Source organism: Thermus thermamylovorans (genome assembly GCF_004307015.1).
Classification (GTDB): domain Bacteria; phylum Deinococcota; class Deinococci; order Deinococcales; family Thermaceae; genus Thermus; species Thermus thermamylovorans.
Genome location: NZ_SIJL01000001.1, coordinates 1 through 53,711, shown reverse-complemented (window position 1 = coordinate 53,711; position 53,711 = coordinate 1). Strand labels below are relative to the sequence as shown.

Here is a 53,711-nt window from a genome sequence, read left to right as displayed (position 1 = left end):
CACGAGGGGTAGGGGCCTGCCTTTGTGAGAAGCCCCACCCCCAAGGTGGGGAGGCTCCTTATAGTGAGGGGCGGGAGGTGAAGTATGCCGTACCCGTTCAAGCTGCCCGAGCTGGGCTACCCCTACGAGGCCCTCGAGCCCCACATCGACGCCAAGACCATGGAGATCCACCACCAGAAGCACCACGGGGCCTACGTGACCAACCTCAACGCCGCCCTGGAGAAGCACCCCTACCTGCACGGGGCCGGGGTGGAGGTGCTCCTGAGGCACCTCGCCGCCCTCCCCGCGGACATCCAGGCGGCGGTGCGCAACAACGGGGGCGGCCACCTGAACCACAGCCTCTTCTGGGAACTCCTCACCCCGGGAGGGGCCACGGAGCCCGTGGGGGAGCTGAAAAGGGCCATTGACGAGCAGTTTGGCGGCTTCCAGACCCTCAAGGAAAAGCTCACCCAGGCGGCCATGGCCCGCTTCGGCTCGGGCTGGGCCTGGCTGGCCAAGGACCCCTTCGGCCGGCTCCACGTCTTCTCCACCGCCAACCAGGACAACCCCATCATGGAGGGCTTCACCCCCATCGTGGGCATCGACGTCTGGGAGCACGCCTACTACCTGAAGTACCAAAACCGCCGGGCGGACTACCTGCAGGCCATCTGGAACGCGATCAACTGGGACAAGGCGGAGGAGATCTACAGGCGGGGCTAAGGCCAACCCCTTCGGCCCGGGGCCCTTGGCCCCGGGCTACTCTTTTAGGATGCCCTTCACCGCCTCCTCCAAGGCCTCCACCGCCTCCCGCACCCGCCAGGCCCCCTTATCCCGCACCCCGGCGGGGTTGGAGATGGCCCTGAGCTCCGCCCCCCGCACCCCCAGGGCCAGGCAGGCCCGGGCGAAGGCCGCCCCCTCCATGCTCTCCACCTGGGCCCCCCACCGCCGGGCGAGGGCCTCCGCCTCCTCCGGGCTTTCCGAGACCAGGTCCCGGGTGAGGCCTACCGCCACCTTAAGGCCCAGGGCCTGGGCCAGCTCCCCCGTGAGGCCAGGGTCCAGGGGAAAGCGGTTGTAAAAGGGCTTTCCCTGGAGGACCAGGGCGGGGAACCCCAGGGGCTCAAGCCCCCCGCGAAGCCCCAGGTCCGCCTCCACCTCCTCCCCCACCAGGACGGCCTCCCCCACCCCCAGGCCCGAGCCCGGGTAGGCCCCGGCGAGGCCGAAGAGGAGGGCCCTTTCCACCGGGTGCCTCGAGGCCCAGGCCGCCAGGGTGAGGGCGGCGTTCACCTTGCCGATCCCGGTTTCCAGGTAAAGGAACCCCTCGCCCCTGAGTCCCCTGCGCCCCAGGAAGGCGAAGGGCTCCCCCTGGAGGAAGGGGGCCTCGAGGGGCGTGGGGGAAAGGAGGAGCCACCGCACGGCCCAAGAGCCCTCGCCGAGGCCCTCAGGCTGCCTGGGGCCGGGCCTCCCCGCCCCGCAGGGCCTCGGCCACGTCCAGGACCGCCACCCGGTGCCCCAGGTAGGCCAGGGCTGCCCCCGTGGTGAGGCCCACGTAACCGGCACCCACAACGGCCACATTTTTCATAACGCCTCCCGCCATTACCCTGGCAGTATAGCAAACCGCCCGGGACTTCCCGAGCACAAGTGACCAGTATATTCCTTCCATGAGGCGTTCGGTTTGGGTAGCTTGCTTCCTGAGCCTGGGCCTCGCCCTGGCAGGCCCCTGTGGGCAGAGGCCCTACACCCTGGAAACGGAGGAGGGCCTCTTGGGCGGGGAGGAGATGAGCTACGACGGGGAGGTCCTGGTGTTTGAGGGCCGGGCCTGCCTGGAACGGGAGGGGCTCTACCTGGAAGCCCCCGCCATCCGCTACCTGGAGGCAGAAGGGAGCTTCCAGGCGGAGGGCCTGAGGGGGGTGGCCGAGGGGTGGCAGGTGGAGGCCGAGGCCCTCTCGGGCAAAGCCCTGGAGGGAGTGCGCCTGAGCCGGGGCCAGCTTAGGGCCCAGGTGGCGAGGCTCCGCCTGGAAACCCCCCTCCAGGGGGAGGGCGTCCTCCTGGAAAGCCCCGCCTACCGGGTGCGGGCCGAGAGGGCCACCTTCACCCGGGAGGAGGCCCGGCTCAGGGGCTTCCTGGCCACCCCCTGCCCCTGTGGGGAGGACGTGCGCCTGCGCATGGAGGAGGCCACCTTCCTGGTGGCCACGGGGGAGCTTAGGGGAGAGGCCGCCTTGGGGCTTTGGGGCCTGGAAATCCCCTTGGGAGAGGCCACCGCCAACGCCAACCGCAGGCCCGACCTGCAAAGCCCCTTGGTCCTGGCAAGCTCGGACACGGGAGGCTGGACCGTGGGCCTCCAGGACTTCCCCCTGCCCCAGCCGGGGGAGGAGATCGGCCGCTGGGAGAGGCGCTTCACCCTCCTGGCCACGGGGCTTGGCACCCCGCAAGAGGCCCTGCGCCTGGGCCTCAGGGAAGGGGGAAAGGGGGCTGAGGTAAGGCTCGGGTACGCCCCCGGGGTAAGGGCCTACTGGGACGACCTCCTCTTCGCCGCAAGCCCGAACCCCCCGGATCGGGACACCCCCAGGCTGGAGGCCCGCTACACCCCCACCTTCCGCCTGGAAGGCCTCACCCTCAGGCCCTTCCTGCGCTACGCGGAAACGGGCAGGAGCCAGGGGCCCACCCTGGGCTTGGAAGGGGGCTACCGCCACACCTTCCAGGAGGGCCCCTTGGCCCTCACCCTAAGGCCCGAGGCCCTCCTGGCCCTCTACCCCTTCGCCGGGTACGACCCCTACCTGGCGGTGGGCGGCGGCGTGGAGCTGGCCTACCGGGAAGGGAACCTCACCCTGCGGGCGGCCTACGCGGGCAGGCTGGAGCCCCTGACCCCCACGCCCCCCTTCACCTACGAGAACCGGGACGAGTTCCAGCGCCTGCGGCTGGAGGGGGCCTTGGGTCCCTGGAGCCTGGGCTACACCTTGGAAAACCCCTTGGGGAACCGCTTGGACCGCCTGGAGGGGGGCTACCGGGACGAGGCCCTGGGGAACTTCCGCCTGGCCTACGTGCGGGGGAGCCTCGAGGAGGTGCGCCTCGCCTACGCCATGCCCCTCCCGGACCGGGCCTGCTGCCAGGCCCTGTGGCTTGCCCCCGAGGTGGGCCTGAACCGGGAGGGCCTCACCCGCCTGGGCCTTACCTTCCGCCTCTACGACGGCTGCTTCGCCTATGAGCTCCGCTGGCAAAACATCCTCCGGGGACAGTACGGCGAGGCCACGGGGCAGAGCCTGACCTTTGGCCTGTCCTTGCGCTAAACTGGGGGTTAAGGATGGAAGGCCGGCTCCTGGAGCGCCTGGAAAAGCTCGAGGGAATCGTGGAGACCACGGTCCAGGTCCTCCCGTCCCTGGTCCAGGACCTCTCCCGGCGCATCGACACCCTACGGGAAGAGGTAAAGGCCGAGCTAAGGGAAACCCGCGCCCACTTGGAAAACCGGATCGGCTTCCTGGAAGAGCGCCTGGCCCGCGCAGAAAACAAGCTAGACTTAATTCAGCAAGCGCACGCTTACTTGGAGAACCAGCTCCAACAGGCTAGGGACGAGCTGGGGGCTCGCCTTGAGAGGATCAAGGGAGAGCTGGAAACCCAGATCGGGCAAGCCCGCACCGAGCTGGAAGCCCGCATCGCCAAAACCGAAGAAAGGCTGGAAACCCAAATCGCCCAGGTCCGCACCGACCTGGAAACCCGCATCGCCAAAACCGAAGAGAGGCTGGAGGCCCAAATCGCCCAGGTCCGCACCGACCTGGAAGCCCGCATCGCTAAAACCGAGGAGAAGCTGGAGGACCAGATCGGGCAAGCCCGCACCGACCTGGAAACCCGCATCGCCAAAACCGAAGAGAGGCTGGAAACCCAAATCGCCCAGGTCCGCACCGACCTGGAAACCCGCATCGCCAAAACCGAAGAGAGGCTGGAGGCCCAAATCGCCCAGGTCCGCACCGACCTGGAAGCCCGCATCGCTAAAACCGAGGAGAAGCTGGAGGACCAGATCGGGCAAGCCCGCACCGACCTGGAAACCCGCATCGCCAAAACCGAAGAAAGGCTGGAAACCCAAATCGCCCAGGTCCGCACCGACCTGGAAACCCGCATCGCCAAAACCGAAGAGAGGCTGGAGGCCCAAATCGCCCAGGTCCGCACCGACCTGGAAGCCCGCATCGCTAAAACCGAGGAGAAGCTGGAGGACCAGATCGGGCAAGCCCGCACCGACCTGGAAACCCGCATCGCCAAAACCGAAGAGAGGCTGGAAACCCAAATCGCCCAGGTCCGCACCGACCTGGAAACCCGCATCGCCAAAACCGAGGAGAAGCTGGAAGACCAGATCGCACAAGTGGCGGCAAAGGCGGAAGCCATCCGGATGGAAGTCCGAACGGAGATCAACACCGCCTTCAACAAGGCCATCCTGGTCTTCACCGCCATCGGGGTGGTGTTGGCCCTGCTGACCCTTCTCCGCTAAGGCTCCACCCGCAAGGCCCGCAGGAAGAGGTTCCGGTCCTCGGGGGGCTGGTAAAAGTCGTTGGTGAAGGCCAAAGCCAGGGTTCCCTTCCCCGTGGCCCTCACCCAGACCTCCTCTACCCCCCGCACCTCCCCCTGCCAGAGCACCCGGCCTCCTTCCACCACCAGGGCGTGGGGCCCCTTCCCTTGGGCCAGGGTGCCCTCGAGGAGAAGCCCCACCTGCGCCTCGCGGCAAAGGGGAATCTCCAACACCCCGTTGGACCAAAGCTCCCCCCTTTCTGGCAGAGGACCCGGCACGCAAGCTTCACCCTCCATAGGCCTCACGGAAAAGGCTTGGGAAAGGCTCCACAGGGCAAGGCCCACCCCCAAGGCAAAGAGGGCCCCGCCGCCCACCAGGGCTAAGGGCTTCACCGCACCACCTCCTTTTCCCAAAGGTAAAGAGGCCGCTGGGCCAGGCGGTGCTGGCTGAAGAGGAGGACCCGAAGCCGGTACTTTCCCGGAGGAAGATCCTTGGGGAAGGGAAAGGCCACCCGCCGATCCCCCGGCCACTCCCACCCCAGGCGCTGGCAAGCGTTCTCCCCGCAGAGCCACACCTGCACCCGGTACCCCTCGGCCCCCGCAAGGCGCAGGAAGCCCATCCCCTCCCCGGGCGGGATGGCGGCGTAGAGGAGGGCAGGAGGGGGCAGGGAGGGCCGGGTGGCCAGGTAGAGGAAGGGCAGGGCCCAAAGGAGGGCCACCGCCCCAGCGAAGCCCAAGGCGGCGGGAAGGCGCCCCCCCCGGGCCAGGGCCATCCCCCCCACCAAGAAGAAGATCTCCCCCCGGAAAGGGCTGGGGACGCTGAAGGGGTTGTCGGTCATCCCCATGGCGGCAAAGGCCAGGAGGAGGGAAAAGAGGAGCCCCTCCCCCCAGGCCCCCGCCAAAAACCCCCCCACCAGGAGGAGGAGGCCCGCCGCCCCCAGGATCCCGCTTTCCCCCAGGGCCTGGAGGAGGTGGTGGTGGGCGAAGGTCCAAAGGCCCCCAAGGGGCCTGAGCCCGTCCGGGCAGGCGAGGCCTTTGGCCTCGAGGAGGGGAAAGAGGAAGCAGTCCCCAAAAAGCGTCCCCTTCAGGTAATCCCCCAGCACATAAGGCCCCACCCCCGTCCAAGGGTGGGCCTGGAAGACCTCGTAGGCCCGAAGCCAAAGCCCCTCCCGCCCCGAGAGGTGGGCCTGGAAGAAGCGCTGGGAGATGGGGGTATCCAGGGAAAGGGCGGCGAAGAGGAGGAACCCCGCCATCCCCAAAGCCCAAAGCCCCCGCCCCCGGAAAAGAAGCCCCCCCGCACTTCCTAAAAGGAGGGCCAGCATCCCCCCGCGGCTGGCGGTGAGGAGGAGGACCACCCCCCCCAAGAGGCCCAGGAGGAGGCGGAAGGGCCAGGGGTAGCGGACGTAAACCGCAAGGAGCACCCCCAAGGCCCCCAAGAACCCCAGGCCCACGGGGCTGTGGAAGGGGTGCATCAGCCTTATTTCGGCCACCTTGTCCCCAAAAACCAGGTAGGAGGCCAAAAGGGCGCTCCCGTAGAGGAGGAAAAGCCCGTAGCCCAAAGGCATGAGAGCCCGGGCGGGCTCCGGGGCCTGGCGAAAGAGGGCCACCCCCGCCCCCACCAGCCCCAGGACATAAAGGACCCGGCCCAGGGCCAGGGGGAAGGCCAGGGGCTCGGGGGCCAACAGGGCAGGAAGGAGGAGGGAAAAGGCATAAAAGGCCAAAAGGCCCAGCGCCCAAGGGGCAAGCCGCCGCAGGTAGCCCAGGAACAAGGGGGCCAGGAGGGCCAGGGGAGGAAAGAGGGGGGCTAAAGCCAGGGCCAAGGGCAGGAAGCGCACGGGGGACAATATACCCAAGAGCGCCCTAAGGCGCTCCTCAGAACCCTAGGGTAAAGTGCTTGGCATGAACCGGCTTGGCCGCCTCTTGCCCGTGGCCCCTCTGATCCTGGCCCTGGCCCTGGGGGCCCGCTTCGCCGCCTTCAGCGTGGAGCCCTTCGGCCCGAAGCGCCTCAACCTGGACACCGGGGTCACCACCCTGCCCCAAGGAGGCATCCTCATCGACAACGAAAACGGCCTGCGCCTCAAGGGGAGCTACATCGAGTACAAAGAGGGCAGCTTCGTGCGGGCCCGGGGGGTGGAGCTCCTCTCCCAGCGGGAAACCTTCCTGGCCCAGACCCTGGACCACGATATCCCCAAGCAGGAGGCCCGCTTCACGGCCCTCACCTTCGGCGACGCCAACTTCAAGGGCCTGCGGGCCGAGCGGGCCCTGGCCTTCTTCGCCGAGGAGGTGGTGGTCCTGAAGGGCCGGGTGCAGGCGGAAAGCCCCAGGCTCCAGGCGGAAACCCTGGTGGTGGACCTGAGGGCCGGGGAGGCCCTGGCCCTGGGCAGCTTCACCTACCAGGAGGGCCGGGCCACCCTGCGGGGGCAGGGCCCCACCGCCCGGCTCCACCTGCGCTTCCAAGGAGGCCGGGTCCAGGCCAGCACCCGCATCCCCGATAGCGCCGCCCGCCTGGGGCAGTACGCGGGCCGCCTCCCATGACCCTCTACCGCCACCTCCTCAGGGAGAGCCTCCCCGTCCTCCTCCTCGCCCTCCTCTTCCTCACCGCCGTCTTCCTCTTCGGCTTCTTCTACGCCGGGGCCCGGTGGCTGGAAGGGGTGCCCCTCCCCAAGGTGGCCCGCTGGCTCTCCTACCACGTGCCCGGGGTCCTGGTCCAGGTCTTCCCCATCGCCTTGGTCACCACCACGGTTTTGGTCTTCGGAAGGCTTTCCGCGGAAGGGGCCCCCTTCGCCCTCCTCTCCGGGGGAATCCCCCTGTGGCGGGCGGCGCTACCCCTCCTTTGGGCGGGGCTCCTCCTAAGCGGCCTAGCCCTTTACCTCCAGGAAAAGCTCGTCCCCCACTACAACGAAAGGGTGCGCACCGCCTGGTGGGACGAGATCCACACCCAAGGGGCGGGCCTTTTCCGCCTGAAGGGCCTGCAGATCCCCATCGGCCAGGGCCGAAGCCTCTACTTTGAGGACTTCGACATGGAGCGCAAGGAGATGGTGGGGGTGCGCATCGCCTCCTTCCGGGAAGAGGAGGGCACCTTCCTCTTCGCCGAAAGGGGGAGCTGGGAGGACCGGGTGATCACCTTAAAGGGGTATCGCCTCTACCGCATCGACTTCGCCGAGGTACCAGGGCTGGAGGCCGCCCAGGACCTCCTGGCCCAGACCCGCCGGGTCTTCCGGGTGGTGAGCCAGGGGGAGGTCCTGGAGGTGGAGTCCGACCTCTCCCGGGCCCGGGCCATCGCCGACTACGCGGACACCTTCAGCTTCGGCCGGGACAGCCTCTCCCAGGCCTGGGCCAAGGTGCGGGACCCCTTCCTCGCCCCCCTGGAAAGGTGGCGGGCCCGGCTGGAGTTCCACTCCAAACTGGCCCTGCCCCTGGCCAACCTGGTCCTGGTCCTCCTGGCCGCGGCCATGGCCCTCAAGTACGGGCGGAGCACCGGGCTCGCCCTGGGCTTAAGCGTGGTGCTGGCCCTGGCCTACTACGGGGCCTTCTTCCTGGGCCGCTCCCTGGCGGGCATCGGCGCCCTGCCCCCGGAGCTTGGGGCCTGGGGGGCGAACCTCCTCTTCCTGGCCCTGGGGGCGCGCGCCCTGCGGTAGGCCTACTCCACCACCCGAAACCCCAGGGCTTCGGCCCGCTCCACGAAGAACTGGATGTTCTCCCCCTTCACCTCCCCGCCCAGGCTCTTCCGGTCAAAAGCCTCCTCCGCCGCCAGGATCATGGTCTCCGCCAGACAGGCGGGCACCTGGTCGGGGGCGCCGAAGTGGAGGTCCAAGGTGGCCCGCGCCCTCCCGGGAAGCCGCACCACGCCGCCGGGGATGACCCGCACCCCCGGCACCTCCCGCACCGAGGGGTGGACGTCCGGGGGCACCCCCTCGTCGTAGATCCAGGCCCCGGGCTTCACGTGCTCGGGGTAGATGACGGCCCCTGGGTCGCTGGTGGCGGTGAAGACCAGGTCCGCCTCCCGGATGGCGGCCACCTCCGTGGCCACCCGGACCTCCGGGGCCTGGCCCTTGCGCTCCAGGTTGCGCCTCAGGCTCTCCGCCGCCTTTTCCAGGCGCTCCCGGTCCCGGCCCACCAGGAGGAGCCTGCCCACCAGGGGGGCGATCTGACGGGCGATGCCGAAGGCCACCACCCCATTGGCCCCCACCACCGCCGCCGTGGTCTTCTTCAGGTCCCTGCCGCTTCCGGCAAAGTGGGCGAGGATCTGGGGGATGGCCGCCCTCACCGTGCCCGCGGTGTAGGCCCCGCCGTTCGTCACCTCGATGCCGGGCATCGCCTCCTGCACCCTCTTCCCCTTCTCCCCCACCACGCTCCAGAAGGCCCCGAGGCCCACCACCGTGGCCCCGAGCTCCCTGGCGAGCCTGGCCCCTTGAATGGCCCTCCTCACCGCCAGCTCGGGCTTGGCCTTGATCTGGTGGGGAAGGAGCGGAGCGGAAATCAGGTGGCAGAGCACCTCCCGTCCGTCCGCGGTCCTAACCCCCCGCACCTCCCCCACCTTCATGGGGCGGAAAAGCTCCGCCAGCCGTTCTATCCACCCTTGCTTCAGAAGCCCGAGGCGCACCAGGGGACGGGCCCAGCGGAAGCGGGGGCTCTGCCAGAAGTCCTCGAGGGTCAGGGGATGGATGAGGAAGGCGCAGACCACCTGCCTTGCCGAAGGGAGGGGCAAGGGGTTCCCCAGCCTGGGCTCGGTGCCCTCGAGGATGCGCCCCAGGTTCTCCTTGTAGCGCCAGAGGGCGAGGAGGAAAAGGAGGCCGGAAAGAAGCTTTTCCGGAAGCCCAAACCCGCCGAAGAGGGTGATGCCCAAAAGCCCCAGGGGAAGCCCCAAGGCCCCCAAGGAGGCGTGGCGGGTGAGGACGAGGAGGAGGAGGGCCGGGAGGAGGGGGGCGAGGAGGAGGAAGGGGGGAAGGGGAAGCCCGGCCAGGACCCCCAGGAGGACCCCCGCCCCCTTGGCCCTGAGGGGCCAGGGATCGCGGAGAAAGAGGGGGTAGAGGTGGCCCAAATAGACCGCCACCCCCAGGGCCAGAACCTCGGGGAGGCCCAGGCCCAGGGCCCGGCCCAGGAGGAGGGGCAGGAGGCCCTTGAGGAAGTCCAGGAGGAAGGCGAGGAGGGCAAGCCGCGGGCCGAGGCGCTTCAGGGCGCTCTCCAGGCCCAGGGCGTAGGGGCTCGCCGTGCGGGGGTCCACCCCCTGGCTTTGGGCCAGCCAAAAGCCCAGGGGCAGGGCCCCCGCCAGGTAGGCCAGGGGAAGGAGGAGGAGGGTCATCGCAGGTAGTTTAGCCCGGCCACCGCACCCCCCGTGAGGAGGAGGACCAAAAGGCCCGCCCCCAGGACCCCCAGGGAGATGGCGGGGAGGGCGTAGCGGCGGCGGAGGCCCAGGACCACCGCCAGCACCGAGCCCGTCCAGGCCCCGCTCCCCGGGAGGGGCACGGCCACGAAGAGGAGGAGGCCCAGGGCCCCGAGCCGCTGCACCCGCTCCTCCCCCCGGAGGCGCACCCGGGCCTCGAGGACCGCCCAAAGCCGCTCCAGGAGGGGCACGCGGGTGGCCAGCTCCACCGCCCAGGGCAGGAGGGTGAGGGCCAGAGGGGCCACCAGGAGGTTGCCCAGGAGGGCCAGGAGAAAAGCCTCCCCCGGGGGAAGCCCCAGGGCCACCCCCAGGGGGATGGCCCCCCGGAGCTCCACCACCGGGAGGGCAGCCACCAGGACCACGTAGACCTCGGGGCGCATGGCCGGGGGGCCCCCGCCCGGGGGAGGAGGCCTAGGCGGAGGCGGCCTTGGCCTTCTCCACCAAAAGGGCGAAGGCCTGGGGCTCCCTCACCGCCAGGTCGGCCAGGGACTTGCGGTCCAGCTCCACCCCGGCCTTCTTGAGCCCGTGGATGAAGCTGGAATAGTTCATGCCGTGCTGGCGGCAGGCGGCGTTGATGCGCACGATCCAGAGCCTGCGGAAGTCCCGCTTCCTGCGCTTGCGGTGGGCGTAGGCGTAGTTGCCCGCGGCGAAGAGGGTCTCCTGGGCCTTGCGGAAGCTCTTGGAGCGCAGGCCCCAGTACCCTTTGGCCAGCTTGAGGACCTTCTTGTGCCGCCTGCGGCGGACGACCCCGGTCTTGGCGCGCGGCATCCTCTACCTCCTACTCGTAGGGCAGGAGGAGCTTCACCCGCTCCGCCTCCACCTGGGCCAAGACGAACCTCCGCCCCTTTTGGCGGATCTCCTTGCCGGACTTCTGCCAGTTGAGGTGGCGCTTGCCGGTCCGCATGGCCACCACCTTGCCCGAAGCGGTCACCTTCACCCGCTTCTTGGCGCCCTTGTGGGTCTTCATCTTGGGCATGGCATCCCTCCGCCCTGGGAAGCGCCCCCGAAAGGGGTCTTGGATGCTCCCCAAAGCTTTCGCACTATACCAGAAGGACCCGCAGAAGGTCTAGGCCGACACCTTGGCCGGGGCCAGGAGCATGTTCATGTCGCGCCCCAGGAGCTCCGGCCTCATCTCCACCACCGCCAGGCCTTGAAGGTCCTCGGCCACCCGGGCGAGGAGCCTTTCCCCGAGCTCCGGGTGGGTCATCTCCCGGCCCCGGAACATGATGGTCACCTTGACCTTGTGGCCCTCCTCCAGGAAACGCTTGATATGGTTCAGCTTGGTGCGGTAATCGTGGTCGTCGATCTTGACCCGGAACTTGATGGCCTTGACCTCGGTGCGCTTGGCCTTCTTGCGGGCCTCCCTCTCCGCCACCTGCTGCTCGTAGCGCCACTTGGAGTAGTCCATGATGCGGGCCACGGGCGGGTCGGCGGTGGGGCCCACCAGCACCAGGTCCAGGTCCTGCTCCTCCGCCAGGCGCAGGGCCTCCCGGGTGTCCATGATGCCCAGCTGCTGCCCGTCGGGTCCGATGACCCGCACCTGCCGCGCGCGGATGCGTTCGTTGACGAGATACTCCCTTATCTAGACCACCTCCTAGCCCGCGGTCTTCCCTCTTGCCGGGGAGAGGCTTGCGGGCTAAAGGGAGTGTAGCAGGAAAAGAGGGGCGCCTACAATGGGGGCATGGTCCTGGTGGAAAAGGGCTCCATATACCAGGTCTTCCTGAACGACCCCGAGCGCCGGAACCCCCTCTCCCCCGCCATGGTGGAGGGGCTGTTGGCGGCGCTGGAGGAGGCGGAGAAGGACCCCGAGGCCCGGGCCCTGGTGCTTTCCGGCAGAGGCCAAGCCTTCAGCGCCGGGGCGGACCTGGCCTTTTTGGAAAAGGTCACGGAGATGGGCGCCGAGGAAAACTACCGCCACTCCCTTTCCCTCATGCGCCTCTTCCACCGCCTCTACACCTTCCCCAAGCCCACGGTGGCGGCGGTGAACGGCCCGGCGGTGGCGGGGGGGGCGGGCCTGGCCACCGCCTGCGACCTGGTGGTCATGGACCAAGAGGCCAAGCTGGGCTACACCGAGGTCAAGATCGGCTTCGTGGCCGCCCTGGTCTCCGTGATCCTGGTGCGGGCTGTGGGGGAGAAGGTGGCCAAGGACCTCCTCCTCACGGGCAGGCTCATCGGGGCCGAGGAGGCCAAGGCCCTGGGGCTGGCAAACCGCGTGGCCCCTCCTGGCAAGGCCCTGGAGGAGGCTTTGGCCCTGGCGGAGGAGGTGGCCAGAAACGCCCCCACCTCCCTTCGCCTCAGCAAGGAGCTCCTCTTGGCCCTGCCGGGGATGGGCCTGGAGGACGGCTTCCGTCTGGCGGCCCTGGCCAACGCCTGGGTGCGGGAGACGGGGGACCTGAAAGAGGGCATCCGGGCCTTCTTTGAGAAGCGGCCCCCTAGGTTCTGAGGAGAGGAAGCACAAGCCCTCCTCTTTATCCCCTAAGGCCAACCACCCCCGGGGCCCCGGGGTACGGCAAGCCATACTCCCAAGGAGCCATGTACAATGGACAAGGATGGAAGAGGTTTCCCTCCTAAAGCGGATCACCCTGGATCCCAAAATCAATCATGGGAAGCCCACCCTACGCGGTCTTCGTTATCCTGTCCACGTCATCCTGGAGCTTTTGGCCAGCGGCATGACCCCGGAGGAAATCCTCGCCGACTTCCCTGACCTAGAACCAGAGGATATCCAGGCTTGCCTTCTCTTTGCCGCTAAGCTAAGCGACGTGGGGACGGTGCTCCGGGTAGCATGATCCGCTTTCTGGTGGACGCCCACCTCCCCTTCCGCTTGGTTCGCTTGTTGCGGGAACGAGGGTACGATGCTCTTCACACCCGTGAGCTTCCCAGGGGAAACGCCACACCGGACGACGAGATAAACGCCCTTTCCCTGCGAGAAGGAAGGGTGGTGGTTACCAAGGATGGTGATTTTACGCGGTCCTTGGTGCTTCAAGGTGTGCCCTACAAGCTTCTTCTCATCGCTACCGGTAACATTTCCAACCAGGCCCTCGAAAGGCTATTCCTAGAGCACCTTGAAACGATATGCCAACTTCTGGAAAAGTACCGCTTGGTGGAGCTGGGAAGGCATGAAGTGGTAGCCCGGCTTCCATCAAGCCCAAGCGAGGATAACCTGCCCTCTTAAGGCAGTGGGCCTGCTAGAGTTCTAAAGAGGGCGAAGGAAGGCGGCCTGAGAAACCGGGCATTTAAGGGCCTTCTTTGAAAAGCAGCCCCCTAGGTTCTGAAAAGGCATAGCCTTGGAGCGGTGGGAGGGTTTTGGACACCCGGCAAGGGCTATACTCCCCTTATGGGCCTCGTTCCTCCCTGCTTCATCACCGAGATCGTGGAGAAGGACCTGCGGGAGGGAAGGTACGCCAAGCTCCTCACCCGCTTCCCCCCGGAGCCCAACGGCTACCTGCACATCGGCCACGCCCGGAGCATCGTGCTGAACTTCGGCCTGGCCCTGGACTATGGCGGGGAGTGCAACCTGCGCTACGACGACACCAACCCGGAAACGGAAAAGGAGGAGTACCCCCGGGCCATCGAGGAAGACGTGCGCTGGCTGGGCTTCACCCCCGATAGGGTTCTTTACGCCTCCGACTACTTTGAAACCATGTACCAGTGTGCCCTGGTCCTCATCCAGGAGGGCAAGGCCTACGTGGACGACCTCCCGGAGGAGGAGATGAGCCGACTGCGGGCAGAGGGGAAGCCAAGCCCCTACCGGAACCGGAGTGTGGAGGAGAACCTGGAACTCTTTGAAAGGATGCGCCAGGGGGAGTTCCCCACGGGAAGCCGGGTTTTAAGGGCCAAGATCGACCCCGCCCACCCCAACTTCAAGCTGCGGGACCCGGTGCTCTACCGCATCGTCCACGCCCCCCACTACCACGCCGGGGACCGGTGGGTGGTCTACCCCATGTACGACTACGCCCACCCCCTCGAGGACTTCATCGAGGGCGTCAGCCACTCCCTTTGCACCCTGGAGTTCGAGAACAACCGGGCCATCTACGACTGGGTGATCGAAAACCTCAAGGGTAAGTGCGGCCTGCCCCATGCCCCCAGGCCCTACCAGTACGAGTTCGCCCGCCTGGACCTGAGCCACACGGTGCTCTCCAAGCGGAAGCTCATCCGGCTCGTGGAAGGGGGGTACGTGTGGGGCTGGGACGACCCCAGGCTCCCCACCCTAAGGGCCCTGCGCCGGCGGGGGGTGCGGCCCGAGGCCATCCGGGAGTTCGTGCGGCGCACGGGGATCTCCAGGAACGAGGCCCTCATCGAGATGGAGCTCTTCGAGGAGGTGGTGCGGGACGACCTGAACCCCATCGCCCCCAGGGTCCTAGGGGTACTGGACCCCCTAAGGGTGGTCCTTACCAACTATCAGGGGGAGGAGTGGCTGGAGGCCCCCTACTGGCCCCGGGATATCCCCAAGGAGGGAACGAGGGCCCTGCCCTTCTCCCCCGAGCTCTACATCGAGCGGTCCGACTTTACCCTGGATCCGCCCAAGGGCTGGAAGCGCTTCGCCCCGGGGCAAAGGGTGCGCCTAAGGCACGCCTACGTGCTGGAGCTGGAGGACGCGGTGGAGGAAAACGGCGAGGTGAAGCTTCTGAAGGCCCGCATCGTCCCCGGCACCCTGGGGGCCAACCCCGAGGACGGCATCAAGCCCAAAGGGGTCATCCACTGGGTTTCCGCCCGCCACGCCCTGCCCGTGGAGTTCCGGCTCTACAACCGGCTCTTCCTCACGAAGGACCCGGAAGAGGGCGGGGACTTCCTCAAGAACCTGAACCCAAGGGCCCTCGAGGTCCGGCGGGGCTTCATCGAGCTCAGCGTCCTCCAGGACCCCAAGGATACCCGCTACCAGCTGGAGAGGCTGGGTTACTTCTGGCAGGACCCGGTGGACTCGAGGCCCGAGGCCCTGGTGATGAACCGCATCGTGCCCCTCAAGGAGGGGTACCGGGCGTGAAGGGCGCAGGCAGCGTACCCCATCGCGGCAAGCCACGAGGGGATCCCCGAAGGGCCACGGGCAAGGCCGCTCCAGCCTTTGCCGATGAGGTAACCCCCGCGCGCGAGCACTTGGCCTTGGGAAACGGAGCGCCCCGCCCCCTATACTGAAGGCAGATGACCCGGGAAGAGGCCCTCGCCAAGCTCACTTCCCCAGAGGTGCGCTCCCTTATGGAACGGCACCAGGTGCGCCGCCTCCACTTGGTGGGCTCCCACGCCCGGGGAGAAGCGGGGGAAGGAAGCGACCTGGATCTTCTGGTGGAGTTCTTCCCCATGTCTCCAGAACAGCACGCGGCAGCCTACCTGGGGCTCCTTTTAGACCTGGAGGCCATCCTAGGGTGCCCAGTGGACCTCCTGGAAGCAGGGGCCGTGGTGAACCCCTTCCTCCAGGAAAGCCTCCTGAGGGACAGGCAAGAGGTGTATGCCGCGTGAACTGAGGGCCTACCTCTGGGACATCCTGCAGGCAGGGCGGGAGGTTCTGGCCTTTTTAGGGGAGAAGGACTTCCCTTCCTTCGCCCAGGATCCCCTCCTAAGGGCTGCGGTGGAGCGGAAGCTGGAGGTCATCGGTGAGGCCCTAGCCCAAGCCTTGAAGCACTTCCCCGACCTGCGGGAGTCCTTTCCCGAGGCTCCACGGGTCATTGCCATGCGAAACCGCCTCATTCACGCCTACGCCCAGGTGGACCCAGCGGTGGTGTACGGGGTGGTGCGGGGACACCTGCCTGAGCTCTTGGCCAAGGTGGAGGCCAGGCTACGGGGTCTGGGGGAAGTGGGGGAATAGAGAGCGGAGCGCAAGAGTTCCCCACCGCCTTCGCACAGCCCTCGTTGGCCCTCACAGAGGCTCTCAGAGCCCCACGCTCAAGCCCACCGCCCCCCCGAGGCCGAAGCCCTGGGCGGGGGCCAGGTAGTAGGTGGGGTGGAGCTCGGCGTAGACCCCCACGAAGGGGAGGGGCAGGTTGAGCCAGGTGCCGAGGACCGCCCGCAGGCCCCCCTGGCCCCGGGCGTCCTGGGGCCAGGTGAGGCCGGGGCCGCTGCCGTAAAAGGCCCCCAGGCCCAGGTAGAGGTCGGTGAGGGGCACCTTGAGGAGGAGGTCCGCCCCGCCCCCCAGGGCCTCGAGGCCCACCCCCCCGTAGACCCGGCCATCCAAAAGCAAGGGCACCAGGGGGAAACGCAAGCCCCCCTGCACCCCAAAGGGGCTTCCCAGGCTCACCTCGGCCCGCTGGGCCAGACCCAAGGCCAAAACCACCGAAAACGCCGCAAGCCACCTACGCACGCCGCACCTCCCGTAAAAGCTCTTCCACCCGGGCCATCCGCGCCCGGTGGGCCCCGGGTTCGTAGTCCACCAGGACCCCCTCCACCCGGAGCATCCCCAGGGCCCTGAGGAAGGCCTCCTTCAGGGCGGGGCTTTCCAGGGGGCTCACCCGCATCCCGAGCCGGGGATGCCGGGCCAGGAAGCCCTGGGCCAGGGCCTCGGAGGTCCAGATGCCGGAAAGCCGCTGCCCCAGCGCCTCCATGACCAGGTGCTCCCCCGGCTCCCCCTCCAGCACATACCAGGTGCCCGAAAGCTCAGGCTCCACGGGCCCATAATACCCTTGTGCGCTTGGACCGCTACCTGGTGGAACGGGGCCTGGTGGAGAGCCGGGAGAAGGCGAAGAGGCTCATCGAGGCGGGCCGGGTGCAGGTAGGGGGCAAGGTGGTGGTTAAGCCCAGCTTTGCCGTACCTGAAGGGGCAGCGGTGGAGCTCCTGGCCGAGGAGCGGTACGTGGGCCGGGGGGCCTACAAGCTCCTGGGGGCCTTGGCCGCCTTTCCCGTGGACCCCCAGGGCAAGGTGGCCGCCGACCTTGGGGCCAGCACCGGGGGCTTCACCCAGGTGCTCCTGGAAAGGGGGGCCGGGCGGGTCTACGCGGTGGACGTGGGCCGGGATCAGCTTCACCCCAGGCTCAGGGAGGACCCCCGGGTGGTGGCCCTGGAAGGGCAGGACGCCCGCACCCTCCAGCTCCCCGAGCCCGTGGATCTGGTGGTCATGGACGTGTCCTTCATCTCCTCCACCCTGCTTCTGCCCAAGGTAAAGGAGCTCCTCAAACCGGGAGGCGAGGCCCTCGTCCTGGTGAAGCCCCAGTTCGAGCTCTGGCCTGGGGCCCACCGGGGGGTGGTGCGGGAGGAAGCCTTACGGCAACGGGCCCTGGAGCGGGTGCGGGAAAGGGCCCGGGAGCTCGGCTTCCAGCCCCTGGGGGAAAGGGAGAGCCCCTTGCCGGGAAAGGAGGGGAACCGGGAGTATTGGCTTTGGCTACGTAAGGCCTAGAGATTGGGGCCACCAAGCCCTACGGGAAAAGCGGCTTGGCCCCCTATCCACGCCAAGTAAATGGCTGCCGTCCAAGAAAACCCCCTTCCCCCCAACCCTTTCCCGGTAAGGGGATGGTAGTACTCGCAAAAACCCGAACCTTCCACCAAGGCAATCAAGTCCTCCCGCAAACGGGCCGCCTCCTCCAGGAAGCCGTGGCGGATAAGACCCCAGGCCAAAAGCCAATTAATCGGAGCCCAGACCGGGCCCCGCCAATAGCGCCTGGGCTCAAAGTAAGGCGCCAAAGGGTGGGCGCTGGGGAAAAGGTACCTAGCCTCCCCGGCCCAGGCGCGAAAAGTAGCGACCAAGCGCCCCACGCGGGAGGAAGACAGGGGCAGCAAAAGCGGGAGAAAGCCCGCCGAGGTATCCCGAGGAATCCGTTCCCCAGTGTGGAGATCCAGGGAGCGGTAAAGCCCGGCCTCCTCATCCCAGAGGGCTTCCAGGGCTAAAACCCCCTTCTGGAACCAGCCTTTAGGCTCCGCGGGATCTTCGCCCAAGAGCCAAGCCAGTTCCCCCAGGGCCTCATCGGCAAAGAGTAGGAGGGCATTGAAGCCCACGTCCACCACCCGAAAAGGACTTTCCCGGAAGCACGCATCCGGATCATACCCCAACTCCCGGAACAAGGACACCAGGTAAAGGTAGCGCTCGTAATCCTCCTGCCGGGGACGCTCCTCCTGGGGTACGTGCTGGATGTCCCTCCGGGTTTCCAAGGCAAAGGGACGGCGGGGGACCCTCTTCAGGGGTAAGTCCCAAGCGGGGCTGTTGTCCATCCCTGTTTCCCAGGGATGGAGGACCGCCACCAGGCCGCTTCCCCCTGGATCCCGGTGCCGGTGGAGGAAACGGTGGAAGGCAAGGAGGTGGGGATAAAACCAGCGGGCCCGCTCCAAGCCCCGTTCGCTGGATCTGCGTACCAGGTGGAGCACTACGGGGGCCAGGAAGGGGGGTTGGGTGATGCCGGAGGTCGGGGGATCCCTCCGCACCCCCCAGACCTCCGGCCCCGGGAAGTAGCCGGAATCTTCCTGGTGGAAGACAATATGGGGCAGGAAACCGCTTTCCCACTGCCCGAGGAAGAGCCTTTCCAGCTCGAGCCACGCCCGCTCCTCATCCAGGACCGCCCAACCTAAAGCGGCAAAGCCGCTATCCCAAAGCCACTGGAAAGGGTAAAGCCCCTGGGCAGGCACCGTGTACCCGTCCCGGTCATTGGCCCGGAGCACGGCCTCTGCTGCCTTCACCACCTCACGGAGCACGTCCTACCTCCAGAAGCGCCCGTCCCGTCCGGGGATCGAAGAGCCGGAGGCTTTCCTTAGAGATTCTAAGCCATACTGGATTTCCAGGCTCCAGGGAAAGGGAAGAAGGAACGGTGGCCTTTAAAGCCTGGCCCCAGGCCTCCAGGGTCACGAGCTGATGGGGTCCTAAAGGCTCCACCACGAGGACTCGTCCAGGAACTCCTCCAGGAATCTCCTCTTGGAAGACCTGCAGGTCCTCGGGCCGTACCCCCACTAGCACCTCCCGCCGATCGCCCAGGAGGAAGGAGGCCTCCTCAGGCCCCAGGGGCAGGAAGTTCATGGGTGGGTGGCCCAAAAAGCCCCCTACAAAGGTGTCCACCGGCTTTTGGTAAACTTCGAGGGGCGGACCGTACTGCACGATCTCTCCTTCCCGCATCACCGCGATACGGTCGGCCATGCCCATGGCCTCCATCTGATCGTGGGTCACGTAGACGGTGGTGACCCCTGTCTCCTTCAGGAGCCGTTTGAGCTCCGCCCGGAGCTCCAAGCGCAAAAGGGCGTCAAGGTTGGAAAGGGGCTCGTCCATAAGCAACACCTCGGGCTCCACCGCCAGGGCCCGGGCTACCGCCACCCGTTGCCGTTGCCCCCCGGAAAGCTGGGCAGGGTAGCGATCCAAAAGCTCCCCTATGCGCAGAAGCTCCGCCGCTCTCCCCACCTTTTCCCGCACTATCCCCTCGGGATAGCGGCGCATCCTGAGACCAAAAGCGATGTTCTCGCGAACCGTCAGGTGGGGGAAGACCGCGTAGTTTTGAAAAACCATGGCCAACCCCCGGGCCCTAGGGGGAAGGGAAGTTACCTCCCTCTCCCCTAGGAAAACCCGGCCTCGATCCGGCCACTCCAGCCCAGCCACGATACGCAGAAGGGTGGTCTTGCCGCAACCCGAAGGTCCCAGGAGGACCAGAAACTCCCGGTCCTGGACCTCGAGGTCTACCCCCTTCAGCACCCGGGTGCGCCCAAAGCGCTTTTCTATACCTTCCAGACGAACGCGGGCCACATCTGACCTCCTATCGGCTGGCGATGCCAAATAGGGCAAAGAGGTAGCGCCTCACGACAAAGAGAAAGACCAAGGCCGGAACCACCAGGACAAACCCCCCGGCAAAGCGAAAGGGCAGAGGGGAGTCGTGGAGCAAGGCCAGAAGCAAGGCGGTCAGGGTCCTTTCCCGCAAGGTAAGGAGGGTAGCGGCGAAGACCTCGTTCCAGGAGATGATGAAGGCAAAGATTCCCGTGGCGGCAAGCCCCGGAAGGGCCAGGGGCAGGACCACCCGGAAGAAGGCCTGGACCTTGGTGCATCCTAAGGTCCAGGCAGCCTCTTCCAGCTCCCTGGGGATAGCCACGAAAAGGCTGTAGGTGACCAGAACGGCAAAAGGTAGGGCCAAGGCGGTGTGCACCAGGGCCACCCCCAAAGGGGTGTCGTAAAGGCCCAGGCGGATGAAGCGCACCGCCAAGGGGATGGCCAAGATGGCCAGGGGGAAGGCCCGGGTCAGGAGAACCAGGATCCGGAAAAGGTCAGCCCCCAGGAAGCGGTACCGGGCCAGGGCGTAGCCGGCGGGGGCTCCCAGGAGAAGGGAAAGGAGCAGGGTAAGGCTGGCCACTAGCAGGCTGTTGCCCAGGGCCTTGGCCACGCCGGGCACCTCTAGGAAGGCCCGTAAAACCTCCAGGGAGAGAGGCGAGGGATAAAGGGGCTTGGGGTACGCGAAAACCGCTTGGCGCTCGGAAAAGGCCAGGGAAGCCAGGAGGTAGAGGGGGAACACAACCCAAAGGACCAGAAGAAGGGCCAGGGCGTAGTAAACCGGGGCAACCCACCTCATCCCCCCACCTCCGGCCGCACCCGAAGGAGACGAAGGTAGGCCAAGGTGGCCAGTACGGAAACGAGGAGGATCAGAACCGCGTAAGCCGCCGCCACCTGTGGGTTTTGGTACGCGGTGTACCAGTAATAAGCCTCCCCCGCCAACACCGGCAGGTTGCGCCCGCCCAAGGCCAGGACCACGGCGAAGACCTCAAAGGCCAGGATGGTCCTGAGGATGAAGGCAGCCTGCAGGCTAGGCTTAAGTAGAGGCAGGGTAACCCGCAGAAAACGCTGCCAGGGGGTGGCTCCAAAGACCTCCGCTGCCTCCCCATACTCCTTGGGAATGAGCTGTACCCCCGCTACCAGGATCACGAAAACCAAAGCCGTGGCCCGCCACACCTCCGCCACCACCACGGCCAGGAAAAGGGAGAGGGGGGTTTCGTAGCTAAGCCACAGCCTGGGCGCCTCCAGCAACCCCAAAGCTTGTAGGAAGGTATTCAGGTAACCGCGCTCAGTGAAAATGGCGAGCCAGACGATACCCGCCGCTAAGTCAGAGATGCCCAAAGGAAGGGTCCAAAAGTAGAGAAAGAGGTCCCGTCCCCGCTTAAGTCCTTGGACCAGGAGGGCCATAACCAGGGCCAAGGCCACCTGGAGGGGAACGATGACTGCGGTAAGCAACAGAGTGTTCCGTAGGGCATCCCGGAAGTAGAGGTCCCTACCCATCCGCTGGTAGGCCTGGAGGCCCCACCCCTCGCCCCCCTGGAAGGAGAGGAGGACCACCTCCACCAAAGGGGTGAGAAAGAGGAAGAGGAGGAAAAGGGTAGCGGGGAGGATCAGCAGGTAAGGGGTAAGGGCCTCCCGCTGCATGGCCTACTCCACCGGGCAAGCTCCCGGGCTCGGGGGATCGGGAGCCCAGCAGGGAGCGCCGGTTTCCTGCATGATCCTGCGCAGATTGGCCGCCTCCTGATCCAGGACCCGGCGGATGTCCTCCCCCCTCAAGACGGTACGGACGAAGGTATCCATATAGACTTTGTTGAACTCCCCACCCCTGGCGCCAAGACCTACAGGAAGGAGGCTGGGCAGAGCGGTCCTCCCACCGGCCTGGCGGGCAATGGCCTCTGCGGCCATACGGGTACCCTGGGGTAGATCTGGGGGCAGGCGCACGTCCACCACCGGGAAGAAGCCCACCTCCCGCAAGGTGGTGAGCTGCACGGCTGGCCGAGTCAGGTACTCCACGAGTTCTAAGGCCCCCGTGCGGTTGGGAGCCCCCTTGGGCACGGCAAGCCCCGCCAGTACAGGCATGAAGCCCCTACCCCTGGGGCCGATGGGCGCGGGGAAAGCCACGAAATCCTGGGGACGCTGCCGCAGGGCCTCCAAGAGCCTCGCCGTGTGGTCCCAAGCCACCCAAACTTCCCCGGCCAGGAGAGGTTCCTGCATGAAGTCATAGGTGGTGGACTGGGGGTTAACGTAGCGCCAAAGCTCCCGAAACTCCCGCCACATAGCCTCGGCCTCCTGGCTCCGGTACTTCACCACGGCACTCGCGGTGTAGGCGGGGTAAAGGTAGCCCTGGAAGAAGCGGTGCATCAGTCCTCTGGGCCCTGCCGGAAAGCCCAGAAGCCGCCTCCCTGTGGCTTGCTGCAGGTTAGCTGCCCACTCCCGGAGCTGGGAGTAGGTGAGGGCGTTCAGGTCCGCCCGGGGAGGAAGGTACCTTAGAGCCTCCCGGTGGGCCACCATGATGTAGGTAGCCTGCATCCAGGGAACGTAGTAGGTGTTTCCCGTGCCCAGCTTGGCCAGATTCAAAAAGGCCTGGGGAAAGCGGCGCTCGGCCAAGCGGGGCAGGAAATCGTCCAGGGGATCCAAGGCCCCAGCCACCAAAAAGGGGGGAAAGTCCCCGTGTAACCCTCCCAAAAGGCTGATGGTTACCCGGCCCGCTCTGGCCTCGGCCAAAACCCGATCGGTAAAGGGCCCCGTGTCCTCTGGAATGAACTCCACCCGGCCTGGAAAGTCCCGCAGGATTACCTGGCGCATCTTTTGGGCCTCTTCCAGGGGCCTGAGCTGGGTGGAAAGGAAGACCACAGTGCCTTGGCCCAAGGCGAAGCTCGCGAAAACCACACTTATAGCCAACCACCGCATCCCAAACCTCCTTCCGCCGGGCCTTACCCCGCCCGGCCTAGGGGTCACGCAGGGGCCGGACCGTCCGTACTCCTAAGCACCAGCTCCGGCACCCAAACCTCCTGGAGTTCCGCCACGGGCTGCCCCTCGAGGCGACCCAGGAGCAGCTCCACCAGCCGACGCCCCTCCTCCCTAAAGGGCTGGCGCAGGGTGGAAAGGGGGGGATCGGTATAGCGGCTAAAGGGCAGGTCATCGTAGCCGATGAGGGAAACATCCCGCCCCGGCCTGAGACCCCGCTTCTTAAGGGCATGCAGGACCCCCCAGGCCATGCGGTCCGTGGCAGCTAGGATGGCGGTAGGGGGCTCAGGGAGGTCCAAGAGGGCCTCCGCAGCCCGTAGCCCTCCCTCTTCCGTGAGATCCCCCTGCCGGAGGTAGCCCATCGGAGGCTCCAACCCTGCCTCCCTCACAGCCCAGAGGTATCCTTCGAGCCGGTGCCGGGCGAAGTTGAACATCGGAGGGGCACCGATGAAGGCGATCCGTCGGTGGCCCTGTTCCAAAAGGTGGACCGTGGCCCGGTAGAACCCCAGGGTGCCGTCCATGTCCAGGAAGGGAAAGGGCTCCGCCACCCCCTGGCTTCTGCCGTGGGCTACGAAGGGAAAGCCCTTTTCCAGAAGGTAGAGGATCCTCTCGTCCTGCACACGAGTGCGGGCCACCACCAAGGCGTCTACCCGCCGCCCCTCCACCAGGTGGTGATAGCAGACCAGTTCCTCCGGTCCAGGTGGGCAGGCGGTGACCAGGAGGTCTAACCCCACTTCCCCCAAGGCTTCCCCAAGGCCCGTAAGAAGCTCCAGGAAAAAGGGGTCAGCAAACTGCCCTTTGGGGGCTGGGATAACCACCCCCACTGCTTCCGTGCGCCCCCTGCGCAGGCGCTGGGCCAAGGGATGGGGGCGGTAGCCCAGGGCCTTGGCAGCCTCGAGGACCCGCCTCCGGGTTGCGGGAGCCACGTCCGTGTAACCGGCCAGGGCGCGGGAAACCGTGGTTACCGAAAGGCCAAGATGGGCGGCGAGGTCCTTAAGGCGCACGGCGTCCTCCAAAACGATTTGGAAGCCATCATAAAGGGAATCCCCCGGGTTGTCAACCCCGGGGGAAAGGACCTCCCGAAGCCCTAAGGCCCCTTGAGCCACTCCTCGGCGATCTGCACCGCGTTCAGGGCCGCCCCCTTCAGGAGCTGGTCCCCCACCACGAAGAAGTCCAGGCCGTTTTCAAAGGCCAGGCTTCCCCGGATCCTGCCCACCTCCACCGCCCACTTGCCGCTGGCCGTGAGGGGCATGGGGTAGCGCCGGGCCTGGGGCTCGTCCACCACCTCCACCCCGGGGGCCTGGGCCAGGACCTCCCGGGCCGCCTCCGGGGTGACGGGGCGCTCGAACTCCACGCTCACCGCCTCCGCGTGGGCCCTCAGGGTGGGCACCCGCACCGCGGTGGCGCTGATGCGGAGGGAGGCATCCCCGAAGATCTTGTGGGTCTCCCACACCACCTTCATCTCCTCCCGGGTGTAGCCGTTTTCCTGGAAGGCGTCGATGTGGGGGAGGACGTTGAAGGGCAGGGGGTGGGCGAAGACCTCGGCCCTGGGGGCCTCCCCGTGGAGGTAGCGGTGGGTCTCCAGGAGGAGCTCCTCCATCCCCTTGGCCCCGGCGCCGCTCGCCGCCTGGTAGGTGGCCACGATGACCCTTTTGGCCCGGAAAGCCTGGTGCAGAGGCCAGAGGGCCATGGCCAGGATGGCGGTGGTGCAGTTGGGGTTGGCGATGATCCCCTGGTGCCGGAAGATCTCCTCGCGGTTCACCTCGGGCACCACCAGGGGCACGTGGGGCTCGTAGCGGAAGGCGCTGGAGTTGTCCACCACCAAGGCCCCGCCCTCCGCCCAGACCGGGGCCAGGGCCTTGGAGAGGCTTCCCCCGGCGCTTGCTAAGACCAAATCGGCGGGCAAGGGCCCCTCGGGAAGGGGCTCCACGGGGAGCTCCTCCCCTCGGAAGGGGAGCCTCGCCCCCGCGGAGCGGGGGGAGGCGTACAGCCTCAGTTCGCTCAAGGGAAAGTTACGGGCCTCGAGGGCCTTGAGGATCTCCCGCCCCACGGCCCCCGTGGCCCCCACCACCGCCACCCTCATGCCCGCCCTCCCCTTTGAACGCGAATCGTCCACATGCCCGACGCTCCTTACGCATGCCCACCTGGGGCCTTGGCCCGAAGCAGGGCCGGGCCTTCCAGGGGCGAGACCTCCTCTTCCGCCAGATCCAGGAGGGCCAGGGTATTCCCCCGATGGTCCACGAACTCCACCATGTAGCCCCCCTGGGGGTAGACCAGCACCACCGTGCCCACGTCCCCCGCCTCGAGGCCAACTTCCTCGCGGTCCCGTTTCAGCACCACCAGGTCGTGCTCGCGAATCATCTTCCCCTCCACGGGTAAGCCGTCACCAACCGAAAAGCTTCCTCTCCTTCCCCACGATACCAAACGCTTTGCAGAAGAAGGGAACCTTTGGGACAAGCCACAGGCCCCCTGAGCACCAGCACCTCTCCTTGCCCCCTAAAGCCAGGCCTCCGCGTTACCTCCTCTGCCTGAAGGGCGTGCCTTTGGAGCGCCTCCTCCAGCACCTCCGGGGCCTGGGGAGAAAAGCCTTTGGCCAAGAAAAGCCACGCCTTACTGCCCCCCTCGGGATGACGGGGATTGAGCAGGTACTCCGTGAGCTTGGTCCAGGGGACGACAAAGCGCATTCTGGGTAGGGACTTACCAGCTGAGCCTCTCCCGCAAAAACCCCTCCAGCTCGTCCACGTGGAGCCGGATCTGCTCCATGGTGTCCCGGTCCCGCACCGTCACCGTGTCCTTGAGCCGGGTGGTTCCGTCCTTGCTCTGGCCGATGGTGTCGTAGTCGACGGTGATGGCGAAGGGGGTGCCCACCTCGTCGTGGCGGCGGTAGGCTTTGCCGATGTTGCCGGTGTCCTCGTAAAGGATGCGCCCAAGGCCCAGAGCCTGGAGGCGGGCCTTGAGGGCCTTGGCGTAGCCGGTAATCTCCGGGCGGTTCCTGGCCAGGGGGATGACCGCGGCCTTAATGGGGGCGAGCTGGGGCTTAAGCTTTAGGACAATGCGCTCCTCCCCGCTCGGAAGCTCCTCCCGGGTGAAGGCCTCGGCCAGGAGGGCCAGGACCCCCCGGTCCACCCCGGCGGAGGGCTCGATCACGTAGGGCACGAACCACTTGCCGGTGTCGGGGTCGCGGTAGGCGAGGCGGGCGGTGGAGTGCGCGTTTTTGAGCACCCGGGCGCTGATGCCAAGCTCCTCCTGGTCCTTGGTGTGGCTCCCCAGGTCGAAGTCCGTGCGGTTGGCGATCCCCTCCAGCTCCTCCAGGCCGTGGGGGAAGCGGTAGAGGAGGTCCACCGTGGCCTTGGCGTAGTGGGCGAGCTCCTCAGGAGGCTGCTGGTAGGGCACCAGGTTCTCCCGGCTTAGGCCCATCTCCTGCCACCAGCGAAGCCTTTCCTCCACCCAGTAGCGGTGCCAGCCCTCGTCCTCCCCGGGGCGGACGAAGTACTCGATCTCCATCTGCTCGAACTCCCGCACCCGGAAGATGAAGTTCCTGGGGGTGATCTCGTTGCGGAAGGCCTTGCCGATCTGGGCGATGCCGAAGGGGAGCTTGCGGCTGGTGCTGTCCAGGACGTTTTTGAAGTTGACGAAGATGCCCTGGGCGGTCTCCGGGCGCAGGTAGGCCAAAGCGGCTTCTTCCTCCACCGGGCCCACATAGGTCTTGAACATCATGTTGAAGTAGCGGGGCGGGGTCCAGTCCCCCGGTTCCCCGCTGGCCGGGTCCAGGACCCCAGCCGCGGTCATGGCCCCCCCGGCCCGTTCCGGGGCCCGCATCATGGCCTGGACCAGGGCGTGGAGATCCCCTTCCTCCGCCTCCATGGTCCGGTAAAGCCTGCGGAGCACCCCTTCCGGCTGCTCCTTGAGGAGGTGGTCCAGGCGGTAACGTTTCTGGGTGAGGCGGTTGTCCGCCATGGGGTCGGCGAAGGTGGCCTCGTGGCCGGAATAGTGGAGGACCAGGCGGTGGGTGAGGACGCTGGCGTCCAGGCCCTCCATGTCGTCCCTTTCGTAGACGTTCCGTCGCCACCAGGCCTGCTTCAGGTTGTTCTTGAGCTCCACCCCCAAAGGCCCGTAGTCGTAGGTGCCCTGCAGGCCCCCGTAGATCTCCGAGCCCTGGAAGATGAACCCCCGCCGCTTGCAAAGCGCCACCAGCTCGTCAAGGGTGCTCGCCGGCATCGTCCCTCCCCAAGGGGCCCAAGGCCCCCGATATGGGGCATCTTACAAGGGGGAAGGCCAGGCAGGCGGGGCGGCCAAGGTGACCCTGGGCGCAAACCCCACCCTCCCCGCCGCCATACGCTAGAATCTGGGGTAGAGGGGGATGATGAACAGGTACGACGACCGCGCCAGGCTGGTCTTCCACTACGCCAGGGAGGAGGGGAGCCGCTTAGGCCACTCCATGATCGGCCCGGAGCACCTCCTCCTGGGCCTGATGCGCGAGGGGGGTACCGCGGCCCGCATCCTCCAGGAGTACGGGGCGAGCCTCGAGGCCATGCGCCGCATGGTGGAGGAGCTGGTGGGCCGGGGCGAGGGGAGCCGCACCGGGGAGCCCCCGGCCATCACCCCCCGGGCCCGGCGGGTCATGGAGCTGGCCAGCGCCGAGGCCCGCAACATGGGGGCCCCCGTGATCGGCACGGAGCACATCCTCCTGGGCATCATCCGCGAGGGGGACGGGATCGCCTACCGCATCCTCTCCCACTTCGCCAAGGACGTAGACGCCATCCGCTGGCGGGTGCTCTCCATGGCCGAGGGCCGCGAGCGGGAAAAGCCGGTGAACACCCCCTTCCTGGACGAGTACGGCCGCGACCTCACCAAGGAGGCCCGGGAAGGGAAGCTGGACCCGGTGATCGGCCGCCAGGAGGAGATCAACCGGGTGATCCAGATCCTGGCCCGGCGCACCAAGAACAACCCCGTCCTCATCGGCGACCCCGGGGTGGGCAAGACGGCCATCGTGGAGGGCCTGGCCCAGGCCATCGTGGAGGGGCGGGTGCCCCCCATCCTGCGGGGGGCCCGGGTGGTGGCCATCGACCTGGCCGGGGTGGTGGCGGGCACCAAGTACCGGGGGGAGTTCGAGGAGCGCCTGCGCCAGATCATCGAGGAGCTCAAGAACGCCAAGGTCATCGCCTTCATCGACGAGCTTCACACCCTGATCGGGGCCGGGGGGGCGGAGGGCACCCTGGACGCGGCCAACATCCTCAAGCCCGCCCTGGCCCGGGGGGAGATCCAGGTGATCGGGGCCACGACCACCGGGGAGTACCACCGCTACATCGAAAAGGACGCCGCCCTGGAGAGGCGCTTCCAGCCGGTGATCGTCCTGGAGCCCTCCCCGGAGGAGACCCTGGAGATCCTGAAAGGGCTAAGGCCCCGCTACGAGGCCCACCACGGGGTCATCATCCCCGACGAGATCCTGGAGCTTTCCGTGAAGATCGGCATCCGCTCCCTCCCCGGGCGCAACTTTCCCGACAAGGCCATCGACCTCATCGACGAGGCGGCGAGCCGGGTGCGCCTCAACGCCTCCCTGGGCCTGCCCGTGGCCGAGGAGGAGGACGGCACCCCCACGGTCACCCGGGAAGACCTGGAGGCAGTGGTGGACTCCTGGGGGGGGATCTACACCGACGACAAGGACGACGAGAAGCTCATGCACCTGGAGGAGGAGCTCGGGAAGCGGGTGGTGGGCCAGGAGGAGGCCATCCGCGCCCTGGCGAGCGCCCTCCGCCGGGCCCGGGTGGGCCTTGGGGGGAGGACCCGGGTGGCGGCCAGCTTCCTCTTCGTGGGGCAGAGCGGGGTGGGCAAGACCCAGCTGGCCAAGGCCCTGGCCGAGGTCCTCTTCGGCTCGGAGCGGGCCCTCGTCCGCTTTGATATGTCCGAGTTCCAGGAGCCCCACTCCATCTCCAAGCTCATCGGGGCTCCCCCCGGCTACGTGGGCTACGAGCAGGGGGGACGCCTCACGGAGGCGGTGCGCCGCCAGCCCTTCAGCGTGGTCCTCCTGGACGAGATCGAGAAGGCCCACCCCGACGTGTACAACACCTTCCTGCAGGTCCTGGACGAGGGCCGCCTCACCGACGGCATGGGCCGCACCGTGGACTTCCGCCGGGTCATCCTCATCATGACCTCCAACACCGGCTACAACGTGGGCCCGGCCATCGGCTTCACCGCCAAGGAGGTGGACACCGAGTCCCCCCTCAAGGCCCTCTTCACCCCCGAGTTCCTGGACCGCCTGGACGAGGTCATCCGCTTCCGCCCCCTCACCGAGGAGGAGCTGGTGCAGGTGGCCCGGCTCATGCTGGAAGATATCCAAAAGGAGCTCAGGTCCCGGGAGATCGCCGTGAGCTTCGGCCCCGAGGTGGCCCGCTTCGTGGTGGAGCAGGCCCCCAAGACGGGCAGCGCCCGGGCCATCCGCGGGGTGATCCGGGAGCGCATCGAAGACCCCCTCTCCCTGGCCCTCCTGAAGAAGCCCAGCGGCCAGCTCCACGTGGGGGTGGAGGAGGGCCGCCTCACCTTCCACGAGGTGGAGGAGCTTCTGGTCTGACCCCCGCGGAAAGGGCGCGGGGGAGCCTTGGGCCCTAGCCCCCATGGCCAAGACGGGTTACGCCTGCCTCCAGTGCGGTTACCGTACCCCCAGGCCCCTGGGCCGGTGCCCGGGGTGCGGGGCCTGGGAGAGCTTCCGGGAGACGGCCCCGGCCCCCAGGGCCCCCGTCCCGCCGGCCTCCCCCCTCCCCCTTTCCCAGGTGGACGAGGCCGAGGAGGGGCGCTTCTCCTCGGGGCTCGCCGAGGTGGACCGGGTGCTGGGCGGAGGGCTGGTGCCGGGAGAGGTGGTCCTCCTCGGGGGGGAGCCCGGGGTGGGCAAGAGCACCCTTCTCCTGGAGATGACCCGGCGGATGCCCCAGCGGGTCTACTACCTGGCGGGGGAGGAGTCCCCCGCCCAGATCAAGCTAAGGGCCAAAAGGCTCGGGGTGAAAGACCTCCTCCTCCTCCGGGAGACCCGCCTCGAGCCCCTCCTGGCCTTCCTGGAGGCCTCCCCTCCGGAGGCGCTTTTCGTGGACTCTATCCAGACCATAGAGGCGGGCGGGAGCCCGGGGAGCCTAGTGGCGGTGCGGGAGGCCACAGGGGCCTTGGTGCGCTTCGCCAAGGGCACGGGCGCGGCGGTGGTCCTGGTGGGCCACGTGACTAAGGAGGGGGTGGTGGCGGGGCCCAAGAGCGTGGAGCACGCGGTGGACGCCACCCTCTACCTGGAGAGCGCCGGGGTCTACCGGGTGCTGAGGAGCGCCAAGAACCGCTTCGGCCCCGTGGGGGAGCTCGGGGTCTTCCGCATGGAGGAAGAGGGCCTGGTGGAGGTGCCAAACCCCTCGGAGGCCTTCCTCCTGGAAAGGCCCCTCGGGGTGCCGGGAAGCGCCGTGGCCCTGGCCCTGGCGGGGGAAAGGGCCTTGGCCCTCGAGGTCCAGGCCCTGGCCGCCAAGACGCCCTTCCCCGCCCCCCGCCGGGTGGTGCAGGGGCTGGACCCCAGGCGGGTGGACATGGTCTTAGCGGTTCTGGAAAGGCGGCTTGGTCTCCCCTTGGGAAACCTGGACGTCTACGTGAACCTGGCCGGGGGGCTTAGGGTTTTGGACCCAGGCCTGGATCTGGCGGTGGCCCTGGCGGTGTATTCTGCGGTGGTGGGAAGGCCCCTGCCCCCGGACCTGGCCTTGGTGGGGGAGGTGGGGCTTCTGGGGGAGGTGCGGAGCGTGGCGGGGCTGGAGAGGCGGCTAAGGGAGGGGGAGCGGGCGGGGTTTGCCCGCTTCCTGCACCCGGGCAACACCCCCACCCTGGGCCAGGCGGTGGAGCGGTACCTGGGATGAGCCCGCGCCTCCTCCTCTACTTCCTCTTCGCCCTCCTGGGCTACGGCCTGGCGGTGGGCCTGGAGGGCCTGGGCCTCCTCCCCCGCTCCGGAGGGCTTCTCTCCCTGAACCGCCTCTACCTGGTGGTCGCAGGCTTCCTCACGGGGATGCTCCTGGCCCCCAGGCTGGAAGCCTTCCTGGAGCCCCGCCTGCGCCGCCTGCGGGAGCTTCCCCCTGAGGTGCCCGTGGCCCTCACCCTGGGGGCCACCCTGGGCCTCCTCCTCACCGTCCTCCTCACCACCCTCCTCTCCCAGGTACCGGGCTTCTCCCCCTACCACAGCCTCCTCCTGGCCCTTTTCCTGGTGGGGCTCTTCTCCTACCTGGCCCTGGGCTACCGGGACTACCTGCGCCTGCCCCCCAAACCCCCCCGCCCCCCGGGGGGCAAGGTGCTGGACACCAGCGTCCTGGTGGACGGGCGCCTGGCGGAGGTGGCGGCCACGGGCTTTCTGGAAGGGCCCCTCTATGTCCCCCACTTCGTGCTGAAGGAGCTCCAACACTTCGCCGACAATCAAGACCCCCTGAAGCGGGCCAAGGGACGGCGAGGCCTGGAGACCCTGGAAAGGCTGAAAGAGACTCTCCCCCTGGAGGTGCTGGAGGAGGCCCCCAAGGGGGAGAGCGTGGACGAACGGCTCCTCTTCCTGGCCCGCTCCCTGGGGGCCGCCCTGGTCAGCAACGACCTGGCCCTCCTGCAGATGGCCCGCATCTACGGGGTGAAGGCTCTCTCCGTCCAAGCCCTGGCCCAGGCCCTAAGGCCCCAGCTCCAGGTGGGGGACACCCTGAAGCTCCTGATCATGAAGGAGGGGAAAGAGCCCCACCAGGGGGTGGGCTACCTGGAGGACGGCTCCATGGTGGTGGTGGACGGGGGGATCCGCTACCGGGGGCAGGAGATCGAGGTGGTGGTCACCCAGGCCATCCAGACCCAGGTGGGCCGCCTCTTCTTTGCCCGGCCCGCCGCCGAGGCTTAGCCTCGGCTACTTGGCCTGAGGGTTACGGCCAAGGCCGCGCCAGAACAGGTAGCCCCCCGACAGGATGAGGGCCAGGGGCAAGGCGTACGCGAGGAACCCCCGGAGAGGAGGGCTGCCCAGGCCCAGGGGAACCAAAACCCCCAGGGCAGGCCACAAGGCCCAGCGGTGGCCCAGAAGGAAGAGGAGCCCAAAGGTTAGGGCCAGGCCGAGGAAGAGGAGGAAGCCCGCATCCGTGCCGGGGAAGAGCCCCTCCACCAGGGCCACCGCCGCCAGGGAGAGGAGGATTCCCCCGGGGATCAGGGCCCACCACTGCCCCCGGTCTGCCGCGTAGACCCCGGCGAAGCCGAAGCCCGCCCCCAGCAGGAAGAGCGCCCCACCCCAGGTCGCTTCCCCCGCCAACAGGGCCAGCCCCAAACCCACTAACCCCCGCCGGGGATGGAGGCCCACCAGAGGCTCCGGTCCCGGAGGTACGCCACCAGAAAGCCTCCCCCGCCGCCCAGGAACACCAGGCCCAGGAGGACCCGCCCAAGCTCCACCCCCAGGTTCTGGAGGAGGAGCAGAACCCCCAAAAGCACAAGCGCCACCCCCAGGGCCCAACCGCCGCTTTTGCCCGCCATGAGCGCCCCCTTTCCCCTCCAGGCTACCGGGGTTAGCCGTCCCTGAGAAGGGTATAATGCCCCTCGGCCTTGGCCGTCCAAGGCTGGGGAGGTGGCGCTTGAACCTGCACGAGTATCAAGCCAAGGAGATCCTGGCCCGCTACGGGGTACCGGTGCCCCCCGGCAAGGTGGCCTATACCCCCGACGAGGCCAAGCGCATCGCCGAGGAGCTGGGCCGGCGGGTGGTGATCAAGGCCCAGGTGCACGTGGGCGGGAGAGGCAAGGCCGGGGGCGTAAAGCTGGCGGATACCCCGGCGGAAGCCTACGAGAAGGCCCAGGCCATCCTGGGCATGAACATCAAGGGCCTCACCGTGAAGAAGGTCCTGGTGGCCGAGGCGGTGGACATCGCCAGGGAGTACTACGCCGGCCTCATCCTGGACCGAGCGCAGAAGCGCGTGGTCCTCATGCTCTCCAAGGAAGGGGGGGTGGATATCGAAGAGGTGGCCGCGGAGCGCCCCGAGGCCATCCACAAGTTCTGGATCGACCCCCACCGGGGCCTCCGCCCCTTCGAGGCCCGGGAGATGGTGAAGCGGGCGGGCCTCGAGGGCAACCTGAACCGGCTGGCCCAGGTGTTGGTGGCCCTCTACCGGGCCTACGAGGGGGCGGACGCCTCCATCGCCGAGATCAACCCCCTGGTGGTCACCGCGGACGGCCAGATCGTGGCCGCCGACGCCAAGATCGTCCTGGACGACAACGCCCTCTTCCGCCACCCCGACTTGGCGGAGCTCAGGGAGATCGAGGCCGAGCACCCCCTGGAGGTGGAGGCCAGCAACTACGGCTTCGCCTACGTGAAGCTCCAGGGCAACATCGGCGTCATCGGCAACGGGGCGGGCCTCGTCATGTACACCCTGGACCTGGTGAATCGCACCGGGGGAAAGCCCGCCAACTTCCTGGACATCGGGGGCGGGGCCAAGGCGGAGGTGGTCTACAACGCCCTCAAGGTGGTCCTCAAGGACCCGGACGTGAAGGGGGTGTTCATCAACATCTTCGGCGGCATCACCCGGGCGGACGAGGTGGCCAAGGGGGTGATCCGGGCCCTGGAGGAGGGGCTCCTCACCAAACCCGTGGTCATGCGGGTGGCGGGAACCGCCGAGGAGGAGGCCAAAAGGCTCCTGGAAGGCAAGCCCATCTACATGTACCCCACGTCCATCGAGGCGGCCAAGGCCATGGTGGCCATGGTGGGAGGTGCGGCGTGATCCTGGTGAACCGCGAAACCCGCGTCCTGGTCCAGGGCATCACCGGCCGGGAGGGGCAGTTCCACACCCAGCAGATGCTGGCTTACGGCACCAAGGTGGTGGCGGGGGTGACCCCGGGCAAGGGGGGCACGGAGGTCCTGGGTCTTCCCGTGTACGATACGGTAAAGGAAGCCGTAGCCCACCATGCCATTGACGCCTCCATCGTCTTCGTGCCCGCCCCCGCGGCGGCGGACGCGGCCCTGGAGGCCGCCCACGCGGGGGTGCCCCTCATCGTCCTCATCACCGAAGGCATCCCCACCCTGGACATGGTGAGGGCGGTGGAGGAGATCCAGGCCCTGGGGAGCCGCCTCATCGGGGGGAACTGCCCCGGGATCATCAGCGCCGAGGAGGCCAAGATCGGCATCATGCCCGGCCACGTGTTCCAGCGGGGCAAGGTGGGGCTCATCAGCCGCTCCGGCACCCTCACCTACGAGGCGGCGGCCGCCCTCTCCCGGGCGGGCCTAGGCACCACCACCACCGTGGGCATCGGCGGCGACCCCGTGATCGGCACCACCTTCAAGGACCTCCTCCCCCTCTTCAACGAGGATCCCGAAACCGAGGCCGTGGTCCTCATCGGGGAGATCGGGGGCTCCGACGAGGAGGAGGCCGCCGCCTGGGTGAAGGCGCACATGAAGAAGCCCGTGGTGGGCTTCATCGGCGGCCGCAGCGCCCCCAAGGGCAAGCGCATGGGCCACGCGGGGGCCATCATCATGGGCAACGTGGGCACCCCAGAGTCCAAGCTCCAGGCCTTCGCCGAGGCGGGCATCCCCGTGGCGGACACCATCGACGAGATCGTGGAGCTGGTGAAAAAAGCCCTGGGCTAACCCCACCCCTTTTCCGGGCCCCCGCCGTGGCCTCGGCCACGGCGGGGTGTCTATGCCCGCCCCGTGGCCTCGGCCATCCTGAGAAGCCGCTCCCCGTGCTCGGGGGTGAGCTCCCCCGGCCGAAGCCGCCAGGCCCAGTTCCCCGAAGGCCGTCCGGGATAGTTCATGCGGGCCTCGGAGCCCAAGGCCAGCACATCCTGCACCGGGTATATGGCCAGCCGGGCCACGGAGGCCATTCCCAGGCGCATGAGGGCCCAGGGCACCTCCCCTTCCCCCCGGAAGCCGATGCCCCACTCCGAGAGGTAGCGCTCCAGGAAGGCGCGCTCGTGGGGGGTGGCGGTGCGGTACCAGCCTAAGGTGGTGTCGTTGTCGTGAGTGCCCGTGTAGACCACCACCCGGCCGTGCTCCGGGTAGTTGTGGGGGAGGAAGGGGTTTTCCCTGCCTCCGTCGAAGGCAAACTGCAGGACCTTCATCCCGGGAAGCTCGAAGCGGTCCCTGAGGGCCTCCACCTCCGGGGTGATGACCCCCAGGTCCTCCGCCAGGATGGGCACCTTCCCGAAGACCTCTTGGATGCGCTTAAAAAGCCTCTCCCCCGGGGCCTTCACCCAGCGCCCCTCCACCGCCGTGGGGCAGGAGGCGGGGATCTCCCAGTAGGCCTCAAAGCCCCGGAAGTGGTCGATGCGCACCAGGTGGAAGAGCTCCAGGGCCTTCCTCAGGCGGTCTATCCAGAAGGAGAAGCCCTCCTTTTCCAGCACCTCCCAGCGGTAGAGGGGGTTCCCCCAGCGCTGCCCCGTCTCCGAGAAGTAGTCCGGGGGCACCCCGGCCACCACCGTGGGGCGGCCCTCCCCGTCCAGGTGGAACCCCTCCGGGTGGGCCCAGACCTCCGCGGAGTCCTCGGCCACGAAGATGGGCATGTCCCCGACCACCTGCAGACCCAAGGCCTCCGCCTCCCTCCGCAGGGTCCCCCACTGGCGGAAGAAGAGCCACTGGGTCCAGGCGTGGAAGGCCACCTCCTCCGCCAGGACGGCCTCCGCCTCCTTCAGGGCCTTCTCCTCCCGGAGGCGGAGGGGCAGGGGCCACTGGTTCCAGGGAAGCCCCCCGTGGTGGGCTTTGAGGGCCATGAAGAGGGCGTAGTCCCTAAGCCACCAAGCCTCCCTCTCCCAAAAGGCCTGGAAGTCCTCCCGTTCCCCCTTGGGGGCCCGCTCCCGGAAGCCCCGGAAGCCCTCCCGCAAGGCGGGCCACTTCCAGGCGTAAAGCCTGCCGTAGTCCACCCGTCCCTGGGGAAAGCCGGGGTCAGAAAGGCGCAGGTAGCCCGCCTCCGCCAGGGGGCGTAGGTCGATCAGGTAAGGGTTCCCGGCGAAGGCGCTGAAGGACTGGTAGGGGGAGTCCCCATACCCCGTGGGGCCCAAGGGGAGGACCTGCCAGTACCGCCCCCCTGCCTCCTGGAGGAGGCGGAGGAAAACGCGGGCCTCCGGGCCAAGAACCCCGATGCCGAAGGGGCCTGGCAGGCTGGTGGGGTGCAGGAGGAGTCCGTAAGCGCGGGGGAGTTCCATAGGTCCCAGTTTACCCCGAGCTGGAAAAGCTTCCAAGGCAGGCGGCCGCCCGACAGGGGACTCAGGCTCCCTCCCGAAGCCGCCGGACCCGCTCCTTGAGGGTTTCCAGGTCCGCTTCCAGCCGGGCGAGCTCCGCCTCCTTGGGGTTTGGGGGAGGGAACTCCTGGTGGCGGCGGCGGATCTCGTCCATGGTGTTCACGATGATGCCGATGAAGAGGTTGAGGAAGATCACCGTGCCCAGGAGGACGAAGACCACGAAGTAGAGGGCCGCCCAGGGCATGGCCCGGGGGCTCGTGCAGAGCTCCTCGGCGAAGCCGAAGCCGTAGCGGTCGCAGCCGTAGATCTGGGTGTACATCACATCGGTCCAGTCCTCCAGGGTCATCACCCGGAAGAGGGTGAGAAGGGCGGTGTGCAGGTTGGCGAAGTGGACCGGGTCGTTCTCCCGGAAGAGGAAGACCCCGGCCACGGCGAAGACATAGAAGTGCAGGAAGAGGAGGAGGATCACGTACCCCATGGCGGGGATGGCCCGGGCCAGGGCCAGGAGGATGATCTGAAGCTCTCTTAAAAAGCGCACCAGGCGCAGGACCCGAAGGAGGCGGAGCACCCGGGCCACGGGCGCGTAAGGACCGGTCTCCGGGAGAAAGCTGGCAGCGATCACCAGGAGGTCGAAGAGGTTCCAGCCGTCGGCGAAGTAGCGCCCCGCCCGGGGCCAGGTGGCCAGGAAGCGCAAAGAGGCCTCCAGGATGAAAAAGCCCAGGACGAAGGTGTTCAGGGCGGGAAGCCAGGGAAGGGCCCGGAGCACCTCCGGGTAGGTCTCTAGGCCCACCACCAGGGCCGCGAGGAGGATGACCCCTACGGAGAAGGCCTGGAAGGGCCCGCTTTCCACCAGGCGCGCCAACGCCCCCATACCGGGGGCATGATACCAGGCCGCGCCTCAGGCGAGCCGGTTCCCCTTTTCGTCGTAGGCGTAGAAACCGCGGCCCGTCTTGCGGCCCAAAAGCCCCGCCTGCACCATGCGGCGGAGGAGAGGGGAGGGGCGATACTTGTCGTCCCCGAAGCCCCGGTGGAGCACCTCCATGATGGCCAGGCAGGTATCCAGGCCGATGAAGTCCGCGAGCTCCAAAGGCCCCATTGGGTGGTTCATCCCCAGGCGCATCACGCCGTCGATGGCTTCCTTGCTGGCCACCCCTTCCCTCAAGGCCTCCACCGCCTCGTTGATCATGGGCATGAGGAGGCGGTTGGAGACGAAGCCGGGGTAGTCCTGGACCTCTAAGGGGGTCTTCCCCATCCGCCTCGCCACCCCCACCACCACCTCCCGGGTGGGCTCGGAGGTGAGCTCCCCCCGGATCACCTCCACCAGCCCCATCAGGGGCACGGGGTTGAAGAAGTGCATGCCGATGAAGCGCTCGGGCCGCCCGGAATGGCGGGCCAGGGCGGTGATGGGGATGGAGCTGGTGTTGGTGGCCAGGATGGCCTCGGGCTTGGCCAGGCTCCCCAGGCGCTCGAAGAGGCGGCGCTTCTCCCCCTCGTCTTCCACGATGGCCTCCACGATGAGGTCCGCCTCCCCCAGGTCCCCCAGGACCAGGCTGGTGCGGATGCGCCCCAGGGCCTCGTCGTGGGCCTCCTGGGTTAGCTTCCCCTTTTCCAGGAACTTGCCCAAGGAGCGGCGGATGGCGGAAAGGCCCCGCTCCAGGAAGCTCTCCGCCACGTCCACCAGCACCACCTGGTACCCCGCCTGGGCCGCCACCTGGGCGATGCCGCTGCCCATCTGTCCCGCGCCCACCACGCCTATCGTCCTGATCTCCATAGGCCACCTCGGGGGCTATTCTACGCCCCCGGGGTCCTAGGGGGGCGTGGCGCCACCTCCCTCAGCCGGAGGCGGGCGGCGAGGGGACCGGGGAGGCAGGAGGCCCCTAGGCCTCTGGAAGCACCAGGTGGTAGAACCCCTGCCGCAAAAAGCCCTGCTCCAGGAGGGCGTTGACCTCCGCCGCCGACACCCTTTGCACCCGGTCCTTCGCCCCGGCCAGGGAGAGGTAGCGGCCGGTGTAGAGGTACTCCATCCCCAGGTGGAAGAGCCGCCCCATGGGCGTTTCCCCGGCGAAGACCAGGCCCGTGGCCAGGGGGGTCTTGGCCCTCTGTACCTCCTCTTCCCTTACCCCCTCCCGCTCCAGGCGGGCGAGCTCCTCCTGCAGGGCCTCGAGGACCGCCTCCTTGTTCCTGGGGTCCGCCTGCACGTAGGCGTGGAAGAACCCGGCCCCGTCCGCCTCCTCGTGCCCGAAGGAGGCCACCTCCGCAAGGCCCCGGTCCACCAGGGTGAAGTGGAGCCTGCCCGAGCCCTCCTCCCCCAGGAGGTGGGCCAGGACCTGGGCGGGGAAGCGTTCCTCCGCCGCATGGGCCACCCCGGGGAAAAGGCCCACCAGGTAAAGGGCCCGGGCCTTTTCGTAGGGGCGCGCCTCCAGGCCCTGGGCAGGGGCCACGGGAGGATAGGCGCGAGGCGCCTCTCCCCGGGGCCAGCCTTCCGTGAGGCGCTCGGCCTCGGCCACCAGCCCCTCGAAGTCCACCTTGCCCGTGGCCGCAAGGACCATGCTTCCCGCAAGGTAGCGTCTCCCGTGGTAGGCGGCCATCCCCTCCCGGCTGAGGGCGGTGATGCTTTCCACCGTGCCCAAAACGCTATTCCCCAAGGGGTGCCCCGCGAAGAAGCGGGCGCGGGCCCAGTCGTAGGCCATATAGCCCGGGCGGTCCTGGTAGCGGGCGATCTCCTCCAGGATCACCAGCTTCTCGGTGTCAAAGTCCTCCTGGCGCAGGGCGGGGCGCATGAGCTTGGAGAAGAGCTCCAGCAAAGCCGGGGCGAACTCCGGCAGGACGGCCCCATAGTAGACCGTGGCCTCCTCGGAGGTGAAGGCGTTGTACTGGGCCCCCAGGCGGTCGAAGGCCAGGTTCACCGAAAGGGCGTCCATCCCCTCGGGGCCCTTGAAGACCATGTGCTCCAGGAAGTGGCTCACCCCGCTTTCCCCGGGCCCCTCGTCCCGGGCCCCGGTCTTCACGAAGTAGCCCAGGGCCACGCTTCTGGCCTCCGGGAGCACCTCGGCGATGACCCGGAGGCCGTTTTTGAGCTTCGCCTCACGAAACATGCTCCACCTCCCCCAAAAGCCCCACCCAGGGTTCCCGGTAGGGGTGGGCCCGCAGGAAGGCGTTCACCGCCTCCAGGGTGGTCCCCTCGATGGCCGCCTCGATCTCCGCAAGGGGCCGCACCCGCCCCAGGGCGAAGAGGTCCCGGGCCATGGAACTCGCGCGGGTGCGGAGGGATTCATCGGCCATCACCAAGGCGGTCTTCAGGCCCACCTTGGCCCGAGCGAGCTCCTCCGCCGTCACCCCCTCGCTCAGGCGCTCCACCTCCCGGAGCATCACCTCCAGGGTTTCCCCGGCCCTTTCCTTGGTGGTGCCCCCGTAGGCCATGAGGAGGCCCTGGCCCTTGACCCCGGCGGGAAAGGCGCTCACCGCGTAGACCAGGCCCCGCTTCTCCCGCACCTCGGTGAAGAGGCGGCTACTCATGCCCCCGGAGAGGACCTCGAGGGCCAGCCGGGCGGCGTAGAAACCGGGATGGTCCGGGCCCACGTCGGGGTAGGCCAGGCCGATCTGCACCTGGGCGGTGGGCCGGGCCACGTGGAAGCGGTGGGGCTGGGAAAGCTCCGGGGGCGGGTAGAAGGCCTCCTCCCCCTCCCAGGCCAGGAAGGGCTCCAAGGCGGCTTGCAACCTCTCCCAAGAAACCCCCCCCGCCACCGCCAGGATGGCCCCCCTAGGGGTGTAGCGCCCCCGGAAATCCTCCCGTACCGCCTCGGGGTTGGCCTTCTTCAGACTGGCCTCCTCCCCCAAGGGGTCCCGGCCGTGGGGGGAGAGGAAGACCCTTTTGCGAAGCTCGGAAAGGAGCTTTCTCGCGGGCTGGTCCTCCTGGGAGAGGAGGGCCTGGAGGGCCACGCTCTTCACCGCCTCCAGGGCCTCCTCAGGGAGGCTCGGACGGGTGAGGAGCAGGGCGTAGAGGCGGAAGACCTCCTCCAGCACCTCCGGCAAAAAGGCGGCGGAGAAGAGGGTGTACTCCAGCCCCGCCCCGCTCTGCCGCCGCACCCCCAAGGCGTCCAGGGCCCCGGCCAGCCCCCTGGCGTCCAGGTCCCCCGCCCCCTTCCAAAGCCAGCCCTCCAGGAGGGTGGAAGCCCCCAGAAGCCCCTCGGGCTCGTTCACCGCCCCGGCGGGGACCAGAAGCTGGAAGGCCACCCCGGGGTAGTCCCGCTCCTCCAGGGCCACCACCAGGCCGTTTGGCAGTCGCTCCACGCGGCTCACAGGCCTAAGGGTATCATGGAGGGCGTGAGGGAGAAGGAGCTCAGGGAGAGGCTCCTCAGGCCCATCCTCCGGGAGCTCAGGGACGGGGCCAAGGACCAGGTGGTGGTGGGGGGCCTCGAGGGCCTGATCCAGAACCTGGCCCGGCCCTTCCCCGAGCTCCTCACCCTCTTCCAGGGCTACGGGGCGAAGACCCCGGAGGAGCGGCTTCCCGTGCTGGAGGCGGCCCTTCGCCTCCTGGAAGACGGCGCCCCGCCCCGCCTTCCCCAGGCCCAGGAGCGCCCCAGGCCGGGTAAGCTCTCCCCCCAGGACCCCGCCCACCTCCTCGTCCCCCCGCAGGGCCGCAAGAAGCTTGCCGAGCTGGGCCTGCGCACGGTGCGGGACGTCCTCCACCACTACCCCCGCCGCTACGAGGATCGCCGGGCCCTCCCCGGGGTGCGCTATCTGGAGGAGGGCCAGAAGGCCACCCTCTCCGTGAGGGTCCTCTCCAAAGAACTGGTCAAGACCCCCAAGAAGGGGATGCAGCTGGTCCAGGTCCGGGCCCAGGACGCCTGGGGCTGGCGCCTCACCCTGGTCTGGTTCAACCAGCCCTGGGTCCTCGCCCAGATCGCAGAGGGGGCCACCCTGATCGTGACGGGGCGGGTGCAGAGGCGGGGCGGGGTGCAGCTATGGGTGGAGCACTTCGAGGACGAGGGCACCGAGTCCCTCTCCACGGGGCGCATCGTCCCCATCTACCCCGCCAAGGAGGGGGTGGGGCAGGCCTTCCTGAGGCGCACCGTCCACCGGGCCCTGGAGGCCGCCCTCCCCCTCCCCGACCCCCTGGGGGCCTACCGGGAGGAGGAAGGCCTTCCGGAGTACACCGAGGCCCTAAGGGCCATCCACTTCCCCGAGGACGAGGAAGCCCTGAAAAGGGCCCTCCTCCGCCTCAAGTTCGACGAGTACCTCCTCCTGGAGCTCAAGGCCCTCCTGGACGCCGGGGGGATGGTCCTGGGACGGGCCTTCCGGGTGGAGAAGGCCTGGGTGGAGGCCTTCAAAAGGGCCCTCCCCTTCCCCCTCACGGGGGCCCAGGAAAGGGTCATGGCGGAGATCGCCAAGGACATGCAAAGCCCCCGGCAGATGGCCCGCCTCCTCCAGGGGGACGTGGGCTCGGGGAAGACGGTGGTGGCGGCCTTCGCCCTCTACCTGGCGGCCAGGAACGGGGCCCAGGGGGCCCTCATGGCCCCCACGGAGATCCTGGCCCAGCAGCACTACGGGAACCTCACCCGCTACCTCTTCCCCTTAGGGGTGCGGGTGGAGCTCCTCCTGGGCTCCATGAGCCAGAGGGAAAAGGAGGCGGCCATGGCCAGGCTCCTTTCCGGGGAAGCCCAGGTGGCGGTGGGCACCCACGCCCTCATCCAGGAGGGGGTGGGCTTTCGGGACCTGGGCCTGGCGGTGGTGGACGAGGAACACCGCTTCGGCGTCCTCCAGCGGCGGGCCCTCCTCAAGATGGCCCAGGTGCCCCCCGATGTGCTGGTCATGTCCGCCACCCCCATCCCCCGCTCCCTGGCCCTCACCCTCTACGGGGACCTGGAGGTGAGCGTCCTGGACGAGATGCCCCCCGGCCGCATCCCCGTGAAGACCAAGGTCCTCCCCCACCGCCTGCGCCTCCAGGCCTACGCCTTCGCCCGGGAAGAGGTGCGGAAGGGGCACCAGGTCTTCGTGGTGGCCCCGGCCATCGAGGAGTCGGAGGAGCTGGAGCTGAAGGCGGCCACCGCCCTCTACGAGGAGCTCAAGGGCCTCCTCCCCGAGGTGCGCATGGCCCTCCTCCACGGCCGGATGCCCGCCCGGGAAAAGGATGGGGTGATGGAGGCCTTCCGCCAGGGGGCCTTTGACCTCCTGGTGTCCACCACGGTCATCGAGGTGGGGGTGGACATCCCCCGGGCCACCCTGATGGTGGTGGAGAACGCCGAGCGCTTCGGCCTGGCCCAGCTCCACCAGCTGAGGGGCCGGGTGGGGCGGGGAGGCCTGCCGGGCTACGCCATCCTCATCGCCGGGGAGGCGGGCCAGAAGACCCTAAGGCGCCTCCGGGTGCTGGAGGAGTCGGCGGACGGGTTCTACATCGCGGAGATGGACCTGAAACTGCGGGGCCCTGGGGAACTCCGGGGCACGCGGCAGTCGGGGTATCCGGAGCTCAGGCTCGGGGACCTGGCGGAGGACACCGAGGTCATCGAAGGGGCCCGGGCCCTGGCCAAGCGCATCCTGGAGATGGACCCCGACCTTTCCCTGCCCCAGCACCAGGCCCTCAAGGATGAGCTAAGGGCCCAGGCGGAGCGCATCGGCTTCCGGGAAGTCATCTGATGGCCCTGCAGGCCCTCCCCCACCCCCACCTGCCCGCCTTCGCCTCCGAAGGAGGCGCTTTGCGGGCGGAGGGCCTCCGGGCCTACCTCCTCTCCCTGCGGGAGGTCTACCTCCCCTACGCCCCCGTGCCCCCGGTGGTACTCTACGCGCTTTCGGAGCGGGACTGGCGGGCCCGGCTTCCCTACCCCTATGGCCTCCCCTTCCAGCGGAGCGAGGGGGAAGGCCTCGCCCTCTATGCCCCCCTCCGCTACCCCGAAAGGCTCCTCCATCGCCTGCGGGAGGTCCTCCTGCCCCTGGGGCCGCCCCCAGGGGAGGTGGCCGCCTTCCTGGACCTGAACCTGGGCCACGAGTATGCCCACGCCCTGCAGGTGGCCTGGCGCCTGCGCACGGGAGCCAGGTGGCTGGACGAGTTCTTTGCCAACTACCTCTTCCTCCTGGGCCTGAAGGGGGCCAGGCCGGAGCTGGCGGAAAGCCTCTTATCCTGGAGCAGCCACCTCTCGCACCTAAGCCCTGCCACACGGAGTATTTCCAGCTACGAAAGGCGCCGGGGAAGCCTGGAAAGCGCCCTGTGGTTCCAGGCCCAGTTCGCTCTAAAGGCCCAGGCGCTTCTGGAGCAGGACGGGGACCGCCTCCTAAGGGCCTTTCTGGAAGCAGCCCCCCTGGACCGCAAGAAGGGGCACCGCCTCCTCCTCTCCCTCTACCCCGAACTCAGGGATTGGTTCGCCGCCTTTGGCCTCAGGGGCGCACCCGGGGCGGGGTCTTCCCCTCGGCCAGGGCCCTAAGCCAGTCCAGGAAGGCCACCTCCCCTACCCTCAGGGTGTAGAGCTCGGGCCGGGGCAGGATGCAGTGCTGGCTCCCCGGAGCCAGGTAGAAGGTGTAGTTTTCCGCCTGGGCCGGGGCGGTGACCGCCCTGAGGGCGCTTTCCGCCCACGCCCTCGCCGTGGCCTCAGAGGGAAGGCGCTCCCCCCTCATGAGGCCGTAGAAGAAGACCTGGGTGCCGTCCAGCAGCGTGGTGTACTGGGCAAAACGGCCCTGGGGGTAGGCCCGGCTCAGGGCCAGGTAGACCTGGTAGACCTCGGGGTCGGGGGAAAGCCCGGGGAGCTCGGGCAGGCGCGGGTTCCACACCCGGAAGCCGGGGAAGTCCTCCGTGCGCACCCCCACCCCGGCGTCCCCGCAAAGGGCCACCTGGGCGTTCCGGTAGGTGGCGAGCACCCGGTCCGCCCAGAAGACCGCCCCGTAGGCCCCGGCGGAGCAGCCGGTCACGAAGACCCGCTCGGGGTTCGCGTGGTTGCGGAAGAGGTACTCCAAGGCGGCCAGGGCGTTCCTCGCCCCCTGGTGGTGCACCCTAAACCCCCCGTAGTCCACGGTGGCCCGGCCCACGTGCAGGTCCCCGGTGCAATAGGGCACGAAGATATGGGTCCAGCCCTGGAAGGGATTGGCCGCGCTCAGACGGTCGTAGATCCCCTGGGCCAGGAGGAGCTCCTGAACCTCCACCCGCCGGCGGTAGGTGGGGCTTTCGGGGCTACAGGTGGCCGCGTCCCAGCAGGCCCCGCCCCCCTGGAAGTCCAGGACCACCCGCCTCGGGTCCCCGGGGCTCACGTAGAAGCGGTAGGGGGAGCCATCGGCGCAGATCCCTCCCGGGACCTCCACCGCCTTCCAGACCTCGGAAAGCCCCTGGGCTAAGGCCAAGCCCAAAAAGACAAGCAGGGAGAGGAAGCGGCGCATTGTTCACCTCCGCTTCCAGTCTAAAGTCTCTCTTGGACCAGGTCAAGAAAAAGGCGGCCCCCCTCTGGAGGCCGTCCGGGGAAGGAGAAGGGATCAGAACACCGCCTTGCGCAGGATGTCCGTGACGGAGACGATGCCGATCACCTCCCCCTGGATCACGGGGGCGCGGCGGATGCCGGTGTTGGCGAAGAGGCGGGCCACGTACTCCACCCCCAGGTCGGGGTTCACGGTGATCACGGGTTTGGTCATGATCTCGTGTACCTGCACCGTGGCGGGGTCCTTGCCGTAGGCGATCACCTTGTAGACGATGTCCGTCTCCGTGACGATGCCGTAGGCGTCTTCCTCGCTCCGGCGGTCCACCACCAGGGCGCGGAGGCCCGTCTCCTTCATCAAGTTGATGGCCTCCTTCACCGTGGCCGAGCCCTGGATCATCACCACCTCGGTGGACATGATGTCCCTGGCCTTCTTCATGGCACACCTCCTCACCCCCAAGGCCACGCGACGCGCTGCCGGGGATCCTCAGGGTACCCCAAAGGGTATCGGCCGCCAAGGGACAAACCTCCCCAGGGCGTCCCTCCCCCTAACGCCCGGGGGGGAGGTGACCCCACCGGGAAAAGGGGAAGGGGCCCGTCCAAGTCCCCTCTGGGGTGCCTAGACCCACCCTACCCGGCTGCCCGAGGGGTGCTTGCGCACCCGAAGCCGTGCTGGCAGGCGCTCCGCCAGGGCCTCCACGTGGGTGACGATGCCTACCAGCCGCCCCCGGGTGGGCAGGGCCTCCAAGACCCCCGCCACCGCCTCCAGGGCCTCCGGGTCCAGGGTGCCGAAGCCCTCGTCCAGGAAAAAGGCCCCCAGCCGCCCCCGGGAAAGCTCCTCGGAAAGGGCCAGGGCCAGGGCAAGGCTGGCGAGAAAGCTCTCCCCGCCGGAGAGGGTCCTCACCGAGCGCTTGGCCTCGGTCCAGAGGTCATAGACCAGGTACTCGTCCCCCTGCGCGAGGAAGCGGTAGCGCCCGTGGGAAAGGGTGGCGAGGAGCTCGTCGGCCCGGGCCACCAGGCTGCGCTGCCTGAGGCCCAGGAGATAGGCGGGGAAGTTGTCCCGCTGGAGGTCCAGGGCCAGCCGCTCCCAGAGGCTCAGCTCCCGCACCGCCTCCGCCAGGCGCCCCTCCAGCTCCCTCTTCCGCCTCAGGTCGGCGGCGAGCCGGTCGAGCCGCTCCCGGAGGACCGCCTCCCTTTGCCGCAGGTCCAGGACCTGCCGCCGGGCCGCCTCCAGCCGATCCCGCAGGGCCCTGACCTGGGCCTCGGCCTCCTCCAAGGAGGGGCCTTGCCCCAGGGGCAGGGCCTTAAGCTCCGCCTGCACCGCCTTCAGCTCCTCCTCGTGGGCCAGGAGGCGGGCCTGGAGGGCCTGGCGCTCCTCGGGGCTCAGGTGGAGGGCCAGGGCCTCCTCCTCCGGCATCAGGCCTGCCACCCGCCCTCGGGCCTCGGCCAGCGCCTTGGCCTGCTCCTCTTCCCGGGCCCGGAGGGCAGAGAGGGTCCGCTCCCGGGCCTCCAGCTCCTGGGCCAGGGCGCGGTCTCGTCCCTCCTGGGCCTCCAGGGCGCGGACCTCGGCCCTGAGCCGGTCCAGGTAAGCGGCCGGATCCTCCCCCCCGGTGCGCTCCCGCAGGTGCCGGTAGAGCCCGGCGGCCAGGGCCCGCTTCTCCTCCTCCAGGATGGAAAGGGTCTCCCGCAAGGCGGCGAGGGCCTCCTCGGGGGCTCCCCCGCCCCGGCCCTTGCGGACCTCCTCGGCCTCGAGGTCCCCCACCGCCTCCTCCAGGGCCCTGGCCTCCCCTTGCGCCGTGCGGTAGCGGTCGCGCAGGGCCTCCAGATAGGCCTTGGCCTCCTCCAGGGCGCCCTTCAGGGCCTCCTCGTCCCCCGGGGCAGGCTCTACCCCCATGGCGGCCAGGGCCTCGGCCTTGGCCGCAAGCTCCCCCGCCACCTGCCCCAGGCGGCCCTCCGTCCGGCGGAGGAGCGCCTCCAGGCGCTGCCTCTCCCCCGAAAGATCCCTCCCCTCCCCCCCGGGGGGTAGGGCGTGGACCACGCCCCCGCAGAGGGGACAGGGCCTCCCCAGCTCCAAGAGATCGCGGTAGGCCAGGAGGCCGAGCCGCCGCTCCTCCCGGACCAGGGCCAGGAGGGCCTCTTCCAGGTCCCGCTGCTCCGCCAAGAGGGCCTCCCGCTCCCCCTCCAGGGCGGCCAGGGCCTCCCGGAGGCCCTGGGCCTGGGCGGCCTTGAGGGCCCTTTCCAGCTCCTCCACCCGGGCCCTCACCTTCCGGCCCTCCGCCTCCAAGGCGGCGAGCCCAGCCCTCCGGGCAGCCAGGGCTTCCCGCTTCTGGGCAAGCTTCTCCCGCACCTCCTGCCAGGCCCTTAAGGCCTCCTCCTCCCGCCTTAGGGCGGCCTCCCGTTCCAGGAGGCCCGCCAGGGCCTCGGGGTCCAGGCGAGGGGCGGGGTGCTCCCTCACCCCCACCCGGCGCCAGAGGAGCTCCAGGGCCAAGAGGCCCTGGGCCTCGGCCAAGGCGGCCCGCAGGTCCCGAAGCCGTAAGGGGTCGAAGGCCAAGGCCTGCCGCTCCGCCAGGAGAGTCTCCTTGCGAGCCTCTTCCCGGCGGAGCTCCTCCTGGGTGGCGGCCAGGGCGGCCTCCTTGGCTCGCAGGTCCCGCCACAGGGGAAGGGCCCTTGCGGCCTCCTCCGCCCGCTCCAGGCGGCGGCGCACCCCCTTGAGGCTTTCCTCCTCTCGCTCCAAACGGGCGAGGCGGGAGCGGAGCTCCTGCTGCCTGCGGGCCCATTCCCAACGGGCCTCTGCCCCCTTGAGCTCCCCTTCCAGGCGCCGCACCTCCCCCTCCCGGCGCAGGGCCTCCTCCTGCACCGCCCCAAGCTCAGCCTCCAGGGCCGCTTTGGCCTTGGGGTCCACCCCGGACAAGGCGGAAAGCTCCCCTTCCAGCCTGCCCTTCTCCTCCAGAAGCGCCGCCTTCCCCTGCGCTGCCCGTTCCCGGGCCCGCTCTAGCCGGGAAAGGGCAAAGAGGTCCAAGAGGAGCTTCCGGCGCTCCCCGGCTTCCCCCTTGAGAAAACGGTCGAACTCCCCCTGGGGCAGGAGCAGGGCCCGGGTGAAGGCCTCGTAGGGGAGGCCCAGAAGCCTTTCCAGCTCCCCGTTCACCCGGTCCAGGGTCTCCAGGGGGAGAAGGCGCTCCCCGCCGCCTTCCAGCTCAAAGAGCCGCCCCTCGGACCGCCGACCCCGCACCCGCTCCACCCGGAAGACCCGGCCCCCCACCTGGAAGGTGAGGCGCACCCGGGCCTCGAGGGCCGCCGGATGCCTCAGATCCCCCACGCTCCGGCCCACCCGGGGCACCCGGCCGTAGAGGGCGAAGCTGATGGCATCCAGAAGGGTGGACTTACCCGAGCCCGTGGGCCCGGTGATGGCGAAGAGCTCCACGTCGGAGAAGTCCACCTCCTGAAGCTCCCGGTAGGGGCCGAAGCCCTCAAGCTCCAGGCGCAAGGGCCGCAAGCTCCACCTCCTTCAGCAGTTGGGCAAACCGCTCCAGGAGGGCTTCCTCCCTCCTGCCCCGCTCCTCCAGGTAGCGGCCGTAGGCCTCCACAAAGCCGAGCCCCTCCGGCAAGGCCCCACCCCCCTCCTCGGCCAGGGCGCCTCCCGTCTCCACCGCCAGGAGGCGGGGGAGGGCCTGGAAGAGGCGCTCCTTCACCGCCGGGGAAAGCCGCCCCTCCACCACCAGGCGCAGGTGGCCGGGAAAGCGCTCCATCTCGGGAAGCCGTCCGTCCAGCTCCTCGGGGCGGAGGCGGAAGGTCTTGAGGGGCTTGCCCCAGCGCTCCCGGATAGGGTGGACCCGCGGGGGCCCCGAGGGGGGAAGCTCCACCAGAAGGGCCCCCCGCTCCGCCTCCTCCCCCTCCCCGAAGTCCAGCTGGACCAGGCTTCCCGGGTACCAGGCCAGGGGAGCCTCCGAGGCCTGCTGCTGCCGGTGGAGATGCCCGAGGGCCAGGTAGCGGGCGGAGAGGGGGAGGGCCGAGGGGGGCACCGCATAGCTCCCCGCCAGGTGGAAGACGAACTCCCCGCCCCCGGGCCTCGCCCCCTCCAGGGCAAAGTGGCCCAGCATAAGGGGGCTTTGCAGGTTGGCCAGGATCCGGCGCATGGCCTCGGCGTAGGCGCGGTGGCGGTCCTCCTCCCCCTGGAAGACCTTTTTCACCAGGACCCGCTCGGACACGAAGGGCAAAAGGGCCGCCCGGAGGCCCCCCTTCACCGCCACCACCCCGCCCTCCTCCTTCAGGAGGGGCCTCCCCCGCACCTCGGCCCCCGCCAGGGCGAAGAGGGGGGCGAGGGCCTCCAGGCGTTCCTTGGGGTCGTGGTTCCCGGCGATGACCAGGGCGGGAATCCCGAGCTCCCTGAGGCGCAGGAAGAACTCCACGGCGTAGGCCTCGGCCTCGGCAGAAACCTGGGGGCGGTCGAAGAGGTCCCCGGCCACCACCACCAGGTCCACCCGCCCCTCCCTGGCGATCTCTAGGAGGGCCTTCAGGGCCTCCCCCACCTCCGGGGTGCGGTCCACCCCCTTGAGCACCTTGCCCAGGTGCCAGTCCGCGGTGTGCAGGAGGCGCATGGCCCAATCTTAGCCCGGGCTTCAGTGGGGGTGGTGATGGCCCGGCCCCCCCCTGCCGCCCCGGAGGAACCAGGCGGCCACCAGGGTGGTGAGGGGGACCGCCAGGAGGAGGCCCAGGGAGCCCAGGACCATGGCCACGATCTCCGCGGCGAAGGGCTCGGTGTTGAGGAGGAAGCGCAAGGGGGTGGGATCCCGGGTGAGGAGGAGGAAAAGGGGCAAAGACCCCGCGGCGTAGGCCAGGACCAGGGTGTTCACCAGGCTGCCGATGTGGTCGTAGCCCACCTCCATCCCCCGGCGGTAGAGGTCCAGAAGGCCGAAGCGGGGGTTGGCGTGGGCCAGGGCCTGGACCACGGCCGCCTGGGTGACGGTAACGTCGGTGAGGGCCCCCAGGGCCCCCACCACCACCCCGGCGAGGAAGAGGGAGACCAGGTCCACCCCCCCCCACTGCCGGAGGAGGAGGGCCTCCTCCGAGGCCAGGCCGGTGAAGGCCATGCCCCGGGTGAAGAGGAGGGCGAGAAGGAGGACGAAGCCCACGGAGAGGAGGGTGCCCAGGAGGGCAGCGGTGGTCTTGCGGTTCACCCCGTGGACCAGGTAGATGGTGAGGAGCAAGACCCCCAGGCTTCCCAAAAAGGCGTAGAGGAGGGGGTTCCCCCCGGCCGCCACCCGCGGGACCACGAAGTAGACCACCACCAAAAGGCTCAGGAAGGTGCCGAGAAGCCCCCTCACCCCCTTGCCCCGGCCCAGGAGGAGGGCCAGGAGGGCGAAAAGCCCCAGGAGGGTGAAGAGCCAGGGCATGCGGTCGGGCTCGGTCACGTAGTACCGTCCCCCCTCGTGGTAGAGGACCACCCGCTGCCCCTCGCGGAAGCCCTCCCCGTCCGTGGGCAGGTAGGCCCGGACCAGCTCCCCTTCCACCCGCACCCAGGCCAGGTCCCAAAGGGGGCTCTCCCCCTCCCCGGCCAGGGCCACGATCCGCCCCACCAGGTAGCCCTCCTCCCGCCCCTGGGCCAGGGCGGGAAGCAGAAGAAAGACCAGCAGGAGGCGCCACATGGCCCCACTTTACCCACCAAGGATGAAAATCGCTTCTCAGCTTGCTATCCTGGGGGCATGGAGCGCTCCACCCGGCAGCGGCGGGCCATCCGCGAGGCCTTCCTGGAGGCGGGTAGACCCCTTTCCCCCCAGGAGGTCCTGGCCCTGGCCAGGAGGAAGGTACCCTCCCTGGGCCTGGCCACCGTGTACCGCACCCTGAAGGGCCTGGTGGAGGAGGGCTTCCTCACCCCGGTAGCCCTGCCCGGGGAACCCCCTCGCTACGAGCCCGCGGGCCGGGAGCACCACCACCACTTCCTCTGCCGCCTTTGCGGCCGGGTCTACGAGCTTCTGGGCTGCGACCTAGCCCTTGCCCACCTCCCCCCCGGCTTCCAAGCGGAGGGGCACGAGGTCACGGTTTTTGGCCGCTGCCCGGAATGCCGTCCCGGCTACTCCCAGGCCGGGTAGGCCTCCTTGGGCAGGCACCAGCGGACCTCCTCCAGGGCCCCGTCGAAGCGCAGGATGGCCGCCAGCCGGGCCCGGGAGTAGACCCGATGGGGCTCCTTGGGGATGAAGGCGGTGACGACGTCCACGTGCCGGGGCCGGGCGTACTCCAGGACCACATGGAGGGGAAGCCTGAGGCGCGGGGGGAAGACCATGTAGCCCAGAACCAGCATCCGCTGGTCCTCAGGGTAGATGGCCAGCTCCCTGCCCCACTCCAAAGCCTTGAGCACGTCCAGCTCGGTGAAGCCCTCCTGGAGCATGTGCTTGGCCACGTGGGGACCCAGGCGGTAACGGCCCTCCTTGAGGTGGGGAAGGAGGTCGGCGAGGCGGCGGAGCTTTTTCACGGTGCCCCCCTCCTTTGCCTCAAGTCTAGCCCCCGCCAGGGCCAGGGAGTGTGGCGGACCCCCGGCAACACCGCCCCCTCCCGACTGCGTTGGGGCGAGGGCCCCAGGGAGTTAGGCGCACGGCCTTCTTCGGAATGGGGTTTAGGGGGAAAGGGTATAAGGCCCCAGGGCGGAGGGGTCCCGCACCGCCAGGAAGGCCCCGTAAACCCCCAAGGCTCCCGCCCTGAGGAGGGCCTCCCGGGCCCTCAGGAAGGTGGCCCCGCTGGTCAGGACGTCGTCCACCAGGAGCCAGGCCCCCGCCACCCGCACCCGGGGGGCGAAGAGATCGGGGGGAAGCCGGGCGCGCCCCCGGCCCCGGGCGGGCTGGCCAGGGGCGTAGCGCAGGCGCCAAAGCACCCTCCGGTAGGGAAGCCCGAGGCACTGGGCCAGCTCTCGGGCCAAAAGCTCCGGCGGGTGGTAGCCCCGGAGGAGGAGGCGGGGGAGGAGGGTGGGGACGGCCGTCACCCCCGCGAGCACCCACCCCCGTTCCCGCACCCCCTGGGCCAGGGGCCGGGCGAGAAGGGGGGCCAGGCCGAAGCGCCGCCGGTACTTGAGGGCCCGCACCAGCCCCCCCACCCGGCCGTAGAGGCCCAGGTAGACCATCTCCCCCGCGGCGAAGGCCCGGAGGCCCTCCCGGCAACGGGCGCAGAGGAGGTCCCGGTCCAGCCTCCCCCCACACCCCGGGCAGAGGTGGCCCAAAAGCCCCTCAAGCAAGGCCCAGAGCATCCCGGAGCCCCTCGTCGAAAGGGGGATAGAGGACACCCTTTTCGGTAACGATCCCCGTGAGGTAGCGGTGGGGGGTGAGGTCGAAGGCCGGGTGGTAGGCGGGAAACCCCGGAGGGGCGAGGCGCACCCCCCTAAGCTCCAGGACCTCCTCCGGGGGCCTCTCCTCGAGGGGGATGCCTTCCCCGGTGGGAAGGCTGGGGTCCACGGAGGCAAGGGGCAGGGCGGCGTAAAAGGGAATGCCGTGATGGCGCGCGAGGACCGCCAGGGCGTAGGTGCCGATCTTGTTGGCGAAGTCCCCGTTCAGGGCCATGCGGTCCACCCCCACGATCACCGCGTCCACCTGGCCCTTTCCCATGAGGAAGCCCGCCATGCTGTCGGCGATGAGGGTGGCGGGGACCCCGGCCTTCTTCAGCTCGTAGGCGGTGAGGCGGGCCCCTTGCAGGTAGGGCCTGGTCTCGTCCACCCAGACGTGGCGGACCCGTCCCCGGCGGTGGGCCTCCACGATGGCCCCGAGGGCAGTGCCGTACCCCCCGGTGGCGAGGGGCCCGGTGTTGCAGTGGGTGAGGACTTGGCCCCTTAACACCCTGGCCCCATGCAGGCTTATGGCCTTTTCCGTTTCCTCCACCTCCCGCCAAAGGGCCCGGGCCTCCTTCAGGCTTCCCTCCAGGTCCCCCCAGTGGGCCTTCATGCGGTCCAGGGCGTGGAAGAGGTTCACCGCCGTGGGGCGGCTGGCCCGGAGGAGCCGGTCCGCCTCCTCCGGGGCCTCCCCGGCGAGGTGGGCCAGGACCATGCCGTAGGCCGCCGAAACCCCGATGGCCGGGGCCCCCCGCACCACCATGCCCCGGATGGCCGAGGCCATCTCCCTTGCGGTGCGCACCGGAACCCAGACCTCCTCCAGGGGGAGCCGCCTCTGGTCCAAAAGCCAGAAGACCCCCTCCCCCTCCGCGAAGCGAAAGGGCAGGACGCGTTCCACAAGGCCAGGCTAAGGGGAGGAGCCGACGAAGGGAAGCCCCCGGCCCCCGCCGGGGCGGGGGCCCCTTGGGGGCTCAGCTCCTGGGGATCTGGCCGGGCCGCCGCAGGGCCACCTGCTCGATGCGGCCGCCCCGGTAGCGCCAGACCTCCACCGGGGTGATGACGTCCCCGTTCTCGTCGAAGTCCACCTCCCCCGCGGCCCCCGTGTAGTTGATGACCTGGCGGTTCCGGAGAAGCTCGAAGGCCCGGCGGAACTCCCCCACCCCCACCCGCTCCCCGGGGGGGTTGGAGACCAGGCGGAGCCGGTCCCGGAGCACGGTGCCGTTGATGCGGGCCACGCCGAAGGACACCGCGTGGGCGATGGCCAGGCCGATCACCGCCACCGCGTCGTAGGTGGAGTCCATGAAGGGCAGGGGCGGGCGCTCGCCGTAGGCCTCCTGGTAGAAGCGCACGAAGCGCTGGAACCCCTCCCACTGGGGGTCGGAGCCGGGGGCGGTGCCCAGACGGCCCTCGAGGTTGGCCGCCCCCACAGCCCGGAGGATCTCCTCGGACTTGGTGCCGTCCACGAACTGGAAGCTGTTGTAGCGGAAGAGCTCCAGGGCCTCCCGCAGGTAGACGGTGGCCTGGCCGGGGTAGCTGATGCACAGGAGCACCCCGGGCCGGCCGGCCAGGGCCCGCTCCAGAAGGGCCCGGTAGGTGGGCTGGGGCTCCTCGGGGTGGGCCACCTGGGCCAGGACGCGGCCCCCGCGGCGTTCAAAGGCCCGGGCGAAGACCTCGGACAGGCCACGGCCATAGGGGTTGTTCACGAAGATGGTGCTGGCGGTGTCGAAGCGGTGGCCAGAAACGATCTCCCCCCGGGCCAGCTGGGCGGCCACGATCCCCTGCAGGGCGTCGGAGGCGGTGGTGCGGAACAGGTAATCGTTGTCGGGCAGGGCGGTGATGAGGGGGGAGGTGCTGGCGGGGGAGATCTGCAGCACCCGGCCCGGTACGGTCACCGCCTCCGCCACCGGCACCGTGACCCCGCTGGCCAGGGAGCCCACGATGGCCGGCACCCGGTCCACCCCCACCAGCTTCCGGGCGCGGTCGATGCCGATGGAGGCCGTGGTGCCCGAGTCCTCATGGACGAGCTCCATAATGGGGCCGCCGAAGACGGCCCGCGCCGCCTCGTTGATCTGCCGGGCCGCCAGGTCCGCCGCCCGGCGGAAGGGGGGGCCGAACTCGGCCAGGGCCCCGGTGTAGTCGAAGAGGGTGCCCACCCGGACCACGGGCGGAGCCCCCTGGGCACGGGCCATCCCCAGGACCGCGAGCCCTAGACCGGCCTTCAGGAACCCGCGGCGGCTGGTGCGCTTCGCCAAGCTATACTTCTCCCTCATGCTCCACCTCCCTATGGCTGCCTCTATGGGCCACGCCCAGTATACCACACCCCATTTCCGGCGAAAGCCCTTGTAATTGGCCACCACATTT

Annotated in this window: 58 protein-coding genes (1 of these 58 running past the window's edge); 21 read left to right on the top strand and 37 right to left on the bottom strand. The window is 68.8% G+C overall.

Going from position 1 to position 53,711, the window contains the following annotated elements; translation table 11 throughout:
* Positions 1-12 carry the final stretch of a class II fumarate hydratase gene (gene fumC, locus ETP66_RS00285; protein ID WP_130839508.1) on the top strand. It extends 1,386 nt beyond the left edge of the window, so 12 of the gene's 1,398 nt are visible here — the last part of the coding sequence; its start codon lies beyond the left edge, outside the window; it ends in the stop codon at positions 10-12.
* 72 nt (positions 13-84) lie between these two features.
* On the top strand, positions 85-699 hold the full coding sequence (locus ETP66_RS00280) for a superoxide dismutase (RefSeq protein WP_130839506.1): 615 nt from the start codon (positions 85-87) through the stop codon (positions 697-699).
* A gap of 36 nt (positions 700-735) precedes the next feature.
* On the opposite strand, the gene mqnB is transcribed toward ETP66_RS00280, so the two are convergent.
* On the bottom strand, positions 736-1,392 hold the full coding sequence (mqnB, locus tag ETP66_RS00275; protein ID WP_130839504.1) for a futalosine hydrolase: 657 nt from the start codon (positions 1,390-1,392) through the stop codon (positions 736-738).
* Positions 1,393-1,417: 25 nt separating this feature from the next.
* Entirely contained in the window at positions 1,418-1,573 is a 156-nt protein-coding gene (locus ETP66_RS12055) for an NAD-binding protein (protein WP_236630059.1), read from the bottom strand.
* 64 nt (positions 1,574-1,637) lie between these two features.
* Here ETP66_RS12055 and ETP66_RS00265 point away from each other — a divergent pair, with 64 nt between their 5' ends.
* Together ETP66_RS00265 and ETP66_RS00260 are read left to right on the top strand one after the other, a co-directional pair.
* On the top strand, positions 1,638-3,263 hold the full coding sequence (locus ETP66_RS00265) for a hypothetical protein (RefSeq protein WP_130839502.1): 1,626 nt from the start codon (positions 1,638-1,640) through the stop codon (positions 3,261-3,263).
* A gap of 14 nt (positions 3,264-3,277) precedes the next feature.
* A complete protein-coding gene (locus tag ETP66_RS00260; RefSeq protein WP_236630058.1) occupies positions 3,278-4,453 on the top strand; it encodes an apolipoprotein A-IV repeat region-like domain-containing protein in 1,176 nt (391 codons plus the stop codon).
* Here ETP66_RS00260 and ETP66_RS00255 read toward each other — a convergent pair.
* Both ETP66_RS00255 and ETP66_RS00250 read right to left on the bottom strand, forming a co-directional pair.
* The gene (locus tag ETP66_RS00255) at positions 4,450-4,863 is read right to left on the bottom strand and encodes a hypothetical protein (protein ID WP_130839500.1); all 414 of its coding nucleotides are present in this window, start codon (positions 4,861-4,863) and stop codon (positions 4,450-4,452) included. The two genes, ETP66_RS00260 and ETP66_RS00255, sit on opposite strands and share 4 nt — an antisense overlap.
* The gene (locus tag ETP66_RS00250) at positions 4,860-6,305 is read right to left on the bottom strand and encodes an O-antigen ligase family protein (RefSeq protein WP_130839499.1); all 1,446 of its coding nucleotides are present in this window, start codon (positions 6,303-6,305) and stop codon (positions 4,860-4,862) included. Before ETP66_RS00250 ends, ETP66_RS00255 begins: the two co-directional genes overlap by 4 nt.
* Before the next feature lie 64 nt (positions 6,306-6,369).
* Here ETP66_RS00250 and ETP66_RS00245 point away from each other — a divergent pair, with 64 nt between their 5' ends.
* Complete coding sequence (locus ETP66_RS00245; protein ID WP_130839497.1) at positions 6,370-7,005, top strand: hypothetical protein; 636 nt, start codon at positions 6,370-6,372, stop codon at positions 7,003-7,005.
* Positions 7,002-8,108 (top strand): LptF/LptG family permease, encoded by a 1,107-nt coding sequence (locus tag ETP66_RS00240; protein ID WP_130839495.1) that lies wholly within the window; start codon positions 7,002-7,004, stop codon positions 8,106-8,108. The genes ETP66_RS00245 and ETP66_RS00240 overlap by 4 nt, the downstream gene beginning before the upstream one ends.
* A gap of 2 nt (positions 8,109-8,110) precedes the next feature.
* On the opposite strand, the gene ETP66_RS00235 is transcribed toward ETP66_RS00240, so the two are convergent.
* The 5 genes from ETP66_RS00235 to infC all read right to left on the bottom strand — a co-directional run bounded on the left by ETP66_RS00235 (position 8,111) and on the right by infC (position 11,435).
* Positions 8,111-9,772, bottom strand: a complete 1,662-nt coding sequence (locus ETP66_RS00235; RefSeq protein WP_130839493.1) for a glycerol-3-phosphate acyltransferase — start codon at positions 9,770-9,772, stop codon at positions 8,111-8,113.
* Positions 9,769-10,233, bottom strand: a complete 465-nt coding sequence (locus tag ETP66_RS00230) for a COG2426 family protein (RefSeq protein WP_130839491.1) — start codon at positions 10,231-10,233, stop codon at positions 9,769-9,771. The genes ETP66_RS00235 and ETP66_RS00230 overlap by 4 nt, the downstream gene beginning before the upstream one ends.
* Positions 10,234-10,264: 31 nt before the next feature.
* Entirely contained in the window at positions 10,265-10,621 is a 357-nt protein-coding gene (gene rplT, locus ETP66_RS00225; RefSeq protein WP_130839490.1) for a 50S ribosomal protein L20, read from the bottom strand.
* Between the two features lie 10 nt (positions 10,622-10,631).
* Positions 10,632-10,829 (bottom strand): 50S ribosomal protein L35, encoded by a 198-nt coding sequence (gene rpmI, locus ETP66_RS00220; protein WP_130839488.1) that lies wholly within the window; start codon positions 10,827-10,829, stop codon positions 10,632-10,634.
* 90 nt (positions 10,830-10,919) lie between these two features.
* Positions 10,920-11,435 (bottom strand): translation initiation factor IF-3, encoded by a 516-nt coding sequence (gene infC / locus ETP66_RS00215; RefSeq protein ID WP_130839486.1) that lies wholly within the window; start codon positions 11,433-11,435, stop codon positions 10,920-10,922.
* A 99-nt stretch (positions 11,436-11,534) separates the two neighbouring features.
* On the opposite strand from infC, the gene ETP66_RS00210 reads away from it, so the two are divergent.
* From ETP66_RS00210 to ETP66_RS00185, 6 genes are all read left to right on the top strand, one after another.
* Positions 11,535-12,296, top strand: a complete 762-nt coding sequence (locus ETP66_RS00210) for an enoyl-CoA hydratase/isomerase family protein (RefSeq protein WP_130839484.1) — start codon at positions 11,535-11,537, stop codon at positions 12,294-12,296.
* Between the two features lie 106 nt (positions 12,297-12,402).
* A complete protein-coding gene (locus ETP66_RS00205) occupies positions 12,403-12,639 on the top strand; it encodes a DUF433 domain-containing protein (RefSeq protein ID WP_130839482.1) in 237 nt (78 codons plus the stop codon).
* Positions 12,640-12,650: 11 nt separating this feature from the next.
* The gene (locus ETP66_RS00200) at positions 12,651-13,025 is read left to right on the top strand and encodes a DUF5615 family PIN-like protein (RefSeq protein WP_236630057.1); all 375 of its coding nucleotides are present in this window, start codon (positions 12,651-12,653) and stop codon (positions 13,023-13,025) included.
* A gap of 162 nt (positions 13,026-13,187) precedes the next feature.
* Entirely contained in the window at positions 13,188-14,834 is a 1,647-nt protein-coding gene (locus tag ETP66_RS00195) for a glutamine--tRNA ligase/YqeY domain fusion protein (protein ID WP_130839479.1), read from the top strand.
* A gap of 155 nt (positions 14,835-14,989) precedes the next feature.
* Positions 14,990-15,304: a nucleotidyltransferase family protein gene (locus ETP66_RS00190; RefSeq protein WP_130839477.1), complete on the top strand. Its 315-nt coding sequence runs from the start codon at positions 14,990-14,992 to the stop codon at positions 15,302-15,304.
* Complete coding sequence (locus ETP66_RS00185) at positions 15,294-15,650, top strand: HepT-like ribonuclease domain-containing protein (RefSeq protein ID WP_130839475.1); 357 nt, start codon at positions 15,294-15,296, stop codon at positions 15,648-15,650. Before ETP66_RS00190 ends, ETP66_RS00185 begins: the two co-directional genes overlap by 11 nt.
* Before the next feature lie 63 nt (positions 15,651-15,713).
* Here ETP66_RS00185 and ETP66_RS00180 read toward each other — a convergent pair whose 3' ends face one another.
* Positions 15,714-16,142 carry a hypothetical protein gene (locus tag ETP66_RS00180; RefSeq protein ID WP_130839473.1) on the bottom strand — a complete coding sequence of 143 codons (429 nt, stop codon included), beginning with the start codon at positions 16,140-16,142 and terminating at the stop codon, positions 15,714-15,716.
* Complete coding sequence (locus ETP66_RS00175; RefSeq protein ID WP_130839471.1) at positions 16,135-16,446, bottom strand: DUF3234 domain-containing protein; 312 nt, start codon at positions 16,444-16,446, stop codon at positions 16,135-16,137. Before ETP66_RS00175 ends, ETP66_RS00180 begins: the two co-directional genes overlap by 8 nt.
* Positions 16,447-16,463: 17 nt before the next feature.
* On the opposite strand from ETP66_RS00175, the gene ETP66_RS00170 reads away from it, so the two are divergent.
* Entirely contained in the window at positions 16,464-17,171 is a 708-nt protein-coding gene (locus tag ETP66_RS00170) for a TlyA family RNA methyltransferase (protein WP_130839470.1), read from the top strand.
* Here ETP66_RS00170 and ETP66_RS00165 read toward each other — a convergent pair.
* The 10 genes from ETP66_RS00165 to ETP66_RS00120 all read right to left on the bottom strand — a co-directional run bounded on the left by ETP66_RS00165 (position 17,168) and on the right by ETP66_RS00120 (position 26,690).
* Positions 17,168-18,457, bottom strand: coding sequence for an alpha,alpha-trehalase (locus ETP66_RS00165; protein ID WP_236630056.1), 1,290 nt, complete (start codon positions 18,455-18,457; stop codon positions 17,168-17,170). The two genes, ETP66_RS00170 and ETP66_RS00165, sit on opposite strands and share 4 nt — an antisense overlap.
* Positions 18,447-19,490: an ABC transporter ATP-binding protein gene (locus ETP66_RS00160; protein ID WP_130839468.1), complete on the bottom strand. Its 1,044-nt coding sequence runs from the start codon at positions 19,488-19,490 to the stop codon at positions 18,447-18,449. The genes ETP66_RS00165 and ETP66_RS00160 overlap by 11 nt, the downstream gene beginning before the upstream one ends.
* Positions 19,491-19,500: 10 nt before the next feature.
* Positions 19,501-20,304, bottom strand: coding sequence for a carbohydrate ABC transporter permease (locus ETP66_RS00155; RefSeq protein ID WP_130839466.1), 804 nt, complete (start codon positions 20,302-20,304; stop codon positions 19,501-19,503).
* Positions 20,301-21,149, bottom strand: coding sequence for a carbohydrate ABC transporter permease (locus ETP66_RS00150; protein WP_130839464.1), 849 nt, complete (start codon positions 21,147-21,149; stop codon positions 20,301-20,303). The genes ETP66_RS00155 and ETP66_RS00150 overlap by 4 nt, the downstream gene beginning before the upstream one ends.
* A gap of 3 nt (positions 21,150-21,152) precedes the next feature.
* Positions 21,153-22,415 carry an ABC transporter substrate-binding protein gene (locus ETP66_RS00145; RefSeq protein ID WP_130839463.1) on the bottom strand — a complete coding sequence of 421 codons (1,263 nt, stop codon included), beginning with the start codon at positions 22,413-22,415 and terminating at the stop codon, positions 21,153-21,155.
* Positions 22,416-22,459: 44 nt separating this feature from the next.
* A complete protein-coding gene (locus ETP66_RS00140; RefSeq protein ID WP_236630055.1) occupies positions 22,460-23,476 on the bottom strand; it encodes a LacI family DNA-binding transcriptional regulator in 1,017 nt (338 codons plus the stop codon).
* An 83-nt stretch (positions 23,477-23,559) separates the two neighbouring features.
* Positions 23,560-24,555 (bottom strand): aspartate-semialdehyde dehydrogenase, encoded by a 996-nt coding sequence (locus ETP66_RS00135; RefSeq protein WP_130839461.1) that lies wholly within the window; start codon positions 24,553-24,555, stop codon positions 23,560-23,562.
* A 47-nt stretch (positions 24,556-24,602) separates the two neighbouring features.
* Positions 24,603-24,833 (bottom strand): DUF4926 domain-containing protein, encoded by a 231-nt coding sequence (locus tag ETP66_RS00130; protein ID WP_201738428.1) that lies wholly within the window; start codon positions 24,831-24,833, stop codon positions 24,603-24,605.
* Positions 24,830-25,156: a DUF6883 domain-containing protein gene (locus ETP66_RS12480; protein WP_130839459.1), complete on the bottom strand. Its 327-nt coding sequence runs from the start codon at positions 25,154-25,156 to the stop codon at positions 24,830-24,832. Before ETP66_RS12480 ends, ETP66_RS00130 begins: the two co-directional genes overlap by 4 nt.
* A gap of 13 nt (positions 25,157-25,169) precedes the next feature.
* Entirely contained in the window at positions 25,170-26,690 is a 1,521-nt protein-coding gene (locus tag ETP66_RS00120) for a glycine--tRNA ligase (RefSeq protein ID WP_130839457.1), read from the bottom strand.
* A gap of 145 nt (positions 26,691-26,835) precedes the next feature.
* Between ETP66_RS00120 and ETP66_RS00115 the strand changes: the two genes are divergently transcribed.
* From ETP66_RS00115 to ETP66_RS00105, 3 genes are read left to right on the top strand one after another with little or no spacing between them, the layout of a single operon-like run.
* The gene (locus ETP66_RS00115; protein WP_130839455.1) at positions 26,836-29,040 is read left to right on the top strand and encodes an ATP-dependent Clp protease ATP-binding subunit; all 2,205 of its coding nucleotides are present in this window, start codon (positions 26,836-26,838) and stop codon (positions 29,038-29,040) included.
* Positions 29,041-29,083: 43 nt separating this feature from the next.
* Entirely contained in the window at positions 29,084-30,346 is a 1,263-nt protein-coding gene (radA, locus tag ETP66_RS00110; protein WP_130839453.1) for a DNA repair protein RadA, read from the top strand.
* Entirely contained in the window at positions 30,343-31,350 is a 1,008-nt protein-coding gene (locus ETP66_RS00105; protein ID WP_130839451.1) for a PIN/TRAM domain-containing protein, read from the top strand. The genes radA and ETP66_RS00105 overlap by 4 nt, the downstream gene beginning before the upstream one ends.
* 6 nt (positions 31,351-31,356) lie before the next feature.
* Here the strand turns inward: ETP66_RS00105 and ETP66_RS12335 are convergent, their stop codons facing one another.
* Both ETP66_RS12335 and ETP66_RS12045 read right to left on the bottom strand, forming a co-directional pair.
* Entirely contained in the window at positions 31,357-31,749 is a 393-nt protein-coding gene (locus ETP66_RS12335; protein ID WP_269089290.1) for a hypothetical protein, read from the bottom strand.
* A 20-nt stretch (positions 31,750-31,769) separates the two neighbouring features.
* Positions 31,770-31,967, bottom strand: a complete 198-nt coding sequence (locus ETP66_RS12045; protein ID WP_236630054.1) for a hypothetical protein — start codon at positions 31,965-31,967, stop codon at positions 31,770-31,772.
* 98 nt (positions 31,968-32,065) lie between these two features.
* Between ETP66_RS12045 and sucC the strand changes: the two genes are divergently transcribed.
* Both sucC and sucD read left to right on the top strand, forming a co-directional pair.
* Positions 32,066-33,202 carry an ADP-forming succinate--CoA ligase subunit beta gene (gene sucC, locus ETP66_RS00095; RefSeq protein WP_430731867.1) on the top strand — a complete coding sequence of 379 codons (1,137 nt, stop codon included), beginning with the start codon at positions 32,066-32,068 and terminating at the stop codon, positions 33,200-33,202.
* Positions 33,199-34,065: a succinate--CoA ligase subunit alpha gene (sucD, locus tag ETP66_RS00090; protein ID WP_130839448.1), complete on the top strand. Its 867-nt coding sequence runs from the start codon at positions 33,199-33,201 to the stop codon at positions 34,063-34,065. Before sucC ends, sucD begins: the two co-directional genes overlap by 4 nt.
* A gap of 50 nt (positions 34,066-34,115) precedes the next feature.
* Here the strand turns inward: sucD and malQ are convergent, their stop codons facing one another.
* The 5 genes from malQ to ETP66_RS00065 form a co-directional block, all read right to left on the bottom strand.
* Positions 34,116-35,618, bottom strand: a complete 1,503-nt coding sequence (gene malQ / locus ETP66_RS00085; RefSeq protein ID WP_130839446.1) for a 4-alpha-glucanotransferase — start codon at positions 35,616-35,618, stop codon at positions 34,116-34,118.
* A gap of 61 nt (positions 35,619-35,679) precedes the next feature.
* Positions 35,680-36,525 (bottom strand): ion transporter, encoded by an 846-nt coding sequence (locus ETP66_RS00080; protein WP_130839444.1) that lies wholly within the window; start codon positions 36,523-36,525, stop codon positions 35,680-35,682.
* Between the two features lie 27 nt (positions 36,526-36,552).
* The gene (locus ETP66_RS00075) at positions 36,553-37,425 is read right to left on the bottom strand and encodes a 3-hydroxybutyryl-CoA dehydrogenase (RefSeq protein ID WP_130839443.1); all 873 of its coding nucleotides are present in this window, start codon (positions 37,423-37,425) and stop codon (positions 36,553-36,555) included.
* 106 nt (positions 37,426-37,531) lie between these two features.
* Positions 37,532-38,749, bottom strand: a complete 1,218-nt coding sequence (locus ETP66_RS00070) for a M16 family metallopeptidase (protein ID WP_130839441.1) — start codon at positions 38,747-38,749, stop codon at positions 37,532-37,534.
* A complete protein-coding gene (locus ETP66_RS00065; RefSeq protein WP_130839439.1) occupies positions 38,739-39,953 on the bottom strand; it encodes a M16 family metallopeptidase in 1,215 nt (404 codons plus the stop codon). Before ETP66_RS00065 ends, ETP66_RS00070 begins: the two co-directional genes overlap by 11 nt.
* A gap of 15 nt (positions 39,954-39,968) precedes the next feature.
* Between ETP66_RS00065 and recG the strand changes: the two genes are divergently transcribed.
* Together recG and ETP66_RS00055 are read left to right on the top strand one after the other, a co-directional pair.
* Positions 39,969-42,287 carry an ATP-dependent DNA helicase RecG gene (recG, locus tag ETP66_RS00060; protein ID WP_130839437.1) on the top strand — a complete coding sequence of 773 codons (2,319 nt, stop codon included), beginning with the start codon at positions 39,969-39,971 and terminating at the stop codon, positions 42,285-42,287.
* Positions 42,288-42,292: 5 nt separating this feature from the next.
* A complete protein-coding gene (locus ETP66_RS00055) occupies positions 42,293-43,069 on the top strand; it encodes a hypothetical protein (RefSeq protein WP_130839944.1) in 777 nt (258 codons plus the stop codon).
* Here the strand turns inward: ETP66_RS00055 and ETP66_RS00050 are convergent.
* The 5 genes from ETP66_RS00050 to ETP66_RS00030 all read right to left on the bottom strand — a co-directional run bounded on the left by ETP66_RS00050 (position 43,023) and on the right by ETP66_RS00030 (position 49,686).
* On the bottom strand, positions 43,023-44,012 hold the full coding sequence (locus tag ETP66_RS00050; protein WP_130839436.1) for a pectin acetylesterase-family hydrolase: 990 nt from the start codon (positions 44,010-44,012) through the stop codon (positions 43,023-43,025). The two genes, ETP66_RS00055 and ETP66_RS00050, sit on opposite strands and share 47 nt — an antisense overlap.
* A gap of 93 nt (positions 44,013-44,105) precedes the next feature.
* Positions 44,106-44,483: a CBS domain-containing protein gene (locus tag ETP66_RS00045; RefSeq protein ID WP_130839434.1), complete on the bottom strand. Its 378-nt coding sequence runs from the start codon at positions 44,481-44,483 to the stop codon at positions 44,106-44,108.
* 180 nt (positions 44,484-44,663) lie between these two features.
* On the bottom strand, positions 44,664-47,537 hold the full coding sequence (locus tag ETP66_RS00040) for an AAA family ATPase (protein ID WP_130839432.1): 2,874 nt from the start codon (positions 47,535-47,537) through the stop codon (positions 44,664-44,666).
* The gene (locus ETP66_RS00035) at positions 47,512-48,639 is read right to left on the bottom strand and encodes a metallophosphoesterase family protein (RefSeq protein WP_130839430.1); all 1,128 of its coding nucleotides are present in this window, start codon (positions 48,637-48,639) and stop codon (positions 47,512-47,514) included. Before ETP66_RS00035 ends, ETP66_RS00040 begins: the two co-directional genes overlap by 26 nt.
* A gap of 21 nt (positions 48,640-48,660) precedes the next feature.
* A complete protein-coding gene (locus ETP66_RS00030; protein WP_130839428.1) occupies positions 48,661-49,686 on the bottom strand; it encodes a YibE/F family protein in 1,026 nt (341 codons plus the stop codon).
* 57 nt (positions 49,687-49,743) lie between these two features.
* Between ETP66_RS00030 and ETP66_RS00025 the strand changes: the two genes are divergently transcribed.
* A complete protein-coding gene (locus ETP66_RS00025) occupies positions 49,744-50,130 on the top strand; it encodes a zinc uptake transcriptional regulator (protein WP_130839426.1) in 387 nt (128 codons plus the stop codon).
* Here ETP66_RS00025 and ETP66_RS00020 read toward each other — a convergent pair.
* The 4 genes from ETP66_RS00020 to ETP66_RS00005 all read right to left on the bottom strand — a co-directional run bounded on the left by ETP66_RS00020 (position 50,112) and on the right by ETP66_RS00005 (position 53,620).
* A complete protein-coding gene (locus tag ETP66_RS00020) occupies positions 50,112-50,510 on the bottom strand; it encodes a DUF4258 domain-containing protein (RefSeq protein ID WP_130839424.1) in 399 nt (132 codons plus the stop codon). The genes ETP66_RS00025 and ETP66_RS00020 overlap by 19 nt on opposite strands.
* 141 nt (positions 50,511-50,651) lie before the next feature.
* Positions 50,652-51,275 carry a ComF family protein gene (locus ETP66_RS00015; RefSeq protein ID WP_130839422.1) on the bottom strand — a complete coding sequence of 208 codons (624 nt, stop codon included), beginning with the start codon at positions 51,273-51,275 and terminating at the stop codon, positions 50,652-50,654.
* Complete coding sequence (gene mtnA, locus ETP66_RS00010; protein WP_130839420.1) at positions 51,256-52,248, bottom strand: S-methyl-5-thioribose-1-phosphate isomerase; 993 nt, start codon at positions 52,246-52,248, stop codon at positions 51,256-51,258. The genes ETP66_RS00015 and mtnA overlap by 20 nt, the downstream gene beginning before the upstream one ends.
* A 73-nt stretch (positions 52,249-52,321) precedes the next feature.
* Positions 52,322-53,620 (bottom strand): ABC transporter substrate-binding protein, encoded by a 1,299-nt coding sequence (locus ETP66_RS00005; protein ID WP_130839418.1) that lies wholly within the window; start codon positions 53,618-53,620, stop codon positions 52,322-52,324.
* Positions 53,621-53,711: the final 91 nt, after the last annotated feature.

What these genes read in the sequence shown, in the direction of transcription:
- ETP66_RS00155 (WP_130839466.1), bottom strand. Translation starts at nt 20,304, where the DNA reads ATGAGGTGGGTTGCCCCGGTTTACTACGCCCTGGCCCTTCTTCTGGTC.
- ETP66_RS00105 (WP_130839451.1), top strand. Translation starts at nt 30,343, where the DNA reads ATGAGCCCGCGCCTCCTCCTCTACTTCCTCTTCGCCCTCCTGGGCTAC.
- ETP66_RS00145 (WP_130839463.1), bottom strand. Translation starts at nt 22,415, where the DNA reads ATGCGGTGGTTGGCTATAAGTGTGGTTTTCGCGAGCTTCGCCTTGGGC.
- ETP66_RS00150 (WP_130839464.1), bottom strand. Translation starts at nt 21,149, where the DNA reads ATGCAGCGGGAGGCCCTTACCCCTTACCTGCTGATCCTCCCCGCTACC.
- ETP66_RS12480 (WP_130839459.1), bottom strand. Translation starts at nt 25,156, where the DNA reads ATGCGCTTTGTCGTCCCCTGGACCAAGCTCACGGAGTACCTGCTCAAT.
- ETP66_RS00245 (WP_130839497.1), top strand. Translation starts at nt 6,370, where the DNA reads ATGAACCGGCTTGGCCGCCTCTTGCCCGTGGCCCCTCTGATCCTGGCC.
- ETP66_RS00280 (WP_130839506.1), top strand. Translation starts at nt 85, where the DNA reads ATGCCGTACCCGTTCAAGCTGCCCGAGCTGGGCTACCCCTACGAGGCC.
- ETP66_RS00035 (WP_130839430.1), bottom strand. Translation starts at nt 48,639, where the DNA reads ATGCGCCTCCTGCACACCGCGGACTGGCACCTGGGCAAGGTGCTCAAG.
- ETP66_RS00235 (WP_130839493.1), bottom strand. Translation starts at nt 9,772, where the DNA reads ATGACCCTCCTCCTCCTTCCCCTGGCCTACCTGGCGGGGGCCCTGCCC.
- radA (WP_130839453.1), top strand. Translation starts at nt 29,084, where the DNA reads ATGGCCAAGACGGGTTACGCCTGCCTCCAGTGCGGTTACCGTACCCCC.
- ETP66_RS00265 (WP_130839502.1), top strand. Translation starts at nt 1,638, where the DNA reads ATGAGGCGTTCGGTTTGGGTAGCTTGCTTCCTGAGCCTGGGCCTCGCC.
- malQ (WP_130839446.1), bottom strand. Translation starts at nt 35,618, where the DNA reads ATGGAACTCCCCCGCGCTTACGGACTCCTCCTGCACCCCACCAGCCTG.
- ETP66_RS00075 (WP_130839443.1), bottom strand. Translation starts at nt 37,425, where the DNA reads ATGGAGATCAGGACGATAGGCGTGGTGGGCGCGGGACAGATGGGCAGC.
- ETP66_RS00135 (WP_130839461.1), bottom strand. Translation starts at nt 24,555, where the DNA reads ATGAGGGTGGCGGTGGTGGGGGCCACGGGGGCCGTGGGGCGGGAGATC.
- ETP66_RS12055 (WP_236630059.1), bottom strand. Translation starts at nt 1,573, where the DNA reads ATGGCGGGAGGCGTTATGAAAAATGTGGCCGTTGTGGGTGCCGGTTAC.
- ETP66_RS00185 (WP_130839475.1), top strand. Translation starts at nt 15,294, where the DNA reads ATGCCGCGTGAACTGAGGGCCTACCTCTGGGACATCCTGCAGGCAGGG.
- ETP66_RS00120 (WP_130839457.1), bottom strand. Translation starts at nt 26,690, where the DNA reads ATGCCGGCGAGCACCCTTGACGAGCTGGTGGCGCTTTGCAAGCGGCGG.
- rpmI (WP_130839488.1), bottom strand. Translation starts at nt 10,829, where the DNA reads ATGCCCAAGATGAAGACCCACAAGGGCGCCAAGAAGCGGGTGAAGGTG.
- ETP66_RS00080 (WP_130839444.1), bottom strand. Translation starts at nt 36,525, where the DNA reads ATGGGGGCGTTGGCGCGCCTGGTGGAAAGCGGGCCCTTCCAGGCCTTC.
- ETP66_RS00205 (WP_130839482.1), top strand. Translation starts at nt 12,403, where the DNA reads ATGGAAGAGGTTTCCCTCCTAAAGCGGATCACCCTGGATCCCAAAATC.
- ETP66_RS00210 (WP_130839484.1), top strand. Translation starts at nt 11,535, where the DNA reads ATGGTCCTGGTGGAAAAGGGCTCCATATACCAGGTCTTCCTGAACGAC.
- ETP66_RS00005 (WP_130839418.1), bottom strand. Translation starts at nt 53,620, where the DNA reads ATGAGGGAGAAGTATAGCTTGGCGAAGCGCACCAGCCGCCGCGGGTTC.
- ETP66_RS00070 (WP_130839441.1), bottom strand. Translation starts at nt 38,749, where the DNA reads ATGTTTCGTGAGGCGAAGCTCAAAAACGGCCTCCGGGTCATCGCCGAG.
- ETP66_RS00240 (WP_130839495.1), top strand. Translation starts at nt 7,002, where the DNA reads ATGACCCTCTACCGCCACCTCCTCAGGGAGAGCCTCCCCGTCCTCCTC.
- ETP66_RS00045 (WP_130839434.1), bottom strand. Translation starts at nt 44,483, where the DNA reads ATGAAGAAGGCCAGGGACATCATGTCCACCGAGGTGGTGATGATCCAG.
- ETP66_RS00195 (WP_130839479.1), top strand. Translation starts at nt 13,188, where the DNA reads ATGGGCCTCGTTCCTCCCTGCTTCATCACCGAGATCGTGGAGAAGGAC.
- ETP66_RS00030 (WP_130839428.1), bottom strand. Translation starts at nt 49,686, where the DNA reads ATGTGGCGCCTCCTGCTGGTCTTTCTTCTGCTTCCCGCCCTGGCCCAG.
- recG (WP_130839437.1), top strand. Translation starts at nt 39,969, where the DNA reads ATGGAGGGCGTGAGGGAGAAGGAGCTCAGGGAGAGGCTCCTCAGGCCC.
- rplT (WP_130839490.1), bottom strand. Translation starts at nt 10,621, where the DNA reads ATGCCGCGCGCCAAGACCGGGGTCGTCCGCCGCAGGCGGCACAAGAAG.
- ETP66_RS00130 (WP_201738428.1), bottom strand. Translation starts at nt 24,833, where the DNA reads ATGATTCGCGAGCACGACCTGGTGGTGCTGAAACGGGACCGCGAGGAA.
- ETP66_RS00190 (WP_130839477.1), top strand. Translation starts at nt 14,990, where the DNA reads ATGACCCGGGAAGAGGCCCTCGCCAAGCTCACTTCCCCAGAGGTGCGC.
- ETP66_RS00015 (WP_130839422.1), bottom strand. Translation starts at nt 51,275, where the DNA reads ATGCTCTGGGCCTTGCTTGAGGGGCTTTTGGGCCACCTCTGCCCGGGG.
- ETP66_RS00050 (WP_130839436.1), bottom strand. Translation starts at nt 44,012, where the DNA reads ATGCGCCGCTTCCTCTCCCTGCTTGTCTTTTTGGGCTTGGCCTTAGCC.
- ETP66_RS00230 (WP_130839491.1), bottom strand. Translation starts at nt 10,233, where the DNA reads ATGCGCCCCGAGGTCTACGTGGTCCTGGTGGCTGCCCTCCCGGTGGTG.
- ETP66_RS00260 (WP_236630058.1), top strand. Translation starts at nt 3,278, where the DNA reads ATGGAAGGCCGGCTCCTGGAGCGCCTGGAAAAGCTCGAGGGAATCGTG.
- ETP66_RS12045 (WP_236630054.1), bottom strand. Translation starts at nt 31,967, where the DNA reads ATGGCGGGCAAAAGCGGCGGTTGGGCCCTGGGGGTGGCGCTTGTGCTT.
- ETP66_RS00025 (WP_130839426.1), top strand. Translation starts at nt 49,744, where the DNA reads ATGGAGCGCTCCACCCGGCAGCGGCGGGCCATCCGCGAGGCCTTCCTG.
- ETP66_RS00115 (WP_130839455.1), top strand. Translation starts at nt 26,836, where the DNA reads ATGAACAGGTACGACGACCGCGCCAGGCTGGTCTTCCACTACGCCAGG.